The following is a 57671-nucleotide window of genomic DNA, read 5'->3' on the forward strand; positions in this document are numbered from 1 at the left end:
AAATGTTCTTCCAACAGGGAAAATGGTGGGTGGTGTGGTAAGTGATACTGAGGTGGCGAATATAAACACTCCTTTGGAATGCGGAGTTCTTTCAGAGGAGGAGGGTGCAGCTGCTTTTGCACGTGTGATGGCACAGCTGAAGACGCAGGTTGGTGTTGAGGCTTATGCAAGTTGGTTTGGTAGACTAAAGCTTTCCGAATACAATCAGAATTTTGTAAAGTTATCTGTTCCTACGGCTTTTTTACGTTCGTGGATCAATAATCATTATGGTTCGCTTTTAACAAATTTATGGAAGCAAGAAAATGCTTCAATTCTTCGTGTTGAGGTTGTTGTTCGTGATATGAAGCGCGTTCAAAAGAATATCGCGTATAAAGCAAAGGACCATTCTATTGCAAATGTTCTTGAAGAAAAGAGCACTTCGCCTTTGATTGAAAATTATACGGAACATTCGATAAAAGGTGCTCAGGCAGGGATTTTTGGTTCACCTCTTGATTCTCGTTATAGTTTTGAGAATTTTGTTGAGGGAGCTTCCAATCGTGTTGCTTTAGCGGCAGCTCGTTCAATTGCAGAAGGACATAAGAGCGCTTTGCGTTTTAACCCTCTCTTTATTCACGCCTCTGTCGGTTTAGGGAAGACACATTTACTGCAAGCTATTGCATCTTCTGCGCTAAAACGTCTAATGCCAGCACGGGTTATTTATCTGACTGCAGAGTATTTTATGTGGCGCTTTGCAACGGCTATTCGTGATAATGACGCTCTATCTTTTAAGGAGCAACTTCGCGATATCAACCTTTTGATTATTGATGATATGCAATTTTTGCAAGGAAAATCAATACAACATGAATTTTGTCATTTGCTAAACACGTTGCTAGATAGTGCAAAGCAAGTTGTTGTCGCTGCTGATCGTCCTCCAGCAGAGTTGGAGTCATTGGATCTTCGTGTTCGTTCCCGTCTTCAAGGCGGTGTTGCTCTTGAAATTGAAGCTCCGGATTATGAAATGCGTTTGCAAATGTTGCGTCAACGGTTAAAGGCTGCGCAACAAGATGATAGTACGGTTACAATTCCTGATGATATTTTGGAGTATACCGCTCGAACAATTTCAGGGTCAGGTCGTGATATCGAGGGTGCATTTAATCAGTTGTTGTTCCGTCAATCTTTTGAATCGGACCTATCTTTGGAACGTATTGACGAATTATTAGGTCATTTGACACGTTCGGGTGAATTGAAGCGCATTCGAATAGAAGAAATTCAACGTACAGTTGCACGCCATTATAATGTTTCCAAGCAAGATTTATTGTCCAATCGCCGTACACGTACGATTGTTAAACCACGGCAAGTGGCGATGTATTTGGCAAAAATGCTGACGCCTCGTTCTTTGCCCGAAATTGGGCGGCGTTTTGGGGGACGTGATCATACGACAGTTTTACATGCGGTCCGTAAAATTGAAGATTTAGTCTGTGATGATCAAATTCTAGCTAAGGAGCTTGAGTTATTGAAGCGGTTGATTGGAGAGCAGGCTATATAGCTGGGATGTTTTTCGTTCATTAGAAGGGTGTTAAGGGAGGATTTGTAGAATCTTTGCGTGTCAGATTTTGTGCGGCTATTGCCATTTTGGGGGAGGTTGAGTAAATTTGCGATTCTCTTAAATGAGATAAGTGTTTTTGGTTAGGCAAATTCCTAGAGTTATAAGGTCAATTATTAACGGGGATTTTTATGCGGATTACAATTAATCGCAGTCATTTTCTAAAGTCTCTTGGTCGTGTTCATCGTGTGGTTGAGCGACGCAATACTATTCCTATTTTATCAAATATATTAATTGATGCAGGCAGCAGTGGTGTACAGTTGAAAGCGACAGATCTCGATTTAGAGGTTATAGAATCGGCTCATGCTCATGTTGAGCAAGTTGGAGCAACAACAGTGCCGGCGCATCTATTTTACGATATTGTTCGCAAAATTCCGGATGGTAGTGAGATTGTGTTAACTGTCGATGCTGATCAGCCTAACATGCTATCCATTGTTGCTGGTTATTCTCAGTTTCGGCTGCAATGTCTTCCTAAAGTTGATTTTCCGGAGCCACTTCCAGGTAAGTTTGATTGCAGCTTTTCTTTTTCGGCAGCACGTTTAAAGTATTTGCTTGACTGTACGCAATTTGCCATTTCCACTGAAGAGACGCGTTATTATCTTAACGGTATTTATCTACATGTTGTTCGTGATGATGTTTTAAAGTTGCGTTTGGTTGCTACCGATGGTCATCGTTTAGCTCAAATTGATACGGAGGCGCCTGCAGAAATTGAGGGTATGCCGGGTGTTATTGTTCCCCGTAAAGCGGTAGGGGAATTACAAAAGATTCTTTCTGAAGAGCCAGAAAGTGATGTACACATAGAACTTTCAGAAACGAAAATTCGCTTTTCTATTGGAGATGTGATTTTAACGTCCAAATTAATTGATGGACGATTTCCAGAGTATCAGCGTGTCATTCCTTTTGAAAATGATAAAAGACTTGTTGTTAATAAGAGAGATTTTTCTTCTGCAGTTGATCGTGTTTCGACGATTTCAAGCGATCGTGGGCGTGCAGTAAAATTAATAGTTGGAGATGGACAATTAAAGCTTGTTGTAAATAGTCCTGATTCCGGAAGTGCAGAAGACCAATTAGTAGCGGATTATACGTCTGATCCATTTGAAATAGGTTTTAATTCTCGATATCTTTTGGATATTGCTGCACAAATTTCGAGTGATGAAATAGTTTTTATGCTAGCTGATGCTGGGGCGCCAGCACTTATTCGAGATGGTAGTGATGTTAATGCGCTTTATGTGCTGATGCCTATCCGTGTTTGAAGGGTATGTATTTTGCAAGGCATTTCTGGCCATGTATGTAAGGTGGCTGTGAGGCAATTGAGGTTAACACATTATCGCAATTACCATTTTTTAGACGTAAAATTATCAGGTCAGCACGTAGTTTTTACCGGTCACAATGGTGCTGGTAAAACAAATTTATTAGAAGCACTTTCTTTTCTTTCTCCTGGACGTGGCTTGCGGCGTGCGGCTTATTCTGATGTTAATTCCTTTAAAGGTGATGGTGGTCGATTCGTTGTGTTTGCTCGTCTCCAATGCTCTCTTTATGGTGAGGTGAGTATTGGTACAACTTTGGACACTGAGAGTCATCGCAGAAAAGTTCATATAAATAGTGTGAATGAGACTTGTGATTGTTTAACAGATTATTGTCATATTAGTGCATTGACTCCATCTATGGATGGGATTTTTGTAGGGCCGTCACTTAATCGGCGCCGTTTTTTAGATCGTATGGTTTTGGTGATTGATTCTTTACATGGTTGTCGTATAGCTGATTATGATAAAGCTATGCGCGCTCGTAATCGCTTATTTTTGGATAGAAATGAGAATCATGTTTGGCTCAGTGCTTTAGAAAGACAAATGGCTGAACTTGCAACAGCAATCGCAGCAGCGCGTATCGATATGGTTCAACTTTTGAACGATATGTTTATGCAAACATCATTTTCTACTTGTTTTCCAAGAGTTTTCCTACAAATTGATGGCTTTTTAGAAAGAGCGCTTGGAATGATGTCAGCAATAGAAGTTGAAGAGCAGTTTGTGGATCGGCTGTATCACAATCGTGCAATAGATCGTGCTGCTGGGCGAGCACTTGAAGGGCCGCATCGCACAGATTTACAAGTTTTTTATGCAGATAAAAATATACCTGCGATGTCTTGTTCAACGGGTGAACAGAAAGCATTGTTGATAAGTTTGATTTTGTGTCACGCACGTTTAGCCGGTACGATATCAAATATGGCTCCCATCGTTCTTCTTGATGAAGTTGCAGCTCATCTTGATTCTTATCGACGTTTTGCTTTATTCGATGTTCTCGATGATTTAGGTGGTCAAGCATTTATGACGGGAACAGATCGTATCTTATTTGATTCTTTAAAGGGACGGGCAGAATTTTTTGAAATTGAGGATGGAATGTTGTCACAAGAGGGAGGAGGCGTATAACTCAACAAGTACTTCTTTTTAAAAATGGAGGAAGATTTAGGGTTGTGATGATTTTTAATGATCTCAACTTTGGGAAATAGAACTTTTTAGGTCTGTAACATTGAAGCTCTAGAAAATTATTGAAAAATTTTGCAACAGAGCTTGGAATGGTAGTTTTTGATGATTACAGAAGCAGTAAGAGATGATAGATGAAATTATGTAGAGGACAACAATGTAAGCCTTTATTTCCAGTTCAGCAGTTTGTGATTATGCGTGCATCTCCCAGTGTATCAGACATGCTTTGAAAGCTAGTCGTTGAAGTCTATTTTTTCATTATATAAGCTATGCTAAATTTTTAGTTGTCGTCCCTATATCGTTACAAGTATAGATTGCTAGACATAATAATTAGTAAGATTAATTTTTTCTTGAATATATAGCTAAATATCTTAGATTTATGTAGTGTGGTGGAAGCATGTCGTATATTGTGTCTATAATTTTAAGATAGCTTTTTGTTAAGTAAGTAAGGTATACCCGTAGTTATGGTGTTGTTTTAGTTTTGATGGCATCTTGTTTATTTGACAGGGCGGATAAAATGAGAGATTTTGTGGAGAAAATAAAGGTATTTGCGCTTTTGGGAGCGGTGTTGCTTTTGTCTGGTTGTAAAATAGATGTTCTTCAGCCCGCGGGGTATGTTGCACGTCAGCAGCTTATTTTGATTGCTTTATGCGTTTTTGTTATGCTTTGTGTTGTCATTCCAGTAATGGTTGCGGTGGTTGTTTTAGCAATAAAATATCGTGCTTCAAATGTAACGGCAGATTATCTACCTGATTGGGGGCATTCGAATAAAGTTGAAGCCTTTATGTGGGGTGTTCCAATCGCTATTATAATTATCTTAGGAGGATTTACAGCTTATTATACTTATAAGCTTGAACCTTCAAATAGGCTTCCTGTGGAAGTTGTTGGTGAAGATCAACCTCTGCAAATAGATGCTGTTGCTTTGGATTGGAAGTGGTTATTTATTTATCCAGAGTATGGTATTGCATCTATTAATGAAATTTATGCGCCAAAAGGTCGTCAGGTGTTGTTACAGATAACATCGGAGAGCTCTCTTAATGCGTTTTGGGTTCCGCGGTTAGGTACGGTTCTGTATGCTATGCCCCAGATGAATTCTAAATTGCATTTGATAGCTGATAAACAGGGGATATTTAATGGAAGTTCGGCAAATTATAGCGGGGATGGTTTTGCGGGTATGCGTTTTAAATGGCATTCAGTATCTTTGAAGGATTTTGATGATTGGATTATGAATGCTCGGGAAAAGGGTCAAAGTCTTAATAGAAAATCTTATCGTCGGCTTTCGGTTGCGCCGTCTATGGGTGATATAGTTGCAAAAGAAAAAGATGCTGAGGTGCGATATTTTTCTCCTGTTGAAGAGCGGCTTTATTATCGGATTGTTAATCGATGTGTTGACGAAAATACCGAGTGTAATGAAGATTTAATGAGGCGTGCCGCGGCTCAAACGCTTTGGGGTGCTCTTTGTTCTATTTTTGATGATGTTCTTTAGAAGTTGTGAGAAAGAAGTCCTTCCAAAAGAAGGTTTCTTTAAAGATTGAAATTTGTTTGATATAGGCTAAAAATGTTCGGAAGACTTACAGATCCTACAGCTGCTGCTTTTCATGCGTTATCACATGAACCAATAGTTTTGTACACATGTATTGCGATTGTTTTGGGTGGCTTAGGTACCTTTGCTGCTCTGACGGTACTTGGTTGGTGGGGCCCCCTTTGGCGCAATTGGGTTACAACAGTTGATCATAAACGTATTGGTATTATGTATGTCATTCTCGGGATCATTATGCTTGTTCGTGGCTTTGCTGATGCAATTATGATGAGGACGCATCAAGCAGTGGCTCTTGGAAGTGAGAAGGCAGGCTATTTACCTCCTGAGCATTTTGATCAAATTTTTTCAGCTCACGGTGTTATCATGATTTTTTTCATGGCAACACCTATTTTGTTTGGCATGTTTAATTATCTTATACCGCTCCAAATTGGTGCTCGTGATGTTGCATTTCCGTTTGCAAATAATCTGGGATTTTGGATTACTGTTGCCTCTGCGATACTTATCAATGTATCTCTTGGAATTGGTAATTTTGGTCGTGGTGGTTGGCTTATGTATCCACCTTTCTCAGGCTTACAAAGCAGCCCAGATACGGGAGTAGACTACTATTTGTGGTCGCTTCAGCTTTCCGGTATTGCGACGACGATGGGAGCTATCAATTTCATTGCAACCATTATCAAAATGCGTGCTCCTGGGATGACAATGATGAAAATGCCTGTTTTTTGTTGGGGAGCTTTCATTAGTAATATTCTTATTTTGATTATTTATCCTGTTTTGGCTGTGGCGTTTTTTTTATTAGCCGCTGATCGTTATTTAGGCATGAATTTTTTTACGAATACTGCTGGTGGCAATCCAATGGTGTGGATCAATTATGTTTGGATTTTCGGTCATCCTGAGGTTTATGTTTTGGTTGTTCCTGCTTTCGGGATTGTTTCTGAAATTGTTCCAACATTTTCTTCGAAACGTCTCTTTGGTTATACTTCGATGGTATGGGCTATTGTTGTCATTTTGGTTCTTTCTCTTCTTGTTTGGGGACATCACTTTTTTACAATGGGTGGAGGTGAAGCGGTCAATACCTTCTTTGGTATTGCAACAATGATTATTTCAATTCCAACAGGGGTTAAAATTTTTAATTGGTTATTTACAATGTACAAAGGGCGCATTCGTTTTGAACCTCCGATGCTTTGGTGTATAGGAATGATATTCACTTTTGTTGGTGGTGGATTGACGGGTGTTTTAATGTCAATTGTTCCTGCTGATTGGCAATTTCATAATTCTCTGTTTCTTATAGCTCATTTTCATCATACAATTATCGGTGGTGTTGTTTTCGCTTACTTAGCTGGATTGGCTTTTTGGTTTCCTAAAGTTTTTGGCATTAAACCTAATCGTGCTTTAGGTATTGCATCTTTTTGGTGCTGGTTTATCGGTTTTTATTTTGCGTTTTTCCCAGTTTATATTCTTGGTTTGATGGGAGCTACACGCCGTCTTCAGCATTATATTGAACCTGATTGGCAGCCTATGTTTATTATAGCTGCGGTAGGAGCTTGTATTATTCTTCTTGGTATACTTTGTTTTGTATTACAAATCGTCTTAGCAGTTTGGTATGGTTTGAAACACAAGGGAAATCTTCCCGTAATATCGAATGATCCTTGGGGCGATACGCGTACGCTTGAGTGGTCTGTTTCTTCACCGCCTCCTGCTTACAATTTCGCTGTTATTCCACAAGTTCATAGTGAGGACGCTTATTGGGAGATGAAGAAAAGAGGTTATCAGCGTCCAACGAGTGGTTTTGAAAAAATTCACATGCCATCAAATACTTCTGCTGGAATTATTGCAGGATTTTTCTCATTAGTTGTTGCTTTTTCTCTTGTTTGGCATATTTGGTGGCTTGTTATTATTGGGGTGATTGGTTTTATTGGTGCTATTATATGGAATTCATTAATGGGTAATCACCATGGTTATTATGTTTCTGCCGAAGAAGTACAAAAAACAGAAGATATTTTTACATCTGTTCTTAACAAGCAAGGGGTAAAATCATGAGCGCAGTAGTAGCAGATGATGCTCATAGTGATGAGCATGGTCATGACAACAGTTCGGTTATGATATTTGGATTTTGGGTCTACATTCTGTCAGACTTAATTGCATTCGCAACGCTTTTTTCTTGCTTTGCTGTATTTTCTGCTTCTTATGGTGGGGGGAAGCCCGGTAGTGAATTTGTTAATTTGAATTTTGTTTTGGTAGAGACGGCTATTTTGCTCCTATCATCACTCACTTATGGTTTTGTGATGATACAGGCTTATAAAAATAACTTTTCTGGTGTACGCTTTTGGATGGCCATCACTTTTATGCTTGGTCTTTGCTTTATTGGGATGGAAATTTATGAATTTCATGAACTTTTAGGAGAAGTTTTTTATTATGATCCTACTGCTTATGCCGGTATTGATCTTGAAACAGGTGTTCAACTTTTTGGGCGAGAAGTTTTATCTGCCTACTGGTCAGCATTTTTTGTTTTAGTAGGAACTCATGGTCTTCACGTGAGTGTTGGTCTACTTTGGATGATTGTGATGTTTATTCATTTACACCGTAATGGGTTAGATAAGGATAATAAGACACGTTTGTCGTGTCTCTCTATTTTTTGGCATTTGCTCGACATTGTTTGGATTGGTGTTTTCACTATGGTTTATTTATTAGGAGCATTATAATGAGTACACATGATGAGGCACATGGTCCAAGTGTTGGTTCGTATTTAATTGGTTTTATTCTGGCTGTCTTTTTTACTTTGGGGTCTTTTATACCTGTGATGTATGGTATGTTAGAAGGTTGGACGGTGAGCACAAAGGTTATTTATCTTATTGGGATGGCTCTTATTCAGATTGTTGTACAGGTTGTTTTCTTCCTTCATTTAAATTCTGGTCCAGATGCTCAGTGGAATTTTGTAGCTTTGTGGTTTACAGCTATGTGTGTTTCCATCATTATTGGGGGCACTTGGTGGGCTATTTCTCATTTGAATTACAACATGATGGGCGGTTCAGGACGTATTGTCGAACCAAAAATGTTAGAGATGGGTACTACTGTACCGGAAAGATAATTCCAATATGAACAAGTATTAGAAGAAGGACCTTTAGTGAGTAAGCGCTAGGGGACAATCTTCGTTTTTGTGTAAAGCACTTGAGTTTGCGGGGACGCAAAAACCCTATTATTCTTAAGAGAGAAGCTCTGAGAATAGTCTTTACACATGTCAGGTTTGTTTAAGAAATCACTCTTCGTGTATTTCTTCACCATGCTTTAGTTCTTCAAGTGTTGGCATGGATATTATGTTGTATCCTGAATCTACGTAGTGGATTTCACCAGTAACGCCTGATGACAGATCAGAAAGCAAATAGAGAGCAGATTTTCCAATTTCATCAATATCAACCGTACGACGAAGTGGTGAATTGCGACGCTGATATGAGAAAATTGCTCGTGCTGCAGCGATACCGTTACCAGCTAATGTTCTAACAGGGCCAGCTGAAATTGCGTTGACACGGATATTTTGAGGACCAAAATCTGCTGCTAAATAGCGTACCATAGCCTCTAAGGCTGCTTTGGCAATGCCCATGACATTATAATTAGGAACAACTTGCTGTGAAGCTCCATATGTGAGTGTCAAAAGCATTCCTCCATTGGGCATGAGCTTACTAGCGTATTGAGCAATTTCTGTAAAAGAGTAAGCCGATATAACCATTGTACGCTTAAAATTTTCACGTGTCGTCGCATCAACATATCGTCCTTTCAGCTCTGCTTTATCAGAGAAACCAATAGCATGAACGACAAAGTCTATAGTTTTCCATTTTTCTTCCAGGTATTTGAATACATGATCGACAGTTTCGATTTTCTCAACATCACATTCGAGTACTAAGTTGCAATTAAGCTTTTCTGCTAAAGGCTGAACACGTTTTCCAAAAGCACTCCCCTGATAAGTTAAGGCAAGTTCAGCACCTTCCTCCGCTAATCGGCGTGCGATACCCCAGGCAATTGAATGATCATTAGCAATTCCCATAATGAGACCACGCTTGCCTTTCATTAGACCGTTCATATTATTCTCCGTAAGATCACACTTTTAAGTTGGCTGAGAGTTTCAATTCATGAATAGCGCTGAAAAACAAGCGTTGCATTTGTTCCACCAAAGCCAAATGTATTGGATAACACAGTGTTAAGCTGTTGATGATCAGACCGTTTACGAACAATAGGCATATCGGAAAAAGCTGGATCAAGTTCTTCAATATGAGCACTTTCGCAGATAAAATTATTATTCATCATTAAAAGTGTATAAATTGCTTCTTGAACACCTGCAGCGCCTAAAGAGTGTCCTGTTAAAGATTTTGTAGCTGAAATAGGTGGACATTTATCGCCTGATCCAAAAATACGGCGGATTGCCTCTATTTCAGGTGGGTCGCCAACAGGAGTTGCTGTCGCATGAGGGTTGATATAATCAATTTTATTATTTACAGTTGAGAGTGCAAGACGCATACACCGTTCTGCTCCCTCACCAGATGGGGAAACCATATCATGCCCGTCTGATGTAGCTCCATAACCAACAATTTCACCATAAATTTTTGCCCCACGTGCTTTAGCAAGCTCTAGCTCTTCAAGAACCAAGACACCGGCGCCACCAGCAATAACAAATCCATCACGATTAATATCATATGCACGTGAAGCTGTTTTGGGTGTATCATTATATTTGCTGGACATGGCGCCCATAGCATCGAATAAGACAGATAATGTCCAATCAAGATCTTCGCAGCCACCTGCAAAAACACGCTTCTGCTTTCCATATTGTATCAATTCATAAGCATTGCCAATGCAGTGACTAGATGTGGCACAAGCTGAGGATATTGAATAATTAACTCCTTTGATTTTAAAAAAGGTTGCAAGAGTTGCTGCGGCTGTAGAGCTCATTGCTTTGGGTACCACGAAGGGACCGACACGTTTGGGCCCTTTTTGACGTGTGATGTCAGCAGCTTCAACGATTGAGCGTGTTGAAGGTCCTCCAGAACCCATAATAATGCCAGTATCCCCGTTAGATATTTCGTTCAATTCTAAGCCTGCATCGGCAATCGCTTGATCCATAGCAATGTGGTTCCAGGCTGTCCCACGACCGTGAAAACGCATAGCCCGCCGATCGATCAATGCATCTACATCAATAGTTGGTGTGGCGTAGACGTGGCTACGAAATCCTAATTCAGCATATTCCGGTGCGTAAGAAACTCCTGATTTTGCTTCACGCAAACTAGCCAGAACAGCTTCTAGTCCATTCCCAATAGCGGAGACGATTCCCATCCCGGTTATAACAACACGACGCATTTATATCTCCTTGCTTCATACAGAGTGATATAACATCCACTCTGTTTTAAAATGGTGCCTTAACTCTCCTTAAACAAAGCAACTCGTAAATCACCAGCTTTGTAAATAACCTCTTCGTCTGCTTTTACCCACCCATCTGCTATACCTAAGACTAAATTCCCACGTCGAATACGCTTAAAATCTATCCCATATTCAAGTAGCTTAACTTGTGGAGTAACCATTCCCGATAATTTCACTTCACCTGTTGATATAGCTCGCCCCTTTCCTGATTCGCCTAACCAACCAAGGAAAAAACCGGTTAGTTGCCACAAAGCATCCAAACCGAGGCATCCTGGCATGACAGGATCATTGATAAAGTGGCAATCAAAAAACCACAGTCCTGGAGTGATATCAAACTCCGCGCGAACAAACCCTTTGTTGTGTCCTCCTCCAGTTTCACTGATCTGAGTGATTCTATGAATCATCAACATTGGTGGGGCAGGCAGTTGTGCGTTATTCTTACCAAACATCTCACCACGACTGCAGCTCAGAAGTTCCTCGTAAGCATAGCAGGATTTGCGTTCAGCCATTATCACTCCATTTATTTACATACATCCCTACATCCCATACCCATCTACTTTTAGAGCAAATTTAAGGTAGAAGGAAATGATTTTATATTATTTTAAACGATAAAATACCTTTTTTCTCTTAATTTGAGAGATATTTTTCTACCTGATGAAAAGTTTATGTTTCACACCCTCCTCATTTGACTCTGCATCAATCATATCTAATATATGATGAAATGCAGTTTGTAATATGTCAATGGTTGTAATTACCTAGATATTCTATGAAAAATTTGTGAGAAAATTGTGAATTTTTATTCTTTATCCAAATTAGAAGAGTGTTTGCGTAAAAACGGGTTACGGCCAACACGCCAACGGTTGGAGCTTGCTCATATGATTTTTTCTCAAGGCAATCGGCATATTGCCGCTGAAGAGTTATATGAGGAAGCGACTCAAGCGGGTGTTCCCGTGTCTTTAGCAACAGTTTATAATACACTTCATCAATTTACTGAAGCTGGTTTATTGCGGATCATTGCGGTGGAGGGTTCAAAAACTTGGTTTGATACCAATACATCAGATCATTATCATTTCTACATTGAAGGTGAAAATCGTATTCTCGATATTCCGTATAATTTTGAGGAAGCACCTATTATTGAAAATTTACCTCAGCCACCACAGGGAATGGAAATTTCTCACGTTGATTTGATCATTCGATTAAGACGCAAACATTAAAATTAATCGTCAAAAAAAGGTAGTTTGATAGGGGTAAGATTAGATGTTACTCTATGAAAATCAAGTAATTCATTAATTTTTATTTTTCATCGGGATAAATTCCCCATAATTGAGTTTGATGAAGCCATCCACGTATGTTATGAATGTCAAGTTCACACCATTGTCCATTACATTTACGAATATTCCCGATGATATTAGGTCCTATTTTTGCTACAGGTCGTGCATTATTGTCCGGTGATTTGCGCAGCACGAGATTTTGTGCTGTATTTTTTCTCCAGGGAATAGTGAGAACAGTTCGTTTTCCTGATAGAAGTGATTTGTAAACCCATCCTTCATCACCTTCTGCATCACGTATTTTTCGCCATTGGTCATATTCTTGGATGATTTCAACAGGCAAACCCTTTTTCCGATAAATGAAAATAACAGCGTATTGGCTACTTGGTCCTACTCGGACGTTGACACGATTAGGTTTAATTGACGCAAATCGTGGAAGTGGTAAGCCGCTTGGCCCGATGCTATAACTCATAGTTTGTGCATATGATGAAATAAGGGAGGGGGATAAAAATCCTTCCACTACCGTAAATAATAAGGGAGCTAAAAAGCGTAACCAACGAAAATTTCTCACTCTAATAAACCTCTCATGAAGATGTATATAATTTGAATATTTGGAAAACATATTCAAATTCAAAAAATGATGTAAATTTTTGGCATGAAGCTCGTTAAAAAGATCTAAACAATAGGTCAATTACTACAAGAAAATAAAAACAGTACACTAATAAATGGAAGTTTATTAACTACTCTCACGGGGAATTATTTTCATAACCGAGGAAGTGAAGTGTACTACGAATATATGACATATCCTTTTGCAAGTTGGCAGGAGAAAATAACATTCCCCGAACAAGGAAAATAACGGCAGGAACAAATTTCTAAGATAATTTAACTATGCAAAAAACATGACAATCATGCAGCTTCTTTAAATGGGCGGCGTCTTGCTATGGGATACTGATTTTTTTTGGCAATGCGTGCAATGACCTCTTTTAAGGGTTCTATCACCACACTCATTGAGTTACCACTTGCGTGGATGATATTTTGATAGTCAAGCATGATGGCAACATGATCTTTCCAGAAGATTAGGTCGCCTCTCTGAAGAGGACTATCTTCTGTTAACTGTTTTCCTACAGTATTCCGTTGCATATCGGTATCACGTAAAATGGATTGTCCAGCTAACATCATAGACAATTGAACAAGTCCTGAACAATCAAGTCCAAAACCACTAACACCACCCCAGAGGTATGGAGTGTGGAGAAGGGTTTGCGCAATAGTGACATAATCGCTGTATATGATACCGATTGGCGCAAGGTGGCGAGAAACAACAGATGTTCCATCTTCAAGAATAGAATACGTTGTATCACGTACTTCGATTATGTCCACGACATTTACTTTACTACCTATTGATAAAGCACATTTTTTAGGTCCACGTAAATCACTTTGTAAATATTGAAATGTCCTCGCCACTGAGACGACATGTGTGGGTTCTGTAGTTGGTGTATAAAGAGCTTGCGTATCGATATAACCAACATAACCATCCTTCAAGGATTGACCCCATGATATTGTTTTTTCATGTTCAAATATCAAAAGGTCCTCTCCTAGAAGACATTCTGTTTGTATTTCATTTTTTTGACTGTCTTTGAATAGGCCAGAAACAGGAACTCCAACGCGCTTCCGTTCTCCTTCAACAAAGCGTTGAGCCTGAACCTCCCCTTTAAGACGCCGATCAGCAAGATCAGACCTAAATGCGTTTAATCGTGGATCTTTTCGTTCCATTGAATCTACCCATTAATATCCAATGTTTTCTCCCTATAAATAACACAACATAATATTATTTTGAATCCAAAAAATATTTTTCAAATTTTGTTTTCACTATAATTTCAAATTATCCTTAACAATGGGATTAGTAGGTTTGTGTATTAAAGTTCATTTTTGAAAAGGTTATAAAGGGCACGGATAGTTTGAGCATTTCCACCAATGGGATAACCTGGAGATTCTTTTGCTACCCATCCAAAAAGGTCAAAATGAGCAAAAGATTCAGTTTTTTCGACAAATGCATCGAGAAACAGAGCTGCAGTTATAGAGCCTGCAAAATTATCTCCTGTTGTATTATTTATGTCAGCAATTAGTGAAGATAATTTTTCCCTATAAGGATTCCAGAGTGGCATTTGCCAAAGAGGATCATGAGTATGGTGAGCTGATTGAATAATCTTTTGTGCTAATACAGAGTCAGTACAATAAAATGCAGGAAGATCAGGGCCTAATGCTACACGAGCCGCTCCTGTTAGTGTTGCCATACAAACCATAAATTGAGGTTTTGTTTCATCACCATAGGCGAGTGCATCAGCAAGAATAAGTCTTCCTTCGGCATCGGTATTACCGATTTCAACACTTAAGCCTTTGCGGCTTTGCAGGATATCACCAGGTCGAAAAGCATTTCCAGAAATTACATTTTCAACAGCTGGGATCAATACTTGTAGGTGAAATGGCAAGCGTGCATCCATGATTAATTTGGCTAATCCTAAAACATGTGCACTGCCGCCCATATCTTTTTTCATTAGCAACATGTTGTTAGCTGATTTAATGTCTAATCCTCCACTATCGAAGGTTACACCTTTTCCAACCAGTGTTATTTTAGGGTGATTTTTTTGTCCCCATTGTAATTCAATGAGTCGTGGTGCGATGTTACTTGCTCGTCCTACTGCATGAATCATTGGAAAATTACATGCTAGGAGTTCATCTCCGCAAATACTTGTTACATGAGCATCATAGGTTTTTCCTAACTGACGTGTCATTGTTTCCAAGGTATCAGGGGTCATTTCGTTGGCCGGAGAATTAATGAGGTCACGAACAAAAAAGACAGTTTCATAAATTCGGTTAAGTTCATTAAGATTAATTGTATTATGAACGTGGATTGATAATGATTTAGAAGAAATATTTTGCCGATAGTGGTTAAATTGATAACTTCCGAGTGCTAACCCTAAGTAGGTATTTATTCCACTTACAGCTTCTCCTTCTAGGTGCCAGTGTCCAGTAGGAAGGTGTTTTGCAAGGAGTCCAGTGATAAAAGGTTCTTCACCATTGCCAAGCCCAAATAAGACTTTTTTTAATTGTCCAGTTTCTTTGGGAACGAATAATATTTGTCCTTTTTTTCCAGTAAAATTATTTGCTTTTATCCATGCAGTTGTTGATGCATCAAATGGTAAATCAGTAAAATTACTTGAGTATACTAAAAATATTGGATGACTGTTTTCAGAACGTTTTGAGGTAAAATTAATTTGGTATTCAGGCATATTCATGTGTCCTTACAGTTTTCTAAGTGCAACATATTCGACTAAATGGTTTTTTCCTTTTCGTAAAATGAGATTAGCTCGAAATCGCGTTGGTAATATATTTTCCAGTAAATTTTTTAGATTAATTGTACGCCAGATATTTTGGGCTATTTCTAAAGCAGCTTCTTCACTTAGGAGCGCATAGCGATAAAAATAGGATTCAGGATTTTGAAAAGCCGTTTTACGTAGACGTTTGAAGCGTTCTAGGTACCAATGACAAATCATGTCTATTTGGGCATCTACGTAGATTGAGAAATCGAAGAAATCTGAGACAAAAGGTATACTACTTGCCGTATTAGATTTTTTATTTTTTTGAAAATCACCCACTTGAAGTACATTAACACCTTCAACAATTAGAATATCAGGGTGGTCGATAGTAATTGTTTGATTTTCTAAAATATCGTAGGTTAAATGTGAATAAAGTGGTGCGCGGACATTACCTATACCAGCTTTCACAGAAGAAAGGAAATGCAGTAACTTTTTGATATCGTAGGAATCGGGAAATCCTTTACGATTCATACGATTTTTTTCCTGTAATACAGCATTGGAATAGAGAAAACCGTCAGTTGTGATTAGATCGACTTTGAAGTTTGGCATCCAACGTTTTAAAAGTTCCTGAAGAATACGTGCGGTTGTTGATTTTCCCACTGCTACAGATCCAGAAATTCCGATGATAAAGGGAGTTTTCTTGATATCTTTTTGGCATAAAAATTGTTGACGTTTCAGGAACAGGTTTTGTACCGTTTCTACATGACATGATAGTAAACGTGATAAGGAAAGATAAATACGTTCTACTTCTTCAAGATCAATAGGGTCTTCAATTGAGCGTAAACATTTGATTTCATCGAAAGTTAAAGTTAACGGTGTGTCTGCTCGGAATTGAGCCCACTCTTGTGCAGTAAAGATATTATAAAGGGAATATTGTTTAGAAATGGAAAAAGTTAGATCATCAGCTTGATCGGATTTTAGCATAGCGGTACTAACTATCTTTACTGGTAGAGGTTCTTTTTTGCTTTATCATTTATTACAGTAATAATGCGGGATGGAAAACAGATTCTCGTATTTTAAGGCTCTTCGTTACATATATTCTCCTGTTCTGAGATCATTTAATGATGCGTGCCTAGCTAGTTATTTAGTCATTTTAATAGGAGCCATCTTTTGCATATCATATTTTGTGCCAAAAAAATCGATGAAAGTAAATGTGTTTTAATGTTGACCAATAATTGGATACGAGGAGCATATTAATATAGTTTTGTAGTTGCAGATAGCGTTAGGTGATTTGAGCTATCGTAAAGGTAAGGTACAATAATTGTTGATTTTCTAGCTTATTAGAATGCAATATCAGTCTTTTTTGGGGTATAATGATCCATATTAAAGGTGTCTGTATAAATTGCAGTCTATTGTTATTTTAGAATAGCCTTAAGGGGATTATGGGATAATGAAGCAAGATCACAGATTGGGGGGAATCATGACGGTAAATTATACAAGTTACATAAGAATTTTTAGTTGTTTAAATGAAAAGATTTTTTTACAGCACGCTTTCAAGATGGCTGTTTAATGCGGTTGAATTGTTATTTAGGCCGGTAATGTTTTTAAGTGAAGCGTGAGGATAAAGAGTTTTATTTTTCTGTTGATTAAAAGTGATGTGTATTTTGTTTAATGAGCTAATAGATATTGCCAACATCTTTTTTGCTAAAGGTCTCTGCGATTTCTGTTATCAAGTGTGTTTAATTTTATGTTTTGATAAAGATAAGGTCTTTTTCGCAAGATATTGGCATTTTTTCTAAATTGGGAGTAATTTCATTAGCAGTATTTGTCACAATTGAGCGATGTGCAAGGTGATTTCAAAAATAAACAATAATACTGTCGTTTTTTCTGATGCGGTGGTCGTTTAGCCGTTGTGTTTTTAAGTACATGTTCTTAAAATATGTGAGTACAAGGAATTGAATTTTACGCCTCATTGAAGAAAAAGAGTGTTAAGGAGTGTGCTTATGAAGCAACATCATGGTTCTGATAGGATGTATGGTACAACTATTGTTACTGTGCGAAAAGGCGGTAAAGTTGTTATGGCTGGTGATGGTCAAGTTTCACTTGGACAAACGATCATGAAAGGAAATGCACGCAAGGTACGTCGTTTGGGGAAAGATAGGACAATTATTGCTGGTTTTGCAGGTGCTACAGCAGATGCATTCACTTTGCTGGAGCGATTAGAAGTAAAGCTTGAACAATATCCTAATCAACTTATGCGTGCCTGTGTGGAGCTTGCAAAAGATTGGCGCACGGATCGTTATTTACGTCGTCTTGAGGCGATGATGCTTGTGGCCGATAAAAAAATCACCTTAGCTTTGACAGGTCTTGGTGATGTGTTAGAACCAGAGGATGGTATTATGGCAATTGGTTCTGGAGGTAATTTTGCTTTATCGGCAGCGCGCGCTCTCATTGATATGGATTTGGATGCGGAAGTCATTGTGCGCAAGGCTATGAAAATTGCCGCTGAGATTTGTGTTTATACGAATAACAATTTTATCATTGAAACATTGGATACAGAGTCATCCTCTTTTGAGAAAGTTATTTGAATGTGTGTTATATTTTCTCCTCGCGAAATTGTTTCTGAACTTGATCGTTTTATCATAGGGCAAAGGGATGCTAAGCGTTCCGTTGCTATTGCGTTGCGTAATCGTTGGCGTCGGCAACAGCTTGAAGGGCAGATGCGTGAAGAAGTTATGCCCAAGAACATTTTAATGATAGGGCCAACAGGTGTTGGGAAAACAGGAATAGCACGTCGATTAGCAAAACTTGCTGGGGCTCCTTTTGTGAAAGTAGAAGCTACTAAATTTACTGAAGTTGGTTATGTTGGGCGTGATGTTGAGCAGATTATTCGTGATCTTGTTGAAATAGCAATTTCTCTTGTGCGTGAAAAAAAACGGGATGAAGTGCAGGAAAGAGCGCGTGTGAATGCAGAGGAAAGAGTCTTAGAATCTCTTGTTGGAAAGACAGCAAGTTCTGCTACTAAGGATAGTTTTCGTAAAAAATTACGAGAAGGTGAATTGGATGATAAAGAAATAGAGATTGAGGTCACTCATAATAGCAGTAATAACGCATCAACCTTTGATATTCCTGGTATGCCAGGAGCACAAATGGGGATTATGAATTTATCAGATATTTTTGGAAAAATTGGTGGCCGCACAAAGGTACGTAAAACGACAGTTCGAGATGCTTTTAAACCGCTAATTGATGATGAATCTGAAAAATTGCTTGATCAGGATCAAATTGTTCAAGATGCTTTGCGTATGGCCGAAAATGATGGAATTGTTTTTATTGATGAGATTGATAAAATTGCGACTCAAAATAATGGGGTCGTTGGAGCAGCTGTTTCACGCGAAGGAGTGCAGAGGGATCTCTTACCTCTTGTTGAGGGAACAACAATTGCTACCAAATATGGGCAGGTAAAAACAGATCACATTCTTTTCATTGCATCTGGTGCGTTTCATGTTTCTAAGCCATCTGATTTATTACCAGAGCTTCAGGGGCGTCTACCTATTCGTGTAGAGCTAAATGCTTTAACAAGAGAGGATTTACGACGTATTCTTACTGAGCCAGAAGCTAGTTTAATTAAGCAGTATATTGCTCTGATGGCAACAGAAGAGGTTCATTTAGAGATCACGGATGATGCGATTGATGCTTTAGCTGACATTGCTGTTGATTTGAACGCAAGAATTGAAAATATTGGGGCACGCCGATTACAAACAGTTATGGAACGTGTTTTAGATGAAATTTCATTTACGGCACCTGATAAAGCTGGTACTTCGTTTAAAATTGATGCTGCTTACGTTAGAAAGTCTATCGAAAATCTTGCAGCTGATATTGATCTTTCGCGTTTTATTCTCTAGATGGGCCATATTTTAAAATGGCTTTAAGACTGCTTGTATTCTCGTACGTTGTATGGGGCTGTCTCGAGAAAGATGTTTGCAATTCTCAGTGATAAAAGATTTGCTTCTAAATTTCCTGTAGGTGCGGTGTTTTTGTAGTTCTATACAACTATTGCATGTGAAAAGATAAATTTAAACCGCTATGTTTACGGTAGGGCATTGTGATCTCATGGTAAATTAGGGTGAATTGTAAGAAGCTATAGCCTGTTATGTAGTTTGTTGAAATGTAATAATAGAATAATAGTGAGTATAAAAGCAGAGTTTTTCTTTTTCAGCTGTGGGATGTGAGGATAGAATTTGAGATTATAATTTCAGGAGGCTGTTGATTATTAATGAGAACTAACCGTTTCATTTGCAGGAATACGCCACAATGGGTAAAAGCCCAGTTTGTCGATAAGGTATAGCAGACTTTTTTTAAGCGCAAGTTTTCAAGGACCGAAAAACAAAATGTTGTGATTTTAAAGTTACGGCATATTGCTTAAAAATATTTCAACATGAAGCCTACTTACGCCGGTCAAAGTTATGTAAAAACGCGTCGTGTCATCTGAAGGGCAGGGGGAGGTGAAAGGCGCCTTTTCAAGAACAAATAATTTTTTAGATTGAAAGTAACATTCGCTAAACAGTGAAGGAGAAATTTCAGTCCCCTTGCTTTTTGCGTCGGTGCTTTTTCTCAGGTTGCCTTTTTTCGTCAGTATTATCGTTTATTTCTTTTTCTGCTGAATCATCACAAGACAATTCTTTTCCAGTTTTCTGGTCAACCATTTTCATAGACAACCGAATTTTACCACGTTCATCAAAGCCTATTAATTGGACCCAGACTTTATCCCCTTCTGCAACAACATCAGTTGTTTTTGCAACACGTTTGGATGAAAGTTGAGAAATATGAACCAATCCATCATGCGAGCCAAAAAAGTTCACAAACGCACCAAATTCCGTAGTTTTGACAACAGTTCCCTGATAAATGGCGCCGACTTCAGGTTCATCGACAATTGAGTGTATCCAATTTTTGGCTGCGGCAATACTTTTCATGTCAGTTGAAGAAATTCTAATTGTCCCATCGTCTTCAATGTTAATTTTAGCCCCAGTTTGTTCAACAATTTCTCGAATTACTTTACCTCCGGAGCCAATAACTTCCCGAATTTTGTCCACGGGAATAGTCATCATTTCAATACGTGGAGAAAATTCGCTTAGCTCAGAGCGTGCATCCGTCAAGGCTTTTGCCATTTCGTTAAGAATATGGATTCGACCATCTTTTGCTTGTTCAAGAGCAATTTTCATAACTTCTTCAGTAATACCATCAATTTTGATGTCCATTTGAAGGGAAGTAATACCATCTTGGGTCCCCGCTACTTTGAAGTCCATGTCACCGAGATGATCTTCATCTCCGAGAATATCAGACAAAACAGCAAAACGTTCCTGCTCCTTTATTAAGCCCATAGCGATACCAGCTATAGGACGCACCAAAGGAACACCGGCATCCATCAATGCTAGCGAAGTTCCACAAACCGTTGCCATTGAGGATGAACCGTTTGATTCAGTAATTTCTGAAACAACACGAATAGTGTAAGGAAAAGATTCTTTAGTTGGCAACATTGGGTGAATAGCTCGCCATGCCAGTTTACCATGACCGATTTCACGGCGACCAGGAGAACCAATACGTCCCGTTTCACCTACAGAAAAGGGAGGGAAGTTATAATGAAGCAAAAATGCTTCTTTGTACATTCCTGTCAAAGAATCAATATATTGTTCGTCCTCACCAGTTCCTAATGTTGCAACAACAAGAGCTTGTGTTTCACCACGGGTAAATAATGCTGATCCATGCGTGCGAGGTAGAATACCGACTTCTGATTGGATTGGACGTACAGCTGAAAGGCCACGCCCATCAATACGCTTTTCAGTATCGAGAATGCTCCAGCGAACAATTCTTGCTTGTAACTTTTTGAAAACTGTTGCAATTTTATCTTCGCTTAATTCGTGATTATCTTCCGTTTGTGGCATTAACTTTTTGATAACGCTTGCTTTTATGAGATCAATAGCAGCGTAGCGTTGTTGTTTATCAGTGATAGTGTAAGCTTTTCTCAGGTCAGTTTCGACCATCTCGAGCATGGTTTTTTCAAGATCGGAGACATCTTCAGGAATAAATTCACGTGGCTCTTTAGCGGCTACTTTTGCAAGTTGAGTGATGGCATCAATAACAGGCTGAAAGCCTTTTTGGCCAAACATGATTGCACCCAACATCACATCTTCAGGCAACTCTTGTGCTTCTGATTCAACCATTAGAACGGCATTTTCTGTTCCAGCGATAACGAGATCCAGTTTTGATTCAAGTATTTCATCAGTTGTAGGATTAAGGACGTAATGCCCATTACAATAACCAACACGAGCACCAGCAATGGGGCCCATAAAAGGAACACCCGATAAAGCCAGAGCAGCAGAGGATGCAATTATTGCAAGGACATCGGGGTTATTCTCCAAATCATGCTGTATGACGGAGACAATAATTTGTGTATCATTCTTATAACCGTTAACAAAAAGAGGACGAATCGGACGATCAATCAGACGCGAAATCAAAGTCTCATTCTCACTTGGACGGCTTTCACGTTTAAAATAACCACCCGGTATTTTACCTACAGCATAGGTTTTTTCCTGATAATTCACTGTGAGCGGAAAAAAATCTTGGTCTGGTTTTGGAGTTTTTTCTGAAACAACAGTTGCTAAGACAACGGTTTCACCATAAGTGACAACGACTGCACCATCTGCTTGACGTGCAATTTTTCCTGTTTCAATGATGAGTGGCCGGCCGGCCCATTCAATTTCTACCTTATGGGTTTTAAACATTTCTTATCCTTAATGGTCAGGTGTTTGCACTAAAAACGCGTATATCCCGACTTCACATGCTATGCTTCGAGGTTTATGTAAGATAACAAGACACCACGATCCTTTGATACTGAGAGAGATAAGTTGCATCCAGGCATGAAAATTAGCAATTTCACCTCACAACAATCTCTTACCCGCCTTCAGCTGAAGGCAATAAACTGTAATAAAAGGGTGGCTTTTGTGTGATGAAAGACACCCACCAATCTTTCTCTTAACGACGCAAACCAAGTTTTTCTATAAGTAGCCGGTAACGATCTGGGTCAGTTCCTTTAAGGTAATCAAGAAGACGCCGTCTCCGAGAAACCATCTTTAAAAGACCACGACGGGAATGATTATCTTTTTTGTGAAATTTGAAATGACTAGTTAGATTAGCAATGCGTTCGGAAAGAACGGCAACTTGAACCTCAGGCGATCCCGTATCACCAGTTTTAGTTGCATGTTCTATAATAAGTTCCCGTTTGCGTTCAGCTGCAATCGACATCGTATCATCCTTTCAATAAATAAAGAAACAAAGCCACCCGTAGCCGAGATGTCGTCCAGCAAGGGTCAGTGAAAAAGCAAGAAAAGAAAAATCTTCACTCGTTTCTGCACTTAATATAGGAAAGATGGTTGAAATACTAGTCCCTAAAAATACCTTTAATATTTTCTTTCATGATTATTTTATAAAAATTTTTAAAGAGTTGTGTACTTTACCCAATTTAACGGTATGGTGACAGTTTTTTCGGTGCACTTGTGATTAAAAATGACAGATTAGTGGTTTGGAGGTAAAAGTGCAGAAATTGCAACAAGCATCAACGTTAAAGCTGTTCCGTCATGCGGTTTTTCGAAATTTATGGTCAGCCACACTTTTTTCTAATTTAGGAGGGTTTATACAAGCTGTAGGTGCTGGTTGGTTGATGACGTTAATTAGTTCTTCGCATTCCATGGTGGGACTCGTTCAAAGTGCTATGACATTACCTCTGGTTATTTTTTCTTTAATGGCAGGAGCATTGGCAGATAGTTTAAATCGACGTCAGATTATGCTGTTTGCTCAGATTGTAATGATGTTTATCTCTATTAATTTGACCATTTTATCCTATATGAATTTGGTAACGCCATGGCTTTTATTATGTTTTACGTTTTTGATTGGGTGTGGAAGTGCTTTTTATAATCCTGCTTGGCAAGCCACGATGGGAGATATTGTAAGCAAAGAGAATATTTCTGCGGCTGTTAGTTTGAACAGTGTTGGGTTTAACTTGATGCGTAGTATAGGCCCTGCTATTGGTGGGGTGATTGTTGCTACCCTTGGAGGATTTGCAGCTTTTCTATTAAATGCTATAAGCTATATACCTTTAATTATTACATTGTTTTTATGGAAACCGAACTACAGACATGATGCTCTTCCACGCGAAAAGCTTCTAGGAGCTGTAGCAGATGGTTTACGCTATGTTGCTCTATCTCCCAATCTTCTTAGCATTATGACAAGAGCTCTTTTTTTTGGTATTGGAGCAATTTCAATTTTGGCTTTGTTGCCAATTGTTGCACGCGATATCTTAGGTGGGGGAGCTCTGCTTTACGGTACACTGCTTGGTTGTTTTGGAATAGGAGCTATTATAGCTGGTGTTATTAATGCGCATGTGCGACATTATTGCAGTTCTGAAACAATTATTGCGAGTGCTTTTATAGGGCTTTCTTTCTCTTGCCTTGTTTTGGCTATGAGTCATTCGGTAGTTTTAAGCCATCTCGTTTTGTTTCCTGCGGGGTTATGTTGGGTTTTGGCATTATCATTATTCAATACATCCGTACAATTATCTATACCACGTTGGGTTGTTGCGCGTGCTTTATCACTTTATCAAACTGCATCTTTTGGTGGCATGGCAGTAGGGAGTGCAGTTTGGGGAGTGTTGGCTGATGCCTATTCTCCAACAGCTGCTTTGAATATTTGTGCTCTATTTCTAATTTTTGGAGCTGCTTTAGGTGTAAAATTTAAAATTCAAGAAATTCCCCAAATAGATCTTGATCCACTTGATCAGTTTAGAGAGCCAGAGCTTTTACTTAATTTAAAAGCACAAAGTGGCCCGATCATGATTATGATCCATTATCAAATCGATGAGCATGATCTTGAGGAATTTCTTGAAGTAATGACACGTCGTCGCCACATTCGTCGACGAGATGGTGCGCGTCAATGGGTTCTTTTACGTGACCTTGAAAGACCAGAATGTTGGACGGAAGCTTATCATGTGCCAACATGGGTTGATTATTTGCGCCATAATCATCGTTGTACAAAGGCTGATGCAGAAGTAAATAAATGCCTCAATCGATTAAATCGTTCATTGAATGGTATTGAGGTACGCCGCATGATTGAACGGCAAACAATACCGCAAGTTGGTGAGATGCATTTGAAATCTTCTGCAGATCAGTAATTTTTAAAATATGGTTTCAAGTATAACGAAGACAATTTCAACTTACATATTTGTAAGACAATATTTTAAAAAATCATAGTTGATGATTTATGTATTTGTAAAAAGCCGTTTTGGTTTGAAATAGCTTTCCTTTATAGTGCCTATAGCAAGAAGCTGGCTTTCATAAGTAACGCAGATATCGTTTTCATTAGTAGGGACATTTTGGTCGTGTAAAAGAACTGGTTGTCCCCTTTTTATACGCTGTGCCTGTGTTGTATCAAGTGCACAGTGGAAAAGGCATCTTAATGCAGCACTTGTTTTTATCAATAATCTATTAAGTGCAGAAAAATCTTTCTTAAAGGATGTATCATCTTGATTAGTTATATTTTCATAAGTAAGTGATGTTTTTATTTTGTCCCATGTGAGGAGGTCATTTTCATTAAAAGGAAAGACTGCAATACGGCGTAAATCAGCAATATGTCCGTAGCAACCAAGATCACGCCCCATATCACGTGCTAAAGAACGCACATAAGTTCCTTTTCCGCATGTTATTTTGAAAACAGAGGATTGTTCATCTACCATTTCAATGAGTTGAAGGGTGTTAATTGTCACTTGTCGGGGTGGGATTTTAATAATCTCACCTTCACGTGCTAAGTTATAGGCACGATCGCCAGCAATTTTAATTGCAGAAAATTGCGGGGGTACCTGTAAGATAGTACCTGTGTATTTGGGTAAAAGAGCAAGGATATCATTTTTAATCGGTCTTTTAAGAGATGTTTTGGTTACAATACCTTCTAGATCATCTGTAGTACGTTCTTCACCCCATGCTATCCGAAAATAATAGGTTTTGACGCCTTCCATCACGTAGGGAACTGTCTTAGTTGCCTCTCCTAATGCGATTGGTAGTGCTCCAGAAGCAAGTGGATCAAGTGTACCTGCATGTCCTGCTTTTTGCGCATTGAAGAGGTCTTTGATTTTTGAAACAGCTTCCGTTGATTTCATCCCTTTTGGCTTATCAAGAATAATCCAGCCAGAAATAGGACGGCCTTTTTTTTGCGTTGCCGTACCATATTAGTCCTCAGGCTCATCACAACAAAGATCACGTGCAACTTCAGGTGAGCGAAGTAATGCGTCAATTTTTGAAAAGTGATCAAAACTGCTATCAAGTTGAAAACGGAGTTCAGGCATATATTTCATTTGTCGTAATAGATGACTAATTTCCCCACGGATAAAACGGCTGTATTTATTTAAAATTTGAATAGTATTGTAAGAATCATTGTCAAAAGTGAGGGAAGAGACAAAACAAGTTGCAATTTTTAGATCAGGCGACATGCGTACTTCAGAGATGGATAAGACAACATTTTTGGGGATTTTATCAGATAAAATACCCCGTTGTAGAGCATGAGCTATTACATGACGGACTTGTTCCCCAACTCTTAATTGCCGTTGCGAAAAGTCTGTATTTTTCATGAAATAGTTACCTTTTTTGAAGTCTTTTTTCGAAAAAAAAGAAAAGAGAAATTCCACAAGCTCCGTAGCTTTTTCATTTAACAAAAAAATTACGAGCCAATTTCACTGACTTTATAGTGTACGACTGATATGTTCAACTCGGAATATCTCAATAATGTCACCTGCACGCATATCTTCATAATGTTCAAAAGCGATACCACATTCTTGACCAACGTGGACTTCGTTGACTTCGTCTTTGAAGCGTTTGAGTGTTTTAAGTTTTCCTTCATGAATGACAATATTGTCTCGGATTAGGCGAACACCAGCTCCCCGCTCTATTTTTCCTTCTGTAACGCGACAACCTGCAACTTTTCCGATTTTTGTAATGCTAAAGACTTCTAAAATTTCGGCATTTCCAAGAGAAGTTGTGCGTTTTTCTGGCGATAATAATCCCGACATAGCTGCTTTGATATCATCAACGAGATCATAAATGACATTATAATAGCGGATTTCAATGCCTTGTGTTTCGGCTAAATCACGTACCTGTTTGTTTGCTCGAACGTTAAAACCAATAACAGCAGAATTAGAAGCTTCAGCAAGAGAAATATCACTTTCAGTTATACCTCCTGCACCAGAATGGACAACGCGTGTTCGTACTTCTTCATTTCCGAGCATTTCTAACGCTGAATTAATAGCTTCGACGGATCCTTGAACATCCCCTTTGATAATAAGAGGGAATTCTTTTATGCCAGCCGTTTGTAGTTTTGTCATCATTTGCTCAAGAGAGCCGCGAGAACCAGTTCTCCGAGCTACATTTTTATCACGTGCTAATCGTTGACGATACTCAGAAATTTCGCGGGCTTTTGCTTCATGAGTAACAACAACAAAACGATCACCAGCTTGCGGTGTGCCTTGCATTCCCAAAATTTCGATAGGTGTAGAAGGGCCTGCTTCTTTAATGTGCTTTCCATGATCATCGATTAAAGCACGAATCCGTCCCCATTCATTTCCAGCAACGATGATATCGGCAAGATGTAAGGTACCTTTTTGAATAAGGACAGTTGCAACAGGTCCTCGTCCTCGATCAAGTTTTGCTTCAATAACAATACCGTCTGCAGTTCTTTCTGGATCAGCTTTTAGGTCAAGGATTTCAGCTTGAAGAAGGATAGCTTCTAAAAGTTTATCAATATTTTTACCTGTTTTAGCAGAAACCTCAACCTCTAAAGTTTCTCCACCCATCGTTTCGACAAACACTTCTTGTTGTAAGAGGCCTGTGCGCACTTTTTGTGCATCAGCAGTTGGTTTATCAATTTTATTGATAGCCACAATGATAGGCACATTAGCAGCTTTTGCGTGATTAATGGATTCAATGGTTTGTGGCATGATACTATCGTCAGCAGCTACGACAAGAACAGCGATATCAGTAATTTGAGCACCTCGGGCGCGCATAGCTGTAAAAGCGGCATGTCCAGGTGTATCAATAAAGGTGATTTTTTGTCCATTATGTTCAACTTGATAAGCACCAATATGCTGAGTAATACCTCCAGCTTCGCCGGAGGCAACATTAGCTTTACGAATGGCATCAAGAAGAGAGGTTTTTCCGTGATCCACATGCCCCATGATTGTAACAACTGGTGGACGTGGTTTCATTTTTTGAAGGTCATCATTTATATTAAAAAGACCTTCCTCAATGTCAGATTCTGAAACACGTTTAACTGTATGGCCGAATTCAACAGCGATCAATTCGGCAATATCCGCATCGATGACATCACCAGGTTTCATCATTTGTTTTTGTTGCATGAGAAATTTAATAACGTCAACAGAACGTTCAGCCATACGTTGAGCAAGTTCTTGGATGGTGATGGTTTCAGGAAGGATGACTTCACGAGAGATTTTTTCCCGTGGTTCTTGATTTTGTGCGCGTTTAAATTTTTCTTGTCGGCGACGCATTGCAGCCATTGAACGGCCGCGTGAATTTCCTTCTTCATCTAATGCACTATGGAGGGTCAGTTTACCACGACGATGCTCATCTATGCCCTTTATAATCTTGGGTGAACGTGTCTCTGATTTAGAAGGACTAGTGCGTCGGCTATGCTTTTCTTCATTTTCATCATCATCTACATTGCGTTTATCAATAATGGTAACTTTTTTTATTGCAGGAGGAGCATCTATTGATTTGATAGGCATTATAGGTGCTATTGGTGGAGAAGAGAGAATTTTTTCTATATGGGATGGTTGAATTTCCTCTTCCTGAGAAGTTTTTTGGTGAAAACTCTCTTCATGTTGTTTTAGTTTTTCTTTTTCTAAAGCTTGTTTACGAGTTATTTTTTCTTGAACATGCGCCTCTTCCAATGCACGAATTCTCGCCTCCATCTCAGCTGATGAAAGATTATTTTGGGTTGTAGAGGTTGCAGTTGCAGCTTTTTCAGTGCGCGGCTTCGAGCGCGGAGCTGCAATATGTGGTTTAGTAATCGATTGTATTACTTCAGCTTTCTTCTCATCTCGCGTAATTTTACGTCGTTTAGTTTCAACAACGACAGCCTTTGTACGACCATGACTGAAATTTTGTTTGACCGTACTCGTTTCTAATCCTGATCGTTTCAAAGTCAGCGTCTTTTTAGCTGTTATCTTATCATTATTGTTTTCACTCATTGTACTTCCTTCACGGCTTCTGCCGTCGTCTTATCAGGCTCATTGCGCTCTTCATCACGATAGGCGATCAGTTTATATATTGTCTTGATAAATCCCTCTGCAGCTCTCACGTTCAGTAAAGCTGCATGTATCACAAGATTAGCTCCAAAAGCCATACCCATTTCGTCATTTGTAAATAAAGATATGGCTTTTATATTTTGATTTGTTTGTTGTTGTAAGGCATAAATAGCTTGCGAGATTTTACGTTTTCCATCTTCTTTTGCTTCTTTTGCATGGAGAATGAGAATTGCTTGACCAGAGCGAATAGCTGTGTTGACCTTTGTTATACCCGTAACAATAGCCCCCGCTTTTCGTGCCATAGAAAGACTATGAAGAGCAGATTTTAGAAGGAGCTCATCCACGATGTTAGAAAGATTTGAAGGAACCTTAACATTCATTTTGAAACTTTTGTCAAAAATTTTACGCTTAATTGCTTCTTCGACAATAGTATGCTGACCAGAAATCCAAACGCCACGTCCAGGCAAATTTGCTTTAAGGTCTGGAACAATTTGGTTATCTGGATCAACAACAAAGCGGATCAGCGCCGCTGCTGATGTACTTTTTCTTGTTACGATACAGGTCCGATTGTTCATTGTAAATTATCTATCCATGTTTAATTGATTGATTCTTCAGTTTTTGCAGAATCTCCTACGGTAAGGTCAGCTTGGTCTATCCAGCCTGCCTGTACACGTGCAGCTAAAATCATGGATTTTGCATCTACACGCGTAACGTCAAACGGTGTTAAAATTCCAGAAAAATTCTGTGTTTGACCTTTTTTACGTTCTCGCCAGCCAACTAGGTCATCAATTGCGTAGCCTGCAAAATCATCCATAGTTTTAACACCATCTTCGCCAATCGCGACAAGCATAGCATTTGTCATACCGGGGAGCGTTTTTAATTCGTCAGAAACACCAAGATTTTTACGCTTTTCATCTAATTCTTTTTCTTTACGTTCCAGGTATTCGCGTGCACGATTTTGAATTTCTGAGGCAGTTTCTTTATCAAAACCATCAATAGAGGTGATTTCCTCAAGATCAATATAAGCAATTTCTTCAATTGAAGCGAAGCCTTCTGAAGCCATTACTTGCCCAACCATTTCATCAACATCCAAAGATTCCATGAAAAGCTTGCTACGTTCAGTAAACTCTTTTTGGCGATTTTCGGATTCTTCTTTCTCTGTTAGGATATCGATATTCCAACCCGTTAATTGTGATGCTAGACGCACGTTCTGTCCTCGTCTACCGATGGCGAGGCTGAGTTGGTCATCAGGGACAATAACTTCGATACGCTCTGCGTCTTCATCTAGAACAACTTTCGAGACTTCGGCAGGCTGCAGTGCATTAACAATGAATGTGGCAGCGTCAGGTGACCAAGGAATAATATCAATTTTTTCTCCTTGTAACTCTGAGACAACAGCTTGCACACGGCTTCCTCGCATTCCAACACACGCTCCGACAGGATCTATGGATCCATCACGTGAAACAACAGCAATTTTTGCACGAGATCCTGGATCACGAGCGACGGATTTAATTTCTATAATACCATCGTAAATTTCTGGTACTTCCATGGTAAAAAGTTTTGCCATAAATTGGGGATGTGTACGTGAAAGAAAAATCTGCGGTCCACGTTGTTCACGGTGTACATCGTTAACAAAAGCACGGATACGGTCTCCATAATGAAAAGATTCACGAGGAATTAGTTCGTCTCGCCGTACTATGGCCTCTCCACGCCCAAGATCGACGATGACATTACCATACTCGACGCGCTTAACTATGCCAGAAATAATTTCACCGACCTTATTCTTAAATTCCTCAAATTGGTTATCACGTTCTGCATCACGTATTTTTTGCACGATAATTTGTTTAGCAGATTGTGCTGCAATACGTCCAAAATCCATGGAAGGTAAGGGGTCGGAAATAAAGTCACCAATTTTTGCATCTGCTTTACGTTTTAGCGCATCAGATAACGCTATCTCAGTCGCATAATCTTCAATAATATCAACAACTTTTAGAAGACGTTGTAGCTTTATTTCTCCTGTTTTAGAATTGATTTCAGCACGGATATTGCTTTCCTGACCATAACGTGAACGTGCTGCTTTTTGAATAGCATCAGCCATTGCAGAAATGACAATTTCACGGTCAATCGACTTTTCGCGTGCAACAGCATCTGCAATTTGCAGAAATTCAAGCCTGTTAGCGCTTATAGTCATGGATTTTCTCCTTTTTGTGCAATGTAAGATTGCGTTTTATTAATATCTATCTTTAGTGATGTGTTTCAGGTTTTGAGATATCGAAATCATCCTCAGAAAATGACAAATTGTTTAAATTTTTATCTTTTTTTAGTGCATCACGGATGAGATCATCAGTCAGAACCAAATGTGCGTTAATGATATCTGAAAAGTTGATAGGAATGTACATTTTTTTACCACAGGCAGCTTTGTCGACATTTAAAGTAAATCCATTTTGCGTAACATTGGTAAGTACCCCACGAAATTTCCGACGGTCATCAATAGCTATACCAGTTTCAATTTTTACAATATGCCCTTGCCACTGAAAAAAATCAGATTTTCTAACTAGTGGGCGGTCAATACCGGGAGATGATACTTCTAAATGGTATTTTTGCTCAATGATATTTTGTATATCCATGATAGGAGAGACAGTTTTACTAACAATTTCACAATCGTCTATTGACATGGTTCCATCGGCACGTTCGGCCATGATTTGCAATGTTAAACCATTCAATCCAGAAAGTTTTACACGCACCAAACGGTATCCCAAAGGTTTGAGTAATGGCTCAATCAAAGCAGCAATACGCACTTCAACACCACTCTCCGTTAGGAGGCGTGGTTCATCAATATTATCTATGTTTTCAATTTCGTTGATGTGCTGCATCTGAGTTTCTTTAAATATTAGTTTGATGACATTAAAAAAGAGCGGATCCAAACGATCCACCCTCTAATTATGAGATACAAGAACGGACTCCACTATACTCTTAAACTGAAAAGTTTTCAAGTCATCTGTAATTTCAGTGCTCTGTTCTTCATTTTTTAATAAAAGTGAGATAAGCAGGTGTCCTACCTTCACGGAAAGCCTTTATTTCATAGCGGGTACTTTTCCATAGTGGATAAGGGGTTTCCCAATCTTTGTGACTATCTGATTTCCATTCGAAATTTTCATGTTGAAGGCAGTAGTATAGTGTCCAGTTTATGTAAATATCTATATCGCTAACAAAGCGAAGTTTTTTACCCACTTTAAGAACATGAGCGAAACGGGAAAGATTTTGCATATTGATAAAGCGTCGCTTCCAATGCTTTTTTTTAGGCCATGGATCTGGGTAAAATATGTCTATTCCATCAAGAGATTCTTTAGGTAACCAATCAAGAAGGTGTATGGCATCATTGTCATAAAGGCGAAGATTTTTTTGGTGTTTTTCATGTTTTTTAAGGTATGTTAACATTTTGGCCATGCCATTGATGAAAGGTTCAACACCAATAAAACCAGTGTCTGGAAAATGTTCTATTGCATGGATCAGATGTTCACCTCCTCCAAAACCAATTTCAAGTTTAATTTCTTTAACTTTATTGGCAAATAGTGATGTTAGATCTTTGGGTGCAGGTTCATCTAAGTTAATGTGAAGAATGGGGAGAAGGGTTTTTAGCAGCGTTTGTTGATTATGACGGAGTTGTTTTCCATGCCGGCGACCAAAAAAAGAGGTGTTTGCGTATGCATTGTACACGGTCATGATATATTAAGCAGTGCTTTGAGTTCTTCAGTTAGATCCGTTTTTTCCCAAGAAAACGAGCCATTATTTTCTGGTTTACGCCCAAAATGACCATAAGCAGCTGTTTTTGAGTATATGGGTCTATTAAGACCGAGATGTTTTCGAATTCCCGTCGGTGAAAGATCCATTATCTTACGGATTGCAATCTCAACGACACTTTCATCTATTTTTCCTGTACCGTGAAGATTAAGATAAATGGACAAAGGCTGTGCAACACCAATTGCATAAGACAGTTGAATGGTACACCGTTCTGCTAAATCAGCCGCAACGATATTTTTGGCGAGGTAACGTGCTGCATAAGCTGCAGAGCGATCAACTTTTGTTGTGTCTTTACCTGAAAAAGCACCACCTCCATGAGGTGCTGCTCCACCATAAGTATCAACAATGATTTTACGTCCCGTGAGCCCTGCGTCACTTAGAGGGCCTCCAATGACAAATTTTCCTGTTGGATTAATATACCAGCTACATTGATCAGAAATAGGGATATCACATAAAGCTTGGCGAATGTAGGGTTCAACTATTGTGCGAACTTTATTTGAATCCCAATTTTCATCCAAATGCTGTGTTGAAAGTACAATAGATGTTACCTCTATGGGAACTCCATTTTGATATCGTATCGTTACTTGGCTTTTAGCGTCTGGTCCAAGTTTTCCAACTTCTCCCTCATTTTTACGGCGAGCAGTAGAAAGAAGTTCTAAAATTTTATGCGCGTAATAGATTGGTGCTGGCATAAGATCCGATGTTTCACGGCAGGCATATCCAAACATAATACCTTGGTCTCCTGCTCCTTCTTCTCCGTGACGGTCAATGGCATTGTCAACTCCTCGCGCGATATCCGTGGATTGTTGACGGAGAAAAACGTCAATTTTGACAGTTTTCCAGTGAAAGCCTACTTGCTCATAACCAATGGAACGAATAGCACGGCGCGCAGCTGTTCGGAAACGGGTAGGGTTGATAAGAGGGGTGCCAGTTTGATCAGTTACAAAATTTCCACTTTTATCTCTTTTAAGAAGCGTATCAGGAACACGAACTTCGCCAGCGAGAATGACGCGATTGACAGTTACCAAGGTTTCACAAGCAACACGTACAAACCATGGATCAGTACCTGTTTTTTGGGCTTCCTTGTAGACCATATCAACGATTTCATCGGAAATTCTATCACAAATTTTATCAGGATGTCCTTCTGATACTGATTCACTTGTAAAAAGATAATTTTTGTGCAGCATAAGAATTTCCTTAAAAGAAATGGATCTTCATTAACAATTTAAAATCTACCTTGCTTGCAAACCGCACAACAGATGGGCAATACTGATTCATGAAGCAAGATGCAAGAAAAAAGACAATTTTTATTTTTGCAACTTATTTACGTTGTCATCTTCAGAGAGAGCTTTTGCTAAATCGATAATTTTGCGACGTACCTTAGCATCAAGAATATTTGTGAATGCACGCATCAATTGGATGCCTTCATTACTTGAGCAAAAATCCATAAAACGCTCGTCACTTTCAGCAAACCCTTCCATCGGTTGATCACTCATGCTTCGATCAAAGAAATAAGAAACTGGAACATCCATAATTTCCGCAATAGCTTGAAGACGACTTGCACCGACACGATTTGTACCCTTTTCGTATTTTTGAATTTGCTGAAACGTGATACCTAAGTGCTCTCCTAATTTTTCTTGAGTAAGACCTAATATATTACGGCGCAAACGAATACGTGTCCCGACATAAACATCTATTGGATTAGGTTTTCTCTTAGTTTCGGTCATAATGCAACTCTTTATTTCTAATGCTTTGTTTCCAAACCAATATCAGGTGCATGCGAAGTCAAATTATCATAAATCAAGATAATATGTAATATTTTTTCTTGGTATTACTGGTACCTACAATACGCTATTGCATACAAGCACTCAATTGTTAAATTTTCTTGCGGTAGCAGAGCCAACGCGGCACAATAACATAAGAATGAATAAGATGAAAGTAGAGAATGTTCTGTGTTCGTCACCCCATGTTGGTACGTTGGGTGGTGGAATAGGCGAATCAAGTGAGCCAACGACATTTTGTTTAAGAGCGGCAACGACTCGTCCATAGGGATCAACCACTGCTGATATTCCATTATTAGCTGCTCGTATGAGTGGTATTCCAAGTTCAACAGCACGTAGCCGTGCTTGTTGAAAGTGTTGGTGTGGACCAGGTGTCATACCAAACCATGCGTCATTGGTTACATTGATAATGATTTGAGGGAAAGAACCAGAGAAAGTCATTTCGTGAGGAAATATAATTTCGTAGCAAATCAATGGAAGATAAGAAATTCCGTTTGGCATCATAACTGTTTTTCGTGTTGTAGTTGCACTGTAACCATTGTTATGAGCAAAGGCATGAAGTCCAATTTTATTGAATAAGCTTTTATAAGGAATATATTCGCCAAAAGGTACTAAGTGAAGTTTATCAGAAACATGAAGAATATTGCCTCTAACATCGATAACTTGAATTGTATTAAAATAGTGTGTTGAGTTATCAGATAAATTATTATTGGTTCGTACAGCACCGACAATAGCCCATTGTTGAGGATTGAGAATAGAAGCAATACGCATTGTGATAGTGGAAGTGTCATTTATGATGTAAGGAACGGATGTTTCCGGCCACACTATGAAATTTGGTTTTGGGATCCGGCTCTTTGTGGGTGCTGAGCTAAGGGCTAAGAGAGTCTTAAAGATATCCTCTTGTGTTGCATTGTTCCATTTTTCGTTTTGTTGAATAGAAGGTTGGATGATACGCACCCAGTGCTCGCTTGTTTGATAGTGAGTTATGCTAGGTGCCGTATTTAGACGGTAAAACCCGAAACTGATATGAGCTAATATCATAGAGAAACAACAGAAAAGAGCAGTGCATTTTTTTTCATTCGTTAATAGAACGGTAGGTAGGCTGTAGGCTAGAACAGCAAGAATATTCATTCCATAAAGCCCTATAATTACGTTAGACTGCATAAATATTGGGGTTGGCATTGCTGTGTAAGCGAGAGAATTCCATGGAAAACCTGTAAATAGGATGGCGCGCAGCAACTCTGCTAGTCCTAAAGCAAAGGCTAAAACAAAAAATCGTGCGATTCCCTTGATCCAGAGTAAGCCGACAATAAAACCAGACAAAAACCAGAAAAAGGCAAGACAGGCAGGAAGACCAAAAACAGCGAAGGGAATAGCCCAAAAAAAAGTTTGATCTATTAATAAGGCACTACCCAGCCACCAAAGACTGCAGACAAAATAGCCGAAGCCAAAATTTCCACAAGATAATGCATTTATTAAAAGGCGTGCTCTGTTATTTTTTAAAGTATTAATTGAGTCAAGAAAGATAATAAAGATCGGAAAGGTAATAAAACAGATAGGGGTAAAAGAAAGAGGAGGAAGTGCAAGTGATGTCAAACAACCGCATAAAAAAATAGAAAACTGCCGTTTCCAACCAGTGATGGAAAGTGGGAGTGATATAAATTTTTTAAAAAACATTTGTCTATTCTTTAGAAGCTAAATTTTCTCATTTGTTTCATCGTTTGGAACACGAATAATGCACAACCTTTTAATTCGACGGTTATCTGCTTCTAAAATACGACATTGATAACCTGGTATAGCTTTGATAACTTCACCTTTTGAAGGGATACGATCAAGAATAGAAACAATTAATCCACCTATGGTATCAACCTCATCGCCATATTCTCCTATTACAAAATCAGGACCAAGAGCTTTTTCTACATCATCTAGCTTTGTTCTTGCATCAACAAGCCATTTATTATCAGGTTCGTGTACGATAACATTATCAATACTATCATGTTCATCTTCGATATCACCAACAATTAGTTCGACGATATCTTCCATGGAAACTAAACCATCAGTTCCACCATACTCATCGATAACTAAAGCCATCTGTGTTTGCGTTGTTTGCATTTGTGTTAATAATTGGCTTGCAAGCATGGAACTTGGGACAAATAGGACAGATCTAACAAGATCCAATTCGCTAATTGGATTATGTAAATGGGTATGACCCAATTGAATTGCGTTAGACTGTTGTTCATTTTGAGTTGAATTGACGATAAAATGGGCTACATGACTGAGAATATCCCGGATGTGAATCATACCCTTCGGATCATCCAATGTTTCCATATAAACGGGCATACGAGAATGGCCAACTTTTTCAAAATGTTTAAGAGTATCTCCAAGCGAAGTATTGATATCTAATGCATCAATCTCAGAACGTGGGATCATTATATCATCAACACGTGTTTCGCGTAGGCGCAGAATATTATGCAGCATAATGCGTTCTTCAGGTGAAAAAAGTGCAGTACCATTTTTATTACCTGAAGTGAGGGCATCGGCAAGATCATCACGTAGAGAAGTATGATTACGCCCGCGCAAAAATGGAAACAAATAGGCCCTTAGCGAATTTCGTTCTGTGTGGCTTGTTCGTTGAAAAGGTAATCTTGCATCACTAGAAGATGCTTGAATGTTTTTATGTGTATTCACTTTTTCCGACATAGCTTTAAAATTTTCTAAATTCCCTCTTTGGTAAAGTATACAAGACATACACAGTTTAAAGGCACCACACCAATTTCTGGATGTGGCATTCTATCATTCTAAGGTAGTTCAGTATAGGGATTTTTTATAGAAATTTTTTGTAAAATATCTTTTTCTAATTCTTCCATCTGATGTGCCTCATCATTTGTTTCATGATCATAACCAAGAAGGTGAAGGATGCCATGTACGATCATGTGTGTTAAATGATCATGGAAGGATTTTTTTCCTTCCTCAGCTTCACGTGCAATTGTTTCTCTGGCAAGGATAATGTCGCCAAGCATCAGCCCTGGCTTTTGCCCAACTTTAAGAGGAAAAGCAGGAAAAGATAATACATTTGTGGGGTAATTTTTCTTGCGCCATTGCGCGTTTATCTGTGTCATGTATTCATCATTTGTGAAGAGCAAACTGAGTTCACTAACAGTATCAAACAGTGAGAGATGGCTTGTTACTGCAATGAGTGCTTTTTGGGTAATACTATAGAGCAATTTTTCATCATCCCATTCGGGACTGTTAACAGTTATATCAATAGAGATCATGGTGAGTTTGAATCATTTTCTTTATGAAAAGCGTAATTTCATTTATCTTTTTGTTTACTGAATGCACGATCGTAAGCATTTATGATAGTGGTAACAAGAGGGTGGCGCACAATATCCTTTTCATTAAAATGAATAATAGCAATGTTTTCTAAATTTGAAAGAATATTTGTGGCTTCTATTAGACCTGATTTTTGTCCCGCAGGGAGGTCAATTTGGCTTATATCACCGGTTACGATCATTCGTGATCCCTCTCCAAAACGTGTAAGGAACATTTTCATTTGTATAGGGGTAGTGTTTTGCGCTTCATCAAGGATGATGGCTGAATGAGCAAGTGTTCGTCCACGCATGAAAGCAAGAGGAGCAGTTTCTACAATACCAGACGCTAAAACATGCTCTACTTTTTCAGCGGGCATTATATCATAAAGGGCATCATAAAGTGGTCGTAAATAGGGATCTACTTTTTCCTTAAGATCACCAGGAAGAAAGCCAAGGCGTTCTCCAGCTTCGACAGCAGGGCGAGAGAGAATAATGCGTTCAACAATACCACGCTCTAGTAACATCATAGCATGAGCAATAGCAAGGTATGTTTTTCCAGTTCCTGCTGGACCTATTGCAAAGACAAGCTCAGATTGTTCCATTGCTTGCAGATAAGCGTTTTGCGTTTTGGTTCGAACGTGGATTGTTTTTTTGTAGGTATTTAACCGTGTTTGAGTATCTTTTATTGTAGGTTGGACTGTTGGTGGAATTTGTTGCTGTTCATTTAAAAAATTTGTCATAACGATCGCACTTTCTGCATCTGATACAGTAAGTTCTTGGTTTGTTTTAGCTTGCTTATAAAGGTGCTTTAATATGCATTGTGCATATTTTACAGTAATTGCTTCTCCACAAATAAAAACTGTATTACCACGTGGGCGAATATCAAGACCAAGCCGCTTCTCAATATATAAAAGATTTTCGTTAAATTGTCCAAAAACTGTCTGTGTGTAGCGATTATTTTCAAAGGTTAAACTCACGAGATCAGCATTTGATAGATGGGATTTTTCAAAAACATTTATGCCATTAAGAAAAGTACGCTGTTGCTTTTTAATTTGTTTTGATTTTCCGGTTGAGATCTTCAACCTATTCTCCTTTATTTGTGTAAGTATGATACACCCGTTTAATAGACTATTTTCAGATGATATGCCGTTTTATGTTATGATTGCATGCAATATGTGCGTTCCTTTACTTTTTTTCCACTATGCACAAAGTTGAAAATCTTCCCTAAGCACTAACTGTTTCACCAATAAAACTGTTTGAACTTGCGTCCTTAATGCAAACCGTCATCATGGTGCCCGTAGTAGCTTGTGTGTTTACGACAATAGGTAAGAGCCAAGGTGACCGTCCTATCATTTGCCCGGGATGGCGTCCTTCCCTTTCAATTAGGATGTCTGTCGTTTTGCCAATTTTGGAACGCAAAAACGCATGCTGCTGATCAAGAATAAGCTCTTGTAAACGTTGAAGACGATTATCTTTTATTTCTTCATCAACTTTATTCTCCATGGTTGCTCCCAGTGTTCCAGGACGGGGAGAATATTTGAAAGAATAGGCCGAACTGTAGCCAACTTGCTTAACAAGTTCTATTGTTTTATCAAAATCATTTTCAGTTTCTCCAGGGAAGCCTACAATAAAGTCACCTGAGAAAGCAATATCAGGTCGTGCAGTGCGAATTTTATCAATGAGATTCAGATAATGGATAGCTTTATGTTGACGATTCATTGCTTTTAAAATGCGATCTGAACCAGATTGAACAGGAAGATGTAGATAAGGCATCAAAATATCAAGGTCTCTGTGTGCTGCAATGAGGCTTTCATCCATATCACGTGGATGGCTTGTTGTGTAACGTAGACGTTTTAAACCATCGAGCTTAGCAAGATGATAAAGGAGATCACCAAGACGCCAATTTTTCCCATCTGTACCTTGTCCATGCCAACCATTAACATTTTGTCCAAGAAGTGTAATTTCTTTGACAGCTGCATCAATAAGTTGACGTGCTTCATCGGTGATTTGTGCAACAGATCTTGATATTTCAGCACCCCGTGTATAAGGAACAACACAGAAGGTACAGAATTTATCACAACCTTCTTGTACTGTTAAAAATGCACTTACACCTCTTTTTTGTACGGCGCGCTTGTTATGAGGTGGTAAATGAGTGAATTTATCTTCGACAGCATAGTTTGTCTCAACAATTCTTTCTCCTTTTTGAGCTTGTTGCAAAAACTCTGGTAGGCGATGATACATTTGTGGTCCAACAACAAAATTAACTGCTGGAGAGCGACGTAAAATTTCATTCCCCTCAGCTTGAGCTGTACAACCAGTGACACCGATCATTAAGGGTTTTTCAGGAGCGCGTTTCTGACGTGCTTTTCGCAAACGACCAAGATCAGAATAAAGCTTTTCTGATGCTTTTTCACGAATATGGCATGTATTGATAAGAACAAGATCTGCGTCATCAGGCGTTTGTGTAGGAATATACCCTTGCTCACAAAGACTGTCATTCATTCTTTGACTATCGTAAACATTCATTTGGCATCCGTAAGTTTTAATAAAAACTCTTTTAGAAGCAACAGAAGGCACATTTTTAGAATTTAATTGTTTCATAATATGTTTCTAAACACTTTTTACGTAAATCTCAATCTTTTTGCTTAAAAGTTTTTTGCATGATGATCGCATCAACGCGGCCTTTTTCTGAAGGATAATAGGCGAGGCGTTTAGCAATTTTTTTAAAATTAAAACGTTTATAGAGAGCTAAGGCAGAAAAATTGGTTTCTTCTACTTCCAGAAAAAGTTGTGCAGCACGTTCATGGTAAAGGTGACGCAGGGTATGATCGATTAGTAAATAACCAATTCCTTTTTGACGATGGTGAGGGTGTACAGCAATGGTTATGATTTCTGCTTCGTCAAGAACAAGACGACATAGACAAAACCCTAAAATTTGATGAGGATGTCCAGTAAAGCAGGCTTTATAGCCAAAAATAGAGCTATCCTTCAGAAAAAGATCAAAAGAATGCTTTTTCCAAGCTGGAAAAAAACAACTTTTATGAATTTTATGAAGAGACGCGCTATCATCAGCATGTAGTAATGTTACCCAAATATGGTTTTTTGTATATAGGAAGTTTGCCATTATTTTTGTTGAGGTAAAGCAAAATTAGTTTGTTTTCTTGCTTCAGCATCACGCAAATAGAGTGGGCTAGGTGGGGTGTGTGATGACTTATTCATAGCAAGGTGAGCGTAAATTGCAACGTTGACGTCTTTGGGTAAAAGCTTATGCAATATGGTTGTTTTGTCTGTAATATGGATTGCAATAGCATCTACCGCTGGACCAATTAGTGTAGTTTTTTCTGGAAGATTTGCAATAACACTATCAAGTGTTCGTAAACTTGGCGCGTTTAATGCTATGAGATCCTTACTGAAATTCTGACAGTAAAACATGCCTTCATAGGCTTCAATAACAGCGGTAATATCAGATGAAATATCATTTTGAATTGCCTGTGCTGTTAATGCTTCAAGTAAGCTAATGCCCACTGCAGGTATTTTCAGTGCCAAAGCTAAAGCCCTCGCAGCTGAGACGCCTACCCGTATGCCTGTAAATGATCCTGGTCCAATGTTCACCGCAATACAGTCAATTTTATCAAATGTGGTATCAGAAATATTCATTGCTTGTTCAATTTGGCTGATAAGTTTTTCAGCATGACCTTTATTCATGCCTTCGCTGATATGCGCAACAACAGATTGATGGTAGATGAGTGCAACGGTACAGTGAGAAGATGCAGTGTCTATAACAAGAATGATCATAGGAGTCTTCTAACCGAATATAAAAATAAATGGAAGCTAAGTTGCGGTTTTTGACTGTTTTTTATGCATTTTACAGTTTTGCTAAAAGCAGCAGTATCAGTAGAGGATGAGATTATCTTGTCTGAGATATGTGTATTATCTCTAAAGGGAAAATCACGTCAGGAAGATACACTCTTTTGCATTGATTGTAAACGGAGTTAATAAATTGCACCACGAGAAGCTGAGAATAGAGGGAAGAGGCTATAATATATTGGACCTTTTTATTATGGAAATAATATAGATAAAAAATTGGGATCCTAGCAAAAAAACCTTAAAAATTTGTTCTTGCTTGTAAAGCTGCAGATAGGGTTCCATCATCGAGATAGTCGAGTTCTCCGCCTACTGGCACACCGTGGGCAAGTCTGGTGATTTTGATTGAAAAATTGGAAAGTTGATCGGTGATGTAATAAGCCGTTGTTTGTCCTTCAACAGTAGCATTGACGGCTAGAATAATCTCAGTAATTGGATTTTTAACAGCTCGGTCTATTAGGGAAGCAATGTTGAGCTCGTCGGGTCCAATTCCATCTAACGGAGATAAACGCCCACCCAGTACATGATAGCACGCGGATAAAGTTCCAGCACGTTCAAGAGCCCAAAGATCAGAAATATCTTCAACGACAATGATTGTTGTATTGTCACGACGTGGATCTGTACAAATTGAACATGGACTAGTTGTATCAATATTACCACAAACGGAGCAAATACAGACTTTATTGGCAGCTTCTTGTATGGCGTTTCCGAGTGGCTCCATTAATGTTTCTTTTTTCTTGATAAGATGAAGTGCAGCACGACGCGCCGACCGAGGTCCAAGACCTGGCACTCGTGCTAAAAGTTGAATGAGGCGTTCAATTTCAGGGCCCGCAATATGCTTAGACATAGATGACTCCAAGAGAGTGAATCAGGGGCAATCCTTCAGAATGGAAGTTTTAGGTTTCGAGGAATAGGTAAGTCTGATTTTATGCTTCGAGCTTTTTCTTCTATAAGATTTTCAACTTTTGCTCTAGTTTCATTGTAGGCTGCCATAAGAAGGTCTTCAAGGATTCCAACATCTTCAGGTTTAATTAACGATGGATCTACCCTGATTGCTGAGATGACATAATTGCCATTCATGGTAATACTGACAAGCCCACCCCCAGCTGCACCAGTAGCTTGTAAGTTGGCCATTTCATTTTTAAAGTTCTGCATTTTTTCTTGCACATCTTTGGCTTTTCTCATCATATTCATCATGTCAAACATAGAGATTAATTTCCTTTTTTACTTTTACTATTTATGTCATCATCTTGTTTGTTGAAGCGGACATCAACAATTTTTGATCCCGGAAAATGGTCAAGAATCTTTGTGACATCAGAATTTCCTTGTGCATCAGAAAAAAGAGTTTTTTGTATGACCACGCTTTCTTCTCGTAAAGTTAACCTTGCTCCTTCGTTAACTTGGGTTACAATCCAACTTTGTCCAGTCCATTGATATAACATTTTTTCAATGTCGCTAGGTAGTGAGTGTGGAGCGCCTTCAGCGAGCTTCAATTTTATATATCCGGGTTCAAAAGAAACGGGCTGAACAAATTCTTCAATGAGAAATATAAACTGAACTTCGCCGTACTGTTTGGCCAAGTTAACAATATCATGTAAAGAATTGATCATAATGGGAGAAGATGTATTTTTTATTTCTGATTGAGTGGAAATATTTGATAGACCAGGAGCATTGAAAGAAAGCTCAGCGGCAGAAGAAGCGTTGGTGATTTCTTCCATTTCTCGAAAATTGGTATTTCGAGAGATTGAAAAGTTGGAATGCTCTTCTTTTTGCGAGGAAAAGGCAACTCTTTCATTCAGAGATTGGATTTGAAAATTTTGGTTTTGTACTCTTTCGGAAGTATGTATAAATTTGCCTTTCCTTTCTTCATCATTCATGTTTTGAGATTTTTGATAGGAACGATCGTGGGTCGTTGCAAGAGAAGAAGGGCTGTCTATAAATTTTTCAATAACTTCATCGAGAGTTGGTAAATCAGCGCTGTGTGCAAGACGAATGAGTAACATTTCTGCAGCTTGAATGGGATGTGCAGACTGATTGATTTCTTGGATGCCTTTGAGTAACATCTGCCAGTTTCGAGAAAGAACACGGACAGAGAGTTTTTGTGAAAAATTTAAACTACGGAGGCGTTCTTCTTCAGTAAGTGACAGATCTTCTGTTGTTTGAGGAATAAAACGCAGCCGGGTTACAAGATAATTGAAGTTAGCCAATTCTGTTAATATAGTAAGAGGGGCAGCACCTGCATCATATTGGTTACGTAGTTCGTGTAGTGCTTTGACAATGTCTCCTGCCATAATATATTCAAAGAGGTCAATAATGCGTGCCTGATCTGCTAATCCTAACATTGTACGTATTGTAGTTATGTTTATTTTACCATTTCCATAAGAGATTGCCTGGTCTAAAATGGATAGTGCATCGCGTACGGATCCTTCTGAAGCACGTGCTATTATGGATAAAGCTTGTTCTTGGATTTCGATTTTTTCAGATTGAGAAATTTTACGCAAATGGTCTACTAGAACAGCTGATTCAACACGCCGTAAATCAAAACGCTGACAGCGTGAAAGAATAGTGATAGGAACTTTGCGAATTTCTGTTGTAGCAAAAATAAACTTTACATGTGTGGGCGGTTCTTCAAGCGTTTTTAATAGGCCATTAAATGCTTGTGTTGAGAGCATATGAACTTCATCAATGATGTAAATTTTATAACGTGCAGAAACAGGACGGTACTGTATTTGATTAATGATTTCACGGATATCATCAATACCAGTGTGTGAAGCAGCATCCATTTCTATAACATCAATGTGGCGTCCTTCGATGATTTGTGTACAGTGTTCGCCAAATGTGTGGAGCGCAGTAGTTGGTTGGTTAATATCCTTTGTTTCATAATTGAGTGCACGCGCTAAGATACGTGCGGTTGTTGTTTTTCCTACGCCACGAATCCCTGTCAATATCCAGGCTTGAGCAATGCGTCCTGTCTTAAAAGAATTTGTAAGGGTGCACACCATTGCCTCTTGGCCAATGAGGTCAGAAAAATTGTGAGGTCTGTATTTACGGGCAAGAACACGATAAGGTATCCCTGTAGGCATATGATTCATTAATAATTCCAACTTTTGTTCTTCGAACACATCAAAGTAATACAAGAACACAGTTTAAGTAAGGTACATCAGTGCATTTAATAAAAAGAATTTTTCCTCGATTAAAAACCAAGTTTTTTTAGAAAAAAGCAGCGACGTACCTAAAAATATCAAAGACCTTAAGTTCATTGCACCAGCAGAGAAGCATCACAGAGAACCGCAACATCACGCCAAGCTATTATCATAGCCAGATATACAATTTATACAACAGAGGTGGAAGGCTGGCACAATGACCCGCACCAAAACTCGTTGGGGCTGCTTCTTTCCAGATCTGACCCGGTTGGCGAGTGGTTCGTCCACTTCCAACCTCCCGGAACCATATTGTCGATTTACAGTGAAAAATCAAGATAAGAAACGAAAAATATAAAAAATCATCTAAAAACTTTTAAACATGATGCAATGAGAGGAGTCATCGATTTCGTTTAGAAATATAATTGTGCTCTACAGTCAAGCTTATAAGCTCTGTTTTTATAGGATATTGCGAACATATTGGTAGGAATTGAATATGATAGTCCATATTTCAATTTTTCTTATTAAGAAAAATTTTGTCAAAGACTAGTACGTGCAAACTCTAAGTAATTTGTTCGATATCAAAATACGCTACTTGGGCATCATTTTTATTTTGTAAGGATTGTTCCGATAATGGGAGCACCAGTGCAATTTATAGCTATTAGATTTTGTTTGCATAAACTTTTTAAGATGATCTCGCTTTAAAATAAGCCATTACAAAGAATTTACACATTGCATTTAAATTATTGTGTGTGGAGAAGCAATTTTTGATGTTTTTTCGGAGATTATTTTAGGAAGCCAAGTTTGATAGAGTCCTAAAATTTTATTTTACAATTTAAAATGACCATATTCTTCTTATGCTAAGATTTTCCGAATAGTGTCAAGGTCATGCGGTGTATCGATGCTTAAGGGGCATGTATCAATCAGTTCGACATCAATGCGCATATGGTTTTCTAACGCACGAAGCTGTTCAAGTTTTTCACGTTGTTCGAGTGTAGATGGTTTGAGTGCTACGAACCGTTCAAGCGTTTCACGTCGATAAGCATATAACCCTATATGGTGGTAAAAAGGGCCATATCCATAAGGAGCCATGGCACGAGTGAAATATAAGGCTCGTAGGCGATTTGTCGTAAGAGGTGTACCAACAATTTTCACAATATTAGGATTTGTTTTTTCGTTTTCTTCGATAATTTGTGTTCCTAAGGTTGCAATATCGGTTAGGTTATTTTCTAAAGGGTACAAAGTGCAGGCAATCTCATTAGGTGTTATGGTCGGTAAGTCACCTTGCAGATTTATAATGGTGTTATAATGGCGTTCAGGGTCGATATGGGTTAGTGCTTCATAGATGCGATCAGATCCAGATTCATGATCGGTGCGTGTCATGATGCATTGGTAACCATGAGCTGTAACAGTTTGTGCGATACTATCATGGTCTGTGGCAATGATAACTGGTCCTAATTCAGCTTCTTTTGCACGCTCAGCAACATGGATAATCATTGGTTTTCCAGCAATTTCTGCAAGAGCTTTTCTAGGTAAACGAGTTGAACCTATACGAGCAGGGATGAGAATGAGAGGTTTAAGAGTCATTGCAAAGTTTCAAACACCGTCATTTTTCTAAAATATTGTAAAAAACAAAGAAATCCTATACTAAAAAAACAGTAGTTAGGCTATGGATGTTTAAATTTAGATGAAGCGATCAACATTTATTTATTGTGTTTGTGTTTGCCTAGTTTTGTTAGTAATAGGGATAGGGGGATTAATCGTTAGTGGTACAATGGATGATAATCTTGGGCAACAAAAGGTTCAAATCACAAAATATGGTGATGCATTTCAGGAGACGCAGGAAGTGTCGCAGTCTCCTTTATTATTGGCAGATCGTTTACGGCAGGGTGATCCTGAAAATGGGCGCAAGCTTTTTCGTCGATGTGCTATATGCCATACTTCGGAGAAAAGTGGAGGAGATCGTGTTGGTCCTGCGCTTTGGGAGGTAGTGGGTCGTCCTCTTGCAGCTAGAAAAACTTTTCCTTATTCACAGGCATTGCGTAAAAATTTTGATAAGAACTGGGATTTTTCTCTCTTAGATCGTTATCTTAAATCACCCAGACGAGCAATACCAGGAACAACGATGTCCTTTCGTGGCATTGAAAATGATCAAGATCGTGCGGATCTGTTGCTTTATTTACGGAATCTATCAGATCATCCTGTTCCTTTGCCGTAAGATAATTGATGCAAAGGAGAAGGTAAATTTGCATCAGGAATATCCTTATTCTAAAGGTGTGTAGTAAGTTTTGCTTATTCAAGGGGTTTATAGTTTTTTAAAGAAGATTTATTATCAATGCGTTTGCATTGTTGGTATGGTGCGGTTTAGAAAAGGATAAAACGAAAAATGGGAACCTACATCCTAAGGCGTCTTTTATTAGTTCTACCGACGCTTATTGGTATTTTGACGGTAACGTTTCTTATTGTTCAATTTACGCCTGGAGGGCCTATTGAAAATATTATTGCCCAATTACAGGGAATGGGTGGCGATTCTATAAGACGAATATCGGGGGGTGGTGATCTTGGTTTTTCTTCTGATGTTGTATTGGATGGTGCCCATATTGAATCATCTTCTCAAGGATCTCTTAAATATCGTGGTGCACAAGGGTTAGATCCAGAATTTATCGCTGAACTTGAACGGCAGTTCGGCTTTGATAAACCGCCTTTGGAACGTTATTTCATGATGCTTAGTCGTTATCTGCGGTTTGATTTTGGAGAATCTTATATACAGGGACGTTCGGTTATTGAACTCATTAAGGATGCTTTACCTGTTTCTCTCTCTTTAGGTTTTTGGCATTTACTGATCTCTTATGCTATTTCCATCCCATTGGGAATTCGTAAAGCTCTCAAAGAGGGATCTGTTTTTGATGTTTGGACAAGCGCTGCTATTATCGTTGGTTACGCGATTCCTAATTTCCTTTTCGGTATTTTTTTATTAGTTTTTTTTCTGGAGGATCTTTTTTTTGATTGGTTTCCGCTAGGTCATTTAACTTCCGATAACTTTGATCAATTATCCTTAGGGGGAAAGATAGTGGACTATCTTTACCACTTAGTTTTACCATTGACTGCGATGATCATTTCTTCTTTTGCGACAATAACTTTATTGACAAAAAATTGTTTTTTAGAAGAAATCCGTCAGCAATATGTCATTACAGCTCGAGCCAAAGGATTGAGTGAGCGTTCAGTTCTTTACGGTCATGTTTTTCGCAATGCAATACTTGTCGTAATAGCGGGTTTTCCTGCAGCTTTTATGGGATCATTTTTCAGTGGTTCTTTATTGATTGAAATGCTTTATTCGTTGAATGGTATAGGGCTTTTGAGTTATACGTCTATTGTTAATCGTGATTATTCTGTTGTTTTTGCTACCCTCTATATTTTTTCTCTAATAGGCCTCATTGTTAGTCTTATCTCTGATGTTGTCTACATGGTTGTTGATCCACGCATTGACTTTGATAAGAAGGAGTTATGATGGACAAGATGGGGAAAGTGTACGATTATAAATTGCAAAAGCAATCTTTTTTATCTCCGCTGAACATGCGTCGCTGGCATAATTTTAAAAAGAATCGTCGTGGTTGGTGGTCATTGTGGTTGTTTTTATTTTTGTGTTTTTTTTCTTTTTCAGCAGAATTTATTGCTAATGATCGCCCGATTATTGCTTCTTACAAGGGAGAGTTACTTTTCCCTATCTTCTTTGACTATCCCGATGAAAAATTTGGTGGGAACTTGGCAGTAGCAGATTTTCGAGATCCTTTTGTTCAAAGTGAAATCGCTCAAAATGGTTGGGCTGTTTGGCCTCCAGTTCGTTATTCACATAGCACATTAATTGGAAATAAGGCTGTAGCTTTAGCACCTCCTTTTTGGCTTCAAAGTAAGGAAGAACGTTGTGCTAATTATCCTCAGGGAAGTTTTGATTCAAATTGCACGATGAGTCAGTGGAATTGGCTTGGAACGGATGATTTAACACGCGATATTTTAGCTCGAGTTTTATATGGTTTCCGTTTGTCAATAATTTTTAGCGTTTTTTTGACAGCTGTTTCCATCTTTATAGGTGTAGCAGCAGGGGCCGTTCAGGGATATTTTGGAGGGTGGGTGGATTTAGTGTTTCAACGTTTAATTGAAATATGGGCATCTGTTCCATCTCTTTATTTAGTGATCATTATGGCTTCTGTTTTCACTCAGGGATTTTGGATACTGCTAGGTGTTATGCTTCTTTTTCAGTGGGTAGCATTAGTTGGTGTTGTTCGCGTTGAATTTTTACGTGCACGCAATTTTACTTATGTTATTGCTGCACGTGCTTTAGGTGTTCCTAATCATATTATTGTAGTGCGTCACTTATTACCAAATGCTATGACCGCTATTTTAACCTATATGCCATTTTTGTTGACATCGGGCATTTCATTGTTGACATCACTTGATTATTTGGGATTTGGCCTTCCGCCTGGCTATCCTTCTTTGGGTGAATTGATGCGGCAGGCGACTACTAACTTAAATGCCCCTTGGATTGGTATTACAGGCTTTGTTGTTATTGCTACTATGTTATCACTGTTGGCATTTATCGGTGAAGCTGTGCGAGATGCTTTTGATCCACGAAAGATACTATAATGACAGAATTGCTTTCAGTCCGCAATTTTTCGGTTGCATTTTATCAAGAAGAAGGAAAAAGAAACATCCTTGATAAGATTTCTTTTGATGTTAAGAAGGGTGAAATTGTTGCATTAGTAGGGGAATCCGGGTCAGGAAAATCAATAACAGCTCTGTCCATTTTGCAGTTATTGCCTTTTTTAAAAAATCTTGATCAGTCAGGTCAGATTCTTTTCCATGATAAAGATTTGATGAAGCAAAAAGATGAGGATTGGCGCAAAATTCGTGGCAAAGAGATTGCTATGATTTTTCAAGAACCAATGATTTCCCTCAATCCTCTGCATAATGTAGGACGCCAAATAGGTGAAGTTTTGAAGGTGCATTCAAATATTTCTGGTGATTCACTGCGTATGCGTGTCATTGATTTGCTGACCCAGGTTGGCATTCAGGAACCGCAAAAACGGTTAAGTTGGTTTCCTCATCAATTGTCAGGTGGGCAGCGACAACGTGTGATGATTGCAATGGCACTTGCAAATAGTCCGCAATTATTAATTGCTGATGAGCCAACGACGGCACTTGATGTCACAATTCAAGCGCAGATCCTTGAATTATTAATACAGAGTAAAAAAAATACGATATGTCAATGCTTTTTTATTACTCATGATCTGGCTATTGTGCGTCGTATTGCAGATCGCATCTATGTTATGAAAGATGGTAAGATTGTTGAAGGGGGCTCAATAAATGAAGTTTTTGGGAATCCTCAGCATTTTTATACAAAAAAATTATTGGCGACAGAGTTTAAGGGCCCCCCTCTTTCAGCTGATAAAAAGTCACCTATTTTAATACAAGGCAAAAAGATACGTGTTTGGTTTCCAATTAAAAAAGGTTTGTTACGTCGGACGATTGATCATGTGAAGGCTGTTCACGACGTTGATGTTACTATTCGTATGGGCCAAACTTTGGGTATTGTGGGTGAGTCCGGTTCAGGGAAAACAACATTAGGAATGGCATTAGCACGAATGCTCCCTTCTAAAGGTCAGATCCACTTTAATGGTACGAATATTAGCAATTTTACATTTAAACAGATGCGTCCCTTGCGTCGTCATATCCAGATTGTTTTCCAAGATCCATTTGGCTCATTATCACCACGCATGTCTATTGGTGATATTATTGCTGAAGGGTCGTGGGTTCATGAACCACATCTTTCTTATTTTGAGCGAAATGATCGTGTTATAAACGCTTTACAGGAAGTTGATCTTGATCCTGCTATGCGAGATCGTTACCCCCACGAATTTTCCGGTGGACAGAGGCAACGAATTGCTCTTGCGCGTGCAATTGCTCTCAAACCACGCCTTGTGATATTTGATGAACCGACGTCATCTTTAGATATGAGTTCGCAAGCGAAGATTGTTGATCTTTTGCGTTATTTGCAATTGAAATATAAGCTAAGTTATTTGTTGATTAGTCATGATTTAAGGGTTGTTAAGGCGCTTGCTCATGAAGTTGTTGTGATGTTTAATGGAACGATAGTAGAGCATGGTTTTGCTGATCAGATTTTTTCTCATCCTCAACATGCTTATACACAATGCCTGATGTCTTCCGTATTTTCTTCAGAGTTAGATCGCTTGTAGGAAATAATATCAAATTGTGCTGATAATCCGCGATAGAGAAGCATTTTTCCTATTAAAGGTTCGCCAATATTTGTGATTAATTTAATAGCTTCAATGGCTTGTAATGTGCCAATAACACCGGGTAACGCACCAATGATTCCAGTTTCGGCACATGTTGGTATTATATCAGCAGCTGGTGGGTTAGGGAACAAATCACGATAATGAGGATTATTGTCTTTATATGGCATAAGTACAGTTAATGAGCCATCAAAGCGGCTTACTGTGCCGTTTATTAAGGGTTTTTTACATATAGCGGCGTGATCGGCAAGTAGATAGTGCGTTGCAAAATTATCGCTACCATCAAGGATAACATCATAAGCGTTAAGCAATTTATCTATATTATTTTTGTCTAAGCGCAAACAATGTTTTTCAACTATAACATGAGGGTTTATTGCTTTTATAGTGGCTTCAGCACTGGTAGTTTTGTATTGGTTGAGTGTGTCAGTGCGGTGAATAATTTGGCGTTGTAAATTAGAAAGTGAAACGATGTCATCATCAACAATTCCAACTGTTCCGACACCTGCTGCTGCGAGGTAAATTAAAATGGAAGACCCAAGACCACCTGCTCCAATAACAAGAACACGCGCGGTTTTAAGTTTTTGTTGTCCTATGCCCCCAATTTCAGGTAGAATGATATGGCGTGCGTAGCGCTCTACTTCTGTGTCGTCTAATTCTTTGTTAATTTTTTGTTTCATAAGTTCTCTCTTGCCATCATTATTTTATTATCTAATAAGTTTATAAGTTTTTTGCTAGCTGACTTTTAGCGATGAAAGGTTTTATTTATGAAAATTGCTATTCAAATGGATCATATTTCAACGCTGCAGATTCGAGGAGATACTACTTTTGCACTTGCTTTAGCGGCTCAAGAACGTGGACATAGCCTTTTTCATTATACGCCGGAACACCTATCTATGTGCAATGGTTGTATTGTTGCTCCATTGGAGAAATTGAGTATACGTGATGAAGAAGGAAGTCATTATCAACTGGGGACGCCTATTCGCACAGAATTGACAGAAATGGATGTGATTCTTTTACGCCAAGATCCACCGTTTGATATGCATTATATTACTACGACACATCTCTTAGAACGCATTCATCCTAGGACCTTGGTTATTAACGATCCAATGTGGGTACGTAATAGTCCGGAAAAAATTTTTGTCACTGAGTTTTCAGATTTAATGCCGGAAACACTAATTACAAAAGATGTTGAAGAGATAAAGGCATTTAAAGCTTCTGTTGGCGATATCATTGTTAAACCACTATATGGTAATGGCGGTACAGGTGTATTTCATTTAAAAAAGGATGATCGCAATTTGATGTCTCTCATAGAAATGTTTACACAAAATTATCGTGAACCGTTCATTGTTCAGCGTTATTTAGATGCGGTTAAGGATGGGGATAAGCGGATCATTTTGCTTGATGGTGAACCTGTTGGAGCAATTAATAGGGTTTTAGCAGAAATGGATGTTCGTTCTAACTTGCATGTGGGAGGGCGAGCAGAGAAGAGTTACTTGACCGAACGCGATTATGAGATTTGCTCTCGGATTGGTCCAGTTCTACGTGAACGGGGTTTTCTCCTTGTTGGAATTGATGTGATTGGAGAACATATAACAGAGATTAATGTTACATCTCCTACAGGTGTTCGTGAAATAAAGAATTTTGGAGGTGCAGATATTGCCTCTCTTTTTTGGGATACTGTTGAAGGCAAATATTTGCGTTAAATTTATTTGATAGAGGTGTGCGTATTATATAATAAAATAAAATGGTTATATCAAAATGAGGGATTATACGGCTATTTATTTTATTGACTTTTTTAGAGCTTATTCCGCACCTTTTTGTAGTTTTTTATGGCTTCTGGAGCCAGTCTTTTGTGATTTGCGCTCTTGGTGTAAAGAGACGCCATTTTGTCTTCAATCTATTCAAAAATTTCTTTCATTTGTGAAGCTGTAGCTCCTGCATTGGCTGCTCTTGTTGCTGCTAATTTTCTTAATCCATGAGCTGATTTTTTAACGTTTGCTACGTTACCAAAAACTTCTTTGGTTAGTTTTTTACCGCTTTTGCCACAGATAAATGTTTCATCACCAATCGGGCCAATTTCAAGTGTTTCAGCTAATTCAGGTAAAATGGGAAGAAAGACATCCATTTGAAATTTACTTTTTTCCGTTTTTAAATGAATGATATTATCTGTTACATCCTTCCAGCCAATTCGTATTGCATCACCACGCCGTAATCCTGTGTATAGAAGAACATCAATCCAAACACGTTCATGAGTTCCCAATGGCCAATGATAATAATATTTGTCTATGTCTGCTTCAGACCAAACGACAAATCCATCTTTATTTTTTAACGGTGGAGCTTTGACACCAAGAGTGGGATTTTTTTCTAACAGGCCTTGTTCCATTGCCCATTTGAAAAGGCTATTCAAAGCTTTTAGGAAATTTTGGGCAGTAGCGGGTGTTTCTTTTCGTCGTTCAACACCTGCTATGATATGTTTTTTCTGTATCACTTTATAGGAGAGATGACCTATAGAGTCTAAAACTTTCATCAAAATGAGTTCTTTTTGTCTCTTGGTTGATTTGGCAAGGCTATACCAATTGACACTGTTAAAATACTGTGTCAGTAGCCACGCAAAAGAGCCTTCAACAGGAGCACCTGGTTTCGATAAAGGGAGTGTACGTCCTTCTAGTTCAGAGAGCGCAGTTTTATAGTTGTTGATAAATTCTTGCGTTCCATAGGCTCCACGTACCCTCCGTCTTGGGCCATGGCCAATACGGACATACCATACAGTTTTACCATATTGTGTGATTTGTTTCACAAGATGAGGTGGTCGTTGTTTAGACATTATACAACCGATTTATAAGATGATTTCAGGATCATAATCGTCATTTGAGAGATCCCAGAAATTATCAGGATGCATAGCTGTATTGGATACTCCGATCCCAGGTTTTAAATAGATTAATAATTCGCCAGTTGGCTTAATTTCCATCAGTTCACAGCCTTGTTTTTTAGCTTCTCGTAAGGCACGAGCAATAGCAGGCTGTGTTATGGTCGGTAGTCTATGAGCCATGTTGAGTATCCTTTTAATTTTTTGGCGCAATTTACTTGTGGCGTGAAAGGCGCATAGTTAGAAACAGTTGTGAGAAGGGTGGGAACACTTGAGGGGGGAAGAAAAGTGCTCCCTATTTCTTAAGCAGCTTTGATGCAGATCTGCTCTATGTCTTGTTCGATTTCTGTCAAGAAATGCTCGACAGCTTTATTAATGTGTTCAATCTGCTCATCATCGCGGTTAATGCGTTGAACTTTCATCCGTATCTTCATGCTCAACGCCCATTGCATCGCTTGTGTTTCATAAGATGGGTTGATTTGACCTGTTAAGCGTTCTGTGATGAGTTTGATTTTATAATCTTCATATTTGCTGGTTGGTAAACCTTTCACTGTTCTGTTGACGACATAGTCAATGTTTGAAGCTGTCACTTTTCCTAACCGTGCTTGAAACCATTCTGCTGTTCTTTGTTTCATGTCACGTCACCGTTGGTTGTGATGTTTGAGAAATTTGAATGCGTTGTCTGTCCTTCAAACTATTCAAAGCGATTTGTGCTTGATGATCAGACATTTCTGAAATGCTATTTGCTTTCACGAAAGCCAACATTCTTGTTTCATTTGCATTGGTTGTTTTGATTAACTGTTTGATTTCAGTGATTTGTTGAGGAGATGCAGGCATGACATTTTCTAAGCTGTTCCCATCTAAATCATCATCTTTGCTGGCGACATTGAGTAACATTCCTAACAGGTAGCGGCGAGCATAGGTAATGGTTGAACCAATAGACTGGATGTTTGTTTTGGAACCGGCTCCATTAATAGGAAATTCTCCATCTGTTGAAACTTTGTGACCAGAGGGATGTGCCAGTGTCATTTCTATCACAATATTTGTTGTGGTTTGGCTTTTAATTTTAGAAAAGAGAGAAAAGCGGTGTTTTGCCAGAGCCTCTTTAACCCCGTCGATATAATAATCAAGAGTGGCATATTTACTATTGGTAAAGTTATTTGTAGCGTTTTTGATGATTTCTTTGCATTCCGATTGCATCGCTGAAAGATCAGACACGAATTTTTCATAGTATTGTCGATCGATCTCTTTTTCTCTCAAAGCAATGAGATGTTCTAGACGGTTCATATCCACATCGTTCTCTAAGGCTTTATCGAGAATTTTATCTAAAGCTGTGGTTTTGATTTCTAGGTTTTCTGATTGTTGAGCTTTGTTCATTCATGTCTCACATCCTTAATTTGGAGCGCACTTCCTCTGTGGCTTGCAGAACGTATGTGTTAAATAGTTATCAAAGATTGCTGTAAAACCTTGCTCTTTAGAGCGATGATGATGTCAATTAATGCATGCTGTTTTTGCGTAATTCTTGTGAAAGAACGCTTAAACCTTTAGATGTGATTTTTGCTTGAGCTACAGTCAACTCAGAACCATCTGGCTTAGTTATTATTGTCATGGGATAATCTATCACTCCGATATTCATTTTGTCTTGATGAGGAATGAAAGAACTTTTAGCAGTTCTTTTGTAGATCCATTTCTTTTCTTGCAATCGATTGAACAAATCCTTCGGACGCATTTCAAGAATTTTTGCTGCATTTGTAATACACAACAAGCTATCTGAGCGAGATAATTGCTCAAGGGCTTGTGCTTTTGGTTCTAATTTGGCAATGATACTGTCTTTGCGTTCATTTTCGCTTTTTAAATATGTTACAAAGCCAAGCATCACCTCAGGATTGGAGTAATCGATACGAGGTGCAGCTATCTGTTTTGCAAGCTTTTCGCACTCGATGAAATAGTGTCGAGCCTGTCTGCCTTTCTCGTTGCGTTCAACCATGGAAAGTTCTTTTGCCATGTCTAAGGTGAGAGCATAATCCTTAGAAGGACGGCCGCCTTGGAGGTTTTCGCCAAAATTGGCGAAAACTATATAGTCTCGATTTTCTATAAAACTGTATTTTTTAATGCGATTTTTAATCCAATTGGTAAAATCACGGCCCACTTCTAAAAAGGCATGCAGCTCACGCGCATTAACAGTTTGGATTGTGTCTTGTTTAATTGTATTGTGATGAATAGTGATAAGCTCTTCCATTGCGAACCTCATAGAGATAGGATTAGTTAGTCAAGAGTGATTGATTTTAGAGCGCTTTAGAAGTCGTCACACTAAATCATAAGCACGCAAGCGGTGTTGCTGCTCATATCTGCCGTAGATGATATCATTAGACTTTTGTGCTTTTTGCTCTTTTAAAAGTTCAGCATATGCATTGCTATTTTCAATAAATGGATGCTCAACAGCTCCATCAAGACAAATGCTGTTATCACGAATATAGGTTTCTGCAATTTCTTCAGAAAAGTCTTCATAGTGCTTGGTTTCAAGGTCTAAACGAAAGACTTGTTCAGCACCTTCTGTACCGTTTAGTACTTCCAAGATTTCAAATTCATCATAGAAATGTCCTGAACGAGCAATGTGCTCTCCATCGCTGTACGTAACTAATAAGATTTCATTAGAATTTACAAAAATTGGTTTTTTCATCTTTACCCCCTCGCACCCTACTGGTGATTGTTTGTGCATTAATTGTCAAAATATACCGTAATGGAAAATGAATGTCAATACCAAAACGGTTTTTTATTTTGTGCACTGTAAAATCTTGTTTTTCAGGGGTAGGAAGATGTAGAATTTTGAGGAATAAAATTATCCTTAGCGCTGTAAAATAGTGCCCTTCAAGAAAGGAGGGTATTAACAATCTTCTGTTTCTTGATAAAATGAGGAAAGAAAATCAAGAAGTTTGACTTTTTTGTCATGGCTTAGATGTTCTAACATGTTTTGTATTTGTTCATCTAAGCTATTGGCTGTTTGTTCTGCAAACATTAATTGCTTAGGAGTTATAGCTAAGTGAGGTGCTAGGCGTATTGCCCATTCTTTTGTTAATTTTCTATGTCCGCTTTCCAGACGAGAAATTTGTGCTTGGCTAGTTTCTGCTAGCTCAGCTAATTTTTTAGTGCTTAAACCTATTTTTTTTCTGAAAAATTTTAAATTACTCATAATTTTTATCCTATTGGTATCTCTTTGTTTTGCAGGGATAGGCTTTACGGTGCTTCGGGTAACATTATTTTCATCTCCAAATTTTGATATAAGTTGAATGTTATAAATCAGTGTTATAATATAAGTACTATATTGGATGCTTGATTTATGTTGCTTTTTCATTCGTTATCAATTGCTGTCAAATATCATAATATTTGACATATTGTATGAAAAAACGAGTCTATTAACATTCTCCTTGCAATGAAAGGCAAGGCTTTGCAGAATTCTGGGTAAAAATCTCGCATTTTATGCTGATTTGGTAAAAATTAGCTTGCATTTTAATTTCCAATATGGTAAATTTAGTGCATGTTTAAGCTAAAATCATATTTAACAGAAAATAATATTACTTACGCGGAGTTTGCGATGTCTATAGGGGTCTCGCAAGCATCAATAGCACGATACATAAATAGAAAAAGATTTCCTCATCCTAAAA

53 protein-coding genes, 1 other RNA gene and 1 pseudogene (1 of these 55 cut by a window edge) are annotated in these 57671 nt (G+C 38.5%); 17 read left to right on the plus strand and 38 right to left on the minus strand.

The genetic code is table 11. From position 1 onward, the window contains the following. Positions 1-22: 22 nt before the first annotated feature. The 7 genes from dnaA to cyoD all read left to right on the plus strand — a co-directional run bounded on the left by dnaA (position 23) and on the right by cyoD (position 8684). Complete coding sequence (gene dnaA / locus PU02_RS02615; RefSeq protein WP_414947371.1) at positions 23-1525, plus strand: chromosomal replication initiator protein DnaA; 1503 nt, start codon at positions 23-25, stop codon at positions 1523-1525. Between the two features lie 188 nt (positions 1526-1713). Beyond that, positions 1714-2835, plus strand: coding sequence for a DNA polymerase III subunit beta (gene dnaN / locus PU02_RS02620; RefSeq protein ID WP_053943956.1), 1122 nt, complete (start codon positions 1714-1716; stop codon positions 2833-2835). 12 nt (positions 2836-2847) lie between these two features. Next, complete coding sequence (recF, locus tag PU02_RS02625) at positions 2848-4005, plus strand: DNA replication/repair protein RecF (RefSeq protein WP_053943957.1); 1158 nt, start codon at positions 2848-2850, stop codon at positions 4003-4005. Between the two features lie 571 nt (positions 4006-4576). Continuing rightward, positions 4577-5545: a ubiquinol oxidase subunit II gene (gene cyoA / locus PU02_RS02630; protein WP_053943958.1), complete on the plus strand. Its 969-nt coding sequence runs from the start codon at positions 4577-4579 to the stop codon at positions 5543-5545. 72 nt (positions 5546-5617) lie between these two features. Continuing rightward, on the plus strand, positions 5618-7636 hold the full coding sequence (cyoB, locus tag PU02_RS02635) for a cytochrome o ubiquinol oxidase subunit I (RefSeq protein ID WP_053943959.1): 2019 nt from the start codon (positions 5618-5620) through the stop codon (positions 7634-7636). Continuing rightward, the gene (locus PU02_RS02640) at positions 7633-8298 is read left to right on the plus strand and encodes a cytochrome (ubi)quinol oxidase subunit III (RefSeq protein ID WP_053943960.1); all 666 of its coding nucleotides are present in this window, start codon (positions 7633-7635) and stop codon (positions 8296-8298) included. Before cyoB ends, PU02_RS02640 begins: the two co-directional genes overlap by 4 nt. Continuing rightward, positions 8298-8684 carry a cytochrome o ubiquinol oxidase subunit IV gene (cyoD, locus tag PU02_RS02645; protein WP_053943961.1) on the plus strand — a complete coding sequence of 129 codons (387 nt, stop codon included), beginning with the start codon at positions 8298-8300 and terminating at the stop codon, positions 8682-8684. The genes PU02_RS02640 and cyoD overlap by 1 nt, the downstream gene beginning before the upstream one ends. 168 nt (positions 8685-8852) lie before the next feature. Here cyoD and fabI read toward each other — a convergent pair whose 3' ends face one another. From fabI to fabA, 3 genes are read right to left on the minus strand one after another with little or no spacing between them, the layout of a single operon-like run. Further along, on the minus strand, positions 8853-9671 hold the full coding sequence (gene fabI / locus PU02_RS02650) for an enoyl-ACP reductase FabI (RefSeq protein ID WP_053943962.1): 819 nt from the start codon (positions 9669-9671) through the stop codon (positions 8853-8855). A 47-nt stretch (positions 9672-9718) separates the two neighbouring features. Then, positions 9719-10939, minus strand: a complete 1221-nt coding sequence (gene fabB / locus PU02_RS02655; protein ID WP_053943963.1) for a beta-ketoacyl-ACP synthase I — start codon at positions 10937-10939, stop codon at positions 9719-9721. Positions 10940-10998: 59 nt separating this feature from the next. Continuing rightward, positions 10999-11508, minus strand: a complete 510-nt coding sequence (fabA, locus tag PU02_RS02660) for a 3-hydroxyacyl-[acyl-carrier-protein] dehydratase FabA (protein WP_053943964.1) — start codon at positions 11506-11508, stop codon at positions 10999-11001. A gap of 279 nt (positions 11509-11787) precedes the next feature. On the opposite strand from fabA, the gene irrA reads away from it, so the two are divergent. Beyond that, positions 11788-12213: an iron response transcriptional regulator IrrA gene (irrA, locus tag PU02_RS02665; RefSeq protein WP_082311400.1), complete on the plus strand. Its 426-nt coding sequence runs from the start codon at positions 11788-11790 to the stop codon at positions 12211-12213. A 79-nt stretch (positions 12214-12292) separates the two neighbouring features. On the opposite strand, the gene PU02_RS02670 is transcribed toward irrA, so the two are convergent. From PU02_RS02670 to coaA, 4 genes are all read right to left on the minus strand, one after another. Then, complete coding sequence (locus PU02_RS02670; protein WP_053943966.1) at positions 12293-12838, minus strand: SH3 domain-containing protein; 546 nt, start codon at positions 12836-12838, stop codon at positions 12293-12295. A 335-nt stretch (positions 12839-13173) separates the two neighbouring features. Next, the gene (locus PU02_RS02675) at positions 13174-14037 is read right to left on the minus strand and encodes a C40 family peptidase (protein ID WP_053943967.1); all 864 of its coding nucleotides are present in this window, start codon (positions 14035-14037) and stop codon (positions 13174-13176) included. Positions 14038-14180: 143 nt separating this feature from the next. Then, positions 14181-15554, minus strand: coding sequence for a leucyl aminopeptidase family protein (locus tag PU02_RS02680; RefSeq protein WP_053943968.1), 1374 nt, complete (start codon positions 15552-15554; stop codon positions 14181-14183). Positions 15555-15566: 12 nt separating this feature from the next. Beyond that, on the minus strand, positions 15567-16565 hold the full coding sequence (gene coaA, locus PU02_RS02685; RefSeq protein WP_144417871.1) for a type I pantothenate kinase: 999 nt from the start codon (positions 16563-16565) through the stop codon (positions 15567-15569). A 1019-nt stretch (positions 16566-17584) separates the two neighbouring features. On the opposite strand from coaA, the gene hslV reads away from it, so the two are divergent. Together hslV and hslU are read left to right on the plus strand one after the other, a co-directional pair. Then, entirely contained in the window at positions 17585-18169 is a 585-nt protein-coding gene (gene hslV, locus PU02_RS02690) for an ATP-dependent protease subunit HslV (RefSeq protein ID WP_053943970.1), read from the plus strand. Beyond that, complete coding sequence (gene hslU / locus PU02_RS02695) at positions 18170-19483, plus strand: ATP-dependent protease ATPase subunit HslU (protein ID WP_053943971.1); 1314 nt, start codon at positions 18170-18172, stop codon at positions 19481-19483. A gap of 675 nt (positions 19484-20158) precedes the next feature. On the opposite strand, the gene pnp is transcribed toward hslU, so the two are convergent. Further along, on the minus strand, positions 20159-22360 hold the full coding sequence (pnp, locus tag PU02_RS02700; RefSeq protein ID WP_053943972.1) for a polyribonucleotide nucleotidyltransferase: 2202 nt from the start codon (positions 22358-22360) through the stop codon (positions 20159-20161). Positions 22361-22610: 250 nt separating this feature from the next. Continuing rightward, the gene (rpsO, locus tag PU02_RS02705; protein ID WP_053943973.1) at positions 22611-22880 is read right to left on the minus strand and encodes a 30S ribosomal protein S15; all 270 of its coding nucleotides are present in this window, start codon (positions 22878-22880) and stop codon (positions 22611-22613) included. Positions 22881-23178: 298 nt separating this feature from the next. On the opposite strand from rpsO, the gene PU02_RS02710 reads away from it, so the two are divergent. After that, positions 23179-24801, plus strand: coding sequence for an MFS transporter (locus PU02_RS02710; RefSeq protein WP_053944636.1), 1623 nt, complete (start codon positions 23179-23181; stop codon positions 24799-24801). An 87-nt stretch (positions 24802-24888) separates the two neighbouring features. On the opposite strand, the gene truB is transcribed toward PU02_RS02710, so the two are convergent. The 21 genes from truB to PU02_RS02810 all read right to left on the minus strand — a co-directional run bounded on the left by truB (position 24889) and on the right by PU02_RS02810 (position 46422). Beyond that, complete coding sequence (gene truB, locus PU02_RS02715) at positions 24889-25818, minus strand: tRNA pseudouridine(55) synthase TruB (RefSeq protein WP_053943974.1); 930 nt, start codon at positions 25816-25818, stop codon at positions 24889-24891. Between the two features lie 33 nt (positions 25819-25851). After that, complete coding sequence (gene rbfA, locus PU02_RS02720; RefSeq protein WP_053944637.1) at positions 25852-26250, minus strand: 30S ribosome-binding factor RbfA; 399 nt, start codon at positions 26248-26250, stop codon at positions 25852-25854. A gap of 111 nt (positions 26251-26361) precedes the next feature. Beyond that, positions 26362-28881 carry a translation initiation factor IF-2 gene (gene infB, locus PU02_RS02725; protein WP_053943975.1) on the minus strand — a complete coding sequence of 840 codons (2520 nt, stop codon included), beginning with the start codon at positions 28879-28881 and terminating at the stop codon, positions 26362-26364. Then, entirely contained in the window at positions 28878-29513 is a 636-nt protein-coding gene (locus PU02_RS02730) for an RNA-binding protein (protein ID WP_053943976.1), read from the minus strand. Before PU02_RS02730 ends, infB begins: the two co-directional genes overlap by 4 nt. A 20-nt stretch (positions 29514-29533) precedes the next feature. After that, positions 29534-31129 (minus strand): transcription termination factor NusA, encoded by a 1596-nt coding sequence (gene nusA, locus PU02_RS02735; RefSeq protein WP_053943977.1) that lies wholly within the window; start codon positions 31127-31129, stop codon positions 29534-29536. Between the two features lie 52 nt (positions 31130-31181). Further along, entirely contained in the window at positions 31182-31811 is a 630-nt protein-coding gene (gene rimP / locus PU02_RS02740) for a ribosome maturation factor RimP (RefSeq protein WP_053944638.1), read from the minus strand. A 148-nt stretch (positions 31812-31959) separates the two neighbouring features. Then, complete coding sequence (gene trmB, locus PU02_RS02745; protein ID WP_053943978.1) at positions 31960-32661, minus strand: tRNA (guanine(46)-N(7))-methyltransferase TrmB; 702 nt, start codon at positions 32659-32661, stop codon at positions 31960-31962. Then, entirely contained in the window at positions 32658-33926 is a 1269-nt protein-coding gene (gene metK, locus PU02_RS02750; RefSeq protein ID WP_053943979.1) for a methionine adenosyltransferase, read from the minus strand. The genes trmB and metK overlap by 4 nt, the downstream gene beginning before the upstream one ends. 120 nt (positions 33927-34046) lie before the next feature. Further along, positions 34047-34466 carry a helix-turn-helix domain-containing protein gene (locus PU02_RS02755; RefSeq protein WP_053943980.1) on the minus strand — a complete coding sequence of 140 codons (420 nt, stop codon included), beginning with the start codon at positions 34464-34466 and terminating at the stop codon, positions 34047-34049. A 141-nt stretch (positions 34467-34607) separates the two neighbouring features. Next, positions 34608-36197 carry an apolipoprotein N-acyltransferase gene (gene lnt / locus PU02_RS02760; RefSeq protein ID WP_053943981.1) on the minus strand — a complete coding sequence of 530 codons (1590 nt, stop codon included), beginning with the start codon at positions 36195-36197 and terminating at the stop codon, positions 34608-34610. Positions 36198-36215: 18 nt separating this feature from the next. Beyond that, the gene (locus PU02_RS02765) at positions 36216-37220 is read right to left on the minus strand and encodes a hemolysin family protein (RefSeq protein ID WP_053943982.1); all 1005 of its coding nucleotides are present in this window, start codon (positions 37218-37220) and stop codon (positions 36216-36218) included. 98 nt (positions 37221-37318) lie between these two features. Next, a complete protein-coding gene (gene ybeY / locus PU02_RS02770; RefSeq protein ID WP_053943983.1) occupies positions 37319-37795 on the minus strand; it encodes an rRNA maturation RNase YbeY in 477 nt (158 codons plus the stop codon). A 38-nt stretch (positions 37796-37833) separates the two neighbouring features. Beyond that, positions 37834-38913 (minus strand): PhoH family protein, encoded by a 1080-nt coding sequence (locus tag PU02_RS02775; protein WP_053943984.1) that lies wholly within the window; start codon positions 38911-38913, stop codon positions 37834-37836. A 142-nt stretch (positions 38914-39055) separates the two neighbouring features. After that, entirely contained in the window at positions 39056-40432 is a 1377-nt protein-coding gene (gene miaB, locus PU02_RS02780) for a tRNA (N6-isopentenyl adenosine(37)-C2)-methylthiotransferase MiaB (RefSeq protein WP_053943985.1), read from the minus strand. 31 nt (positions 40433-40463) lie between these two features. Further along, a complete protein-coding gene (gene rimI, locus PU02_RS02785; protein WP_053943986.1) occupies positions 40464-40955 on the minus strand; it encodes a ribosomal protein S18-alanine N-acetyltransferase in 492 nt (163 codons plus the stop codon). Further along, complete coding sequence (gene tsaB / locus PU02_RS02790; protein ID WP_053943987.1) at positions 40955-41626, minus strand: tRNA (adenosine(37)-N6)-threonylcarbamoyltransferase complex dimerization subunit type 1 TsaB; 672 nt, start codon at positions 41624-41626, stop codon at positions 40955-40957. Before tsaB ends, rimI begins: the two co-directional genes overlap by 1 nt. A 310-nt stretch (positions 41627-41936) precedes the next feature. Next, positions 41937-42542, minus strand: a complete 606-nt coding sequence (gene recR, locus PU02_RS02795) for a recombination mediator RecR (RefSeq protein ID WP_053943988.1) — start codon at positions 42540-42542, stop codon at positions 41937-41939. Between the two features lie 35 nt (positions 42543-42577). Continuing rightward, entirely contained in the window at positions 42578-42901 is a 324-nt protein-coding gene (locus PU02_RS02800) for a YbaB/EbfC family nucleoid-associated protein (RefSeq protein ID WP_053943989.1), read from the minus strand. 5 nt (positions 42902-42906) lie between these two features. Further along, positions 42907-44787 carry a DNA polymerase III subunit gamma/tau gene (locus tag PU02_RS02805; RefSeq protein WP_071628359.1) on the minus strand — a complete coding sequence of 627 codons (1881 nt, stop codon included), beginning with the start codon at positions 44785-44787 and terminating at the stop codon, positions 42907-42909. Positions 44788-45039: 252 nt separating this feature from the next. After that, an RNA gene (gene ffs / locus PU02_RS06525) (signal recognition particle sRNA small type) lies at positions 45040-45137 on the minus strand. A gap of 553 nt (positions 45138-45690) precedes the next feature. Further along, positions 45691-46422, minus strand: a complete 732-nt coding sequence (locus PU02_RS02810; RefSeq protein WP_053943990.1) for a 3-deoxy-manno-octulosonate cytidylyltransferase — start codon at positions 46420-46422, stop codon at positions 45691-45693. 100 nt (positions 46423-46522) lie between these two features. Here PU02_RS02810 and PU02_RS02815 point away from each other — a divergent pair, with 100 nt between their 5' ends. From PU02_RS02815 to PU02_RS02830, 4 genes are all read left to right on the plus strand, one after another. Continuing rightward, positions 46523-47053 carry a c-type cytochrome gene (locus PU02_RS02815; RefSeq protein ID WP_053943991.1) on the plus strand — a complete coding sequence of 177 codons (531 nt, stop codon included), beginning with the start codon at positions 46523-46525 and terminating at the stop codon, positions 47051-47053. Between the two features lie 168 nt (positions 47054-47221). Further along, the gene (locus tag PU02_RS02820) at positions 47222-48343 is read left to right on the plus strand and encodes a microcin C ABC transporter permease YejB (protein WP_053943992.1); all 1122 of its coding nucleotides are present in this window, start codon (positions 47222-47224) and stop codon (positions 48341-48343) included. After that, positions 48340-49476: an ABC transporter permease gene (locus tag PU02_RS02825; protein WP_200903956.1), complete on the plus strand. Its 1137-nt coding sequence runs from the start codon at positions 48340-48342 to the stop codon at positions 49474-49476. The genes PU02_RS02820 and PU02_RS02825 overlap by 4 nt, the downstream gene beginning before the upstream one ends. Next, positions 49476-51086, plus strand: coding sequence for an ABC transporter ATP-binding protein (locus tag PU02_RS02830; protein ID WP_053943993.1), 1611 nt, complete (start codon positions 49476-49478; stop codon positions 51084-51086). The genes PU02_RS02825 and PU02_RS02830 overlap by 1 nt, the downstream gene beginning before the upstream one ends. Here the strand turns inward: PU02_RS02830 and PU02_RS02835 are convergent. Beyond that, positions 51032-51820, minus strand: a complete 789-nt coding sequence (locus tag PU02_RS02835) for a molybdopterin-synthase adenylyltransferase MoeB (RefSeq protein WP_053943994.1) — start codon at positions 51818-51820, stop codon at positions 51032-51034. The two genes, PU02_RS02830 and PU02_RS02835, sit on opposite strands and share 55 nt — an antisense overlap. An 87-nt stretch (positions 51821-51907) precedes the next feature. On the opposite strand from PU02_RS02835, the gene gshB reads away from it, so the two are divergent. Beyond that, positions 51908-52846 carry a glutathione synthase gene (gshB, locus tag PU02_RS02840; RefSeq protein ID WP_053943995.1) on the plus strand — a complete coding sequence of 313 codons (939 nt, stop codon included), beginning with the start codon at positions 51908-51910 and terminating at the stop codon, positions 52844-52846. A 92-nt stretch (positions 52847-52938) separates the two neighbouring features. Here the strand turns inward: gshB and PU02_RS02845 are convergent. The 7 genes and pseudogenes from PU02_RS02845 to PU02_RS02880 form a co-directional block, all read right to left on the minus strand. Beyond that, positions 52939-53967: pseudogene (locus tag PU02_RS02845) on the minus strand (tyrosine-type recombinase/integrase). 12 nt (positions 53968-53979) lie between these two features. Then, positions 53980-54192 (minus strand): hypothetical protein, encoded by a 213-nt coding sequence (locus PU02_RS02850; RefSeq protein WP_053943996.1) that lies wholly within the window; start codon positions 54190-54192, stop codon positions 53980-53982. A 119-nt stretch (positions 54193-54311) separates the two neighbouring features. Continuing rightward, positions 54312-54644: a PDDEXK family nuclease gene (locus PU02_RS02855; protein ID WP_053943997.1), complete on the minus strand. Its 333-nt coding sequence runs from the start codon at positions 54642-54644 to the stop codon at positions 54312-54314. Between the two features lies 1 nt (position 54645). Next, entirely contained in the window at positions 54646-55386 is a 741-nt protein-coding gene (locus tag PU02_RS02860; protein ID WP_053943998.1) for an ERF family protein, read from the minus strand. Positions 55387-55504: 118 nt separating this feature from the next. Further along, positions 55505-56248, minus strand: a complete 744-nt coding sequence (locus PU02_RS02865; protein ID WP_053943999.1) for an antA/AntB antirepressor family protein — start codon at positions 56246-56248, stop codon at positions 55505-55507. 66 nt (positions 56249-56314) lie between these two features. Next, positions 56315-56689, minus strand: a complete 375-nt coding sequence (locus tag PU02_RS02870) for a hypothetical protein (protein ID WP_053943608.1) — start codon at positions 56687-56689, stop codon at positions 56315-56317. Between the two features lie 204 nt (positions 56690-56893). Next, positions 56894-57361, minus strand: a complete 468-nt coding sequence (locus tag PU02_RS02880) for a helix-turn-helix domain-containing protein (RefSeq protein ID WP_236824025.1) — start codon at positions 57359-57361, stop codon at positions 56894-56896. 183 nt (positions 57362-57544) lie between these two features. Between PU02_RS02880 and PU02_RS06530 the strand changes: the two genes are divergently transcribed. Continuing rightward, on the plus strand, positions 57545-57671 hold the 5' portion of the coding sequence (locus PU02_RS06530; protein ID WP_082311401.1) for a helix-turn-helix domain-containing protein. 62 nt of this gene lie beyond the right edge of the window; only the first 127 of its 189 coding nucleotides appear in the window; its start codon is at positions 57545-57547; its stop codon lies beyond the right edge, outside the window.

It is taken from the genome of Bartonella ancashensis, from assembly GCF_001281405.1.
In the GTDB taxonomy this organism is placed as follows: Bacteria; Pseudomonadota; Alphaproteobacteria; order Rhizobiales; family Rhizobiaceae; genus Bartonella; species Bartonella ancashensis.

Bases quoted from the DNA above. Each gene is read 5' to 3' on its own strand.
- dnaA (WP_414947371.1), top strand. From the start codon at position 23: ATGGTGGGTGGTGTGGTAAGTGATACTGAGGTGGCGAATATAAACACT.
- dnaN (WP_053943956.1), top strand. From the start codon at position 1,714: ATGCGGATTACAATTAATCGCAGTCATTTTCTAAAGTCTCTTGGTCGT.
- cyoA (WP_053943958.1), top strand. From the start codon at position 4,577: ATGAGAGATTTTGTGGAGAAAATAAAGGTATTTGCGCTTTTGGGAGCG.
- cyoB (WP_053943959.1), top strand. From the start codon at position 5,618: ATGTTCGGAAGACTTACAGATCCTACAGCTGCTGCTTTTCATGCGTTA.
- PU02_RS02640 (WP_053943960.1), top strand. From the start codon at position 7,633: ATGAGCGCAGTAGTAGCAGATGATGCTCATAGTGATGAGCATGGTCAT.
- cyoD (WP_053943961.1), top strand. From the start codon at position 8,298: ATGAGTACACATGATGAGGCACATGGTCCAAGTGTTGGTTCGTATTTA.
- fabI (WP_053943962.1), bottom strand. From the start codon at position 9,671: ATGAACGGTCTAATGAAAGGCAAGCGTGGTCTCATTATGGGAATTGCT.
- fabB (WP_053943963.1), bottom strand. From the start codon at position 10,939: ATGCGTCGTGTTGTTATAACCGGGATGGGAATCGTCTCCGCTATTGGG.
- fabA (WP_053943964.1), bottom strand. From the start codon at position 11,508: ATGGCTGAACGCAAATCCTGCTATGCTTACGAGGAACTTCTGAGCTGC.
- PU02_RS02675 (WP_053943967.1), bottom strand. From the start codon at position 14,037: ATGGAACGAAAAGATCCACGATTAAACGCATTTAGGTCTGATCTTGCT.
- PU02_RS02680 (WP_053943968.1), bottom strand. From the start codon at position 15,554: ATGCCTGAATACCAAATTAATTTTACCTCAAAACGTTCTGAAAACAGT.
- coaA (WP_144417871.1), bottom strand. From the start codon at position 16,565: ATGCTAAAATCCGATCAAGCTGATGATCTAACTTTTTCCATTTCTAAA.
- hslV (WP_053943970.1), top strand. From the start codon at position 17,585: ATGAAGCAACATCATGGTTCTGATAGGATGTATGGTACAACTATTGTT.
- hslU (WP_053943971.1), top strand. From the start codon at position 18,170: ATGTGTGTTATATTTTCTCCTCGCGAAATTGTTTCTGAACTTGATCGT.
- pnp (WP_053943972.1), bottom strand. From the start codon at position 22,360: ATGTTTAAAACCCATAAGGTAGAAATTGAATGGGCCGGCCGGCCACTC.
- rpsO (WP_053943973.1), bottom strand. From the start codon at position 22,880: ATGTCGATTGCAGCTGAACGCAAACGGGAACTTATTATAGAACATGCA.
- rbfA (WP_053944637.1), bottom strand. From the start codon at position 26,250: ATGAAAAATACAGACTTTTCGCAACGGCAATTAAGAGTTGGGGAACAA.
- infB (WP_053943975.1), bottom strand. From the start codon at position 28,881: ATGAGTGAAAACAATAATGATAAGATAACAGCTAAAAAGACGCTGACT.
- PU02_RS02730 (WP_053943976.1), bottom strand. From the start codon at position 29,513: ATGAACAATCGGACCTGTATCGTAACAAGAAAAAGTACATCAGCAGCG.
- nusA (WP_053943977.1), bottom strand. From the start codon at position 31,129: ATGACTATAAGCGCTAACAGGCTTGAATTTCTGCAAATTGCAGATGCT.
- rimP (WP_053944638.1), bottom strand. From the start codon at position 31,811: ATGCAGCACATCAACGAAATTGAAAACATAGATAATATTGATGAACCA.
- trmB (WP_053943978.1), bottom strand. From the start codon at position 32,661: ATGACCGTGTACAATGCATACGCAAACACCTCTTTTTTTGGTCGCCGG.
- metK (WP_053943979.1), bottom strand. From the start codon at position 33,926: ATGCTGCACAAAAATTATCTTTTTACAAGTGAATCAGTATCAGAAGGA.
- PU02_RS02755 (WP_053943980.1), bottom strand. From the start codon at position 34,466: ATGACCGAAACTAAGAGAAAACCTAATCCAATAGATGTTTATGTCGGG.
- lnt (WP_053943981.1), bottom strand. From the start codon at position 36,197: ATGTTTTTTAAAAAATTTATATCACTCCCACTTTCCATCACTGGTTGG.
- PU02_RS02765 (WP_053943982.1), bottom strand. From the start codon at position 37,220: ATGTCGGAAAAAGTGAATACACATAAAAACATTCAAGCATCTTCTAGT.
- ybeY (WP_053943983.1), bottom strand. From the start codon at position 37,795: ATGATCTCTATTGATATAACTGTTAACAGTCCCGAATGGGATGATGAA.
- miaB (WP_053943985.1), bottom strand. From the start codon at position 40,432: ATGAAACAATTAAATTCTAAAAATGTGCCTTCTGTTGCTTCTAAAAGA.
- rimI (WP_053943986.1), bottom strand. From the start codon at position 40,955: ATGGCAAACTTCCTATATACAAAAAACCATATTTGGGTAACATTACTA.
- tsaB (WP_053943987.1), bottom strand. From the start codon at position 41,626: ATGATCATTCTTGTTATAGACACTGCATCTTCTCACTGTACCGTTGCA.
- recR (WP_053943988.1), bottom strand. From the start codon at position 42,542: ATGTCTAAGCATATTGCGGGCCCTGAAATTGAACGCCTCATTCAACTT.
- PU02_RS02800 (WP_053943989.1), bottom strand. From the start codon at position 42,901: ATGTTTGACATGATGAATATGATGAGAAAAGCCAAAGATGTGCAAGAA.
- PU02_RS02805 (WP_071628359.1), bottom strand. From the start codon at position 44,787: ATGAATCATATGCCTACAGGGATACCTTATCGTGTTCTTGCCCGTAAA.
- PU02_RS02810 (WP_053943990.1), bottom strand. From the start codon at position 46,422: ATGACTCTTAAACCTCTCATTCTCATCCCTGCTCGTATAGGTTCAACT.
- PU02_RS02815 (WP_053943991.1), top strand. From the start codon at position 46,523: ATGAAGCGATCAACATTTATTTATTGTGTTTGTGTTTGCCTAGTTTTG.
- PU02_RS02820 (WP_053943992.1), top strand. From the start codon at position 47,222: ATGGGAACCTACATCCTAAGGCGTCTTTTATTAGTTCTACCGACGCTT.
- PU02_RS02825 (WP_200903956.1), top strand. From the start codon at position 48,340: ATGATGGACAAGATGGGGAAAGTGTACGATTATAAATTGCAAAAGCAA.
- PU02_RS02830 (WP_053943993.1), top strand. From the start codon at position 49,476: ATGACAGAATTGCTTTCAGTCCGCAATTTTTCGGTTGCATTTTATCAA.
- PU02_RS02835 (WP_053943994.1), bottom strand. From the start codon at position 51,820: ATGAAACAAAAAATTAACAAAGAATTAGACGACACAGAAGTAGAGCGC.
- gshB (WP_053943995.1), top strand. From the start codon at position 51,908: ATGAAAATTGCTATTCAAATGGATCATATTTCAACGCTGCAGATTCGA.
- PU02_RS02850 (WP_053943996.1), bottom strand. From the start codon at position 54,192: ATGGCTCATAGACTACCGACCATAACACAGCCTGCTATTGCTCGTGCC.
- PU02_RS02855 (WP_053943997.1), bottom strand. From the start codon at position 54,644: ATGAAACAAAGAACAGCAGAATGGTTTCAAGCACGGTTAGGAAAAGTG.
- PU02_RS02860 (WP_053943998.1), bottom strand. From the start codon at position 55,386: ATGAACAAAGCTCAACAATCAGAAAACCTAGAAATCAAAACCACAGCT.
- PU02_RS02865 (WP_053943999.1), bottom strand. From the start codon at position 56,248: ATGGAAGAGCTTATCACTATTCATCACAATACAATTAAACAAGACACA.
- PU02_RS02870 (WP_053943608.1), bottom strand. From the start codon at position 56,689: ATGAAAAAACCAATTTTTGTAAATTCTAATGAAATCTTATTAGTTACG.
- PU02_RS02880 (WP_236824025.1), bottom strand. From the start codon at position 57,361: ATGAAAAAGCAACATAAATCAAGCATCCAATATAGTACTTATATTATA.